Source organism: Synechococcus sp. UW140 (genome assembly GCF_900474295.1).
Lineage (GTDB): Bacteria > Cyanobacteriota > Cyanobacteriia > PCC-6307 > Cyanobiaceae > Synechococcus_C.
In genome coordinates this window covers 1-53,435 of sequence record NZ_UCOB01000028.1, presented here as the reverse complement: position 1 = coordinate 53,435, position 53,435 = coordinate 1, and the positions used below count along the sequence as shown (strand labels likewise).

The window sequence follows — 53,435 nt, the reverse complement described above, 5'->3', positions numbered from 1 at the left end:
GACCATAGAGATCCACTCCCGAACTGTTGCCGGCCAGTCCGAGGCTGGCCAGCAGACCAGGCAGGCCGAAGACATGGTCGCCATGCATATGGGTGACGAACACCCTTCGCAGTTGGGAAAGGCGCAGCTCGCTGCGCAGAAATTGATGTTGTGTGCCCTCTCCACAATCGAACAGCCAGAGTTCCGACCGCTGCGGTAATCGCAGTGCCACAGCTGAAACGTTTCTGGCCCGGGTGGGAACGCCGGAACTGGTGCCGAGGAAAGTGACCTGCACGGTCTGGGGCGGGCAAGCATCAAATTTGCCATGCAGCACCCTGGATGAACGGGGCAGAGGGGGGCACACTGAGCTGCCCTGCCGATCGGATCGCGTGGTGAGGCCCTTCCCTTCCCTTCTGTTCGGACCCGTTGCCGCTCTGTTGTTGCAACCGTTGCTGCCGGCCATGGTGCCAGCAGCAGCTGTTGAGATTGCTGCTCGGCAACCCCAGATGCGGGTGTTGGTCGCGGAGGGGAGCACATTGCGTCTGCGCGCCGATGGTCGAGAGCGCTTGGAACTGTCAGGACTGGGGGGGGAGCCGCTGCAACTGTCCCGTCTTCTGATCAAAAGCAGCCACGGAGCATGGCTGATCGAGTCTCCTGAGCTGGGACGTCGGCGCCTTCCTCGCACAGCCAGATTGACGATCCACAGCAGAGATCCGCGTGGTATCTGGCTCGGTCAGCGTCGCTATAGCGGTGAACTACGTCTGGCGTCACGAGAGGGTCGGATCCAGGTGGTCAACCATCTCGGCATCGAGAGTTATCTGGCCAGTGTGGTGGGCAGTGAAATGCCTCAGGACTGGCCGATGGCCGCGCTGCAGGCTCAGGCGGTTGCTGCTCGCACCTATGCCCTGCGTCAGCGCGGACGCAACGGCAGCTTTGACTTGAAAGCGACTGTTGCCAGTCAGGTGTATCAAGGGTTGGAATCGGCGACGCCCCGCACCCGCGAGGCTGTGGACAGCACCCGCTCCTTGGTCATGGTGCATGGCGGCAAGCTGATCAGCGCTGTCTTTCACAGCAGCTCCGGCGGTGCGACCGAGCCCAGTGGTGAGGTGTGGCGCAACCAGCTGCCTTATCTGGTGAGCGTGCGCGATCACGATCAAAACAGCCCGGTGCATCGCTGGGAGCAGCGCTTTGATACCCGTCAGCTCAAGAAGGCCTTTCGGGAAACGGGGGGGCTGCAAAGGTTGGAGGTGTTGCAGACCAGCTCGACCGGCCGACTGCGCTCAGTGCGCGTGCGCGGTCCTCGAGGTGCGCTTGAACTCACGGGCCGGGAGTTGCGCCAGCGCCTTGGTCTTAAAAGCACGATGGTCAGTTTCAATTGGCTTGCCCAAGCACCCGTCGCTGCGATGCCCGCTACGAGCCCCCTCCCGTCGACGGCGGCTGCAGTGCCCGCACCCACCACAAGCCGGATGCGTGACAGGGCGGTCTTGATCGGCGTGTGGCGGGATTCGGCGACTGGATCTGTTGATGTCGACTCCAAGGGACCTGCCTCCTTGCCTGCGACCTCCTCTGCTGCTCGGCCTGGGGTGATGCCTCCGCCGCCCCCGCCACTGCAGCCCTCTCCCCTTTTGACTAGAGGTGGTGGCACCAAGAGAGTGTTGGCGGTTCGCGGTCGCGGTTTCGGCCACGGCGTCGGCATGAGTCAGTGGGGAGCCCGTGGCCTGGCGGAGCAGGGCGCTGACTTCCGCCAGATTCTCCAGCACTATTACCGCGGTGTCACGATCCGACCGTTCTTGCCTGCTGATGACCCGGCGATGGCATGGATCGCCCCACTCAGGCCAGCCTGGAGCAGTTGATAGTTCTCATCGTTGGATCTCCAGCAACTTCCGCACACGATTGTTGTCTCACAGCGAGCCGATCCAGCCGCGCTGATGGACGCCATCGTTGATGACTGGGAAGGGCAGCTACGCAAGCGGTTGAACACGGTGGCCCCCCGTCCGTTGGGCCTGGCCACCGGACGCACGATGGAATTGTTCTATGCGGCCTTGGTGGGGCGCCTGCAGCAATGGAGCGGCTCTGACTTGGAGCGGCTCCGTAGCGGCTGGCTCAGTTTCAATCTCGATGAATATGTCGGTCTTTCCAGCACGCATGCCAACAGCTTTGCCTGCTACATGAAGCAGAGGCTGGCAGACCCGCTGGGATTGCTTCCCGAGCAACTGCATCTGCCCGATGGTGCAGCGGCCCAGCCTGATCTGGAAGCAAGGCGTTATAGCCAGGAGCTGCAGATGGCCGGTGGCATCGGAGTGCAGCTGTTAGGGCTCGGTGCTAATGGCCATATTGGCTTCAATGAACCCCCCTGCGGTGCCGATGCACCCTGTCGCTGCGTTCAGCTCTGCGCTGCCACCCGTGAGCAGAACGCAGCGGCCTTTGGTGGCGTGTCTGATCAGGTGCCGGCTCGGGCGATCACCCTTGGTATTGCAGAGATTCTTGCTGCGCAGGAGCTGCATCTGATCGTCACAGGGGCGACGAAAACTGAGATTCTCCAGCGCGTGTTTGCCAACGGTTGCGACCCCTCCTTGCCTGCAAGCTGGTTACTGCGTCATCCGCGGGTTCGGCTTTGGGTTGATGATGCCGCCCTTGGGTTGCGATAACGGCACCTTGACGGACTGGCGCTTCTGGGTTGATCGCGGCGGTACCTTCACGGACCTGGTCGGGATGGCTCCGGACGGACGTCTGGTGGTCCGAAAAGTGCTCTCTGAGCAGCCGTGGAAATCAGGAGATCCCGCAGTGCATGCCATGCAGGAGATGCTGCTAGAGGAGGGGCTTTCTGAGGAGCAGGAGTCCTTTATCGGGGAGCTGAGGCTGGGCACGACTGTCGCGACCAATGCCCTGCTGGAGGGCGCTGGGGAGCCTGTCCTTTTGCTGACCAATGCTGGCCTTGAGGATCTATTACGCATCGGTGATCAGCACCGAGCGGATCTTTTCGCTCTCGAACTCCAGGAGCCGCCCTTTCTTGCGGTGGCGGTGGAGGCGGTGAACGGGCGGCTTGATGCCGATGGTGCGGAGGTGACTCCGCTGCAGCTTGATGATGCGCTTGAGGAGCGACTGCGTCATCACCACCGTCAGGGATTGCGCTGTTGTGCCATCGCTCTGTTGCATGCCTGGCGCTATCCAGAGCATGAACAACGATTGGAGGCCCTTGCTCGGCGGATCGGTTTCACCACCGTTGTCTGTTCTCATCGGGTGTGTCCGTTGCCGAGGTTGGTGCCGCGCGGGCAGACCACGCTGGTGGAGGCGACGGTGGCGCCATGTCTCTTTGGCTATCTGCAACAGGTGCAGCAGGCGCTCGGCCACCGGACTCAGTTACGGGTAATGACCTCCAGCGGTGCCCTGCAGGCACCAGGGCGCCTCCAGGCCAAGGACACGATTCTGTCTGGTCCCGCCGGGGGAATGGTGGGAGCGGTGGCGGTGGCGCGTAGGGCGGGTTTCGCGACCCAGCCGCTGGTGGGCTTCGATATGGGCGGCACCAGTACGGACGTGTTTTGTCTCCCGGCCGGTGCCTCGGACACTGCTTGGGAGCGCAGCGCTGAAACGGAGGTGGCTGGGTTGACGCTTTTGGCTCCAAGGCTGCCCATTCACACGGTGGCCGCTGGGGGAGGGTCGATCATTGATCGGCATGGTGATCGCCTCACCGTCGGTCCCCGTTCCGCCGGTGCTGATCCGGGGCCTGCCTGTTACCGCCGCGGTGGTCCGCTCACGATCACAGACGCAAACATGCTGCTGGGACGACTGCAGGTGCAGGGTTTCCCGGCTGTGTTTGGTGAAGCCGGTAACCAGTTGCCCGATGGGGAGGTAGTGCAGCAACGCTTTGCTGCGCTTGCCGAGGCCCTTGCCTGCACCCCTGAGCAGTTGGCGGAAGGGGCCCTCGATCTTGCGGTGGAAACCATGGCGGCTGCGATTGAGCAGGTGTCGCTTTGCCGTGGCCATGACATCCGTGGTGGGGTGTTGGTGGCCTATGGCGGAGCCGCTGGGCAACTGGCTTGCCGTGTGGCTCGCGCTCTCGGTCTTCGTCAGGTGTTGCTGCATCCTCTGGCAGGCGTGCTGTCGGCTTACGGCATGGGACAGGCGCGTCAGCGTCAGTGGCGACAGGGTGCCGTGCGCCAGCCATTGCAGGAGAAGCAGCTGCTTCCGTTAGCGGAGCAGCTGCGTGCGGCTCTGGAGCTGGCAGAGCAGCAATTGCTTGCCGATGGCGACGCACAGGGCGGTCGCCTGCAACGGAGAGTGTCGTTGGAGTTGCGTGATCCAGCCTCCGAGCAGGGGTTGATAGTTCCGATTGCCGATCCAGGCGAGGCCAAGCTCCTGGCCTTGCCAACGATCACCGACCTAGAAGGAGCCTTTGCCAGGCTGCATCAGCAGCGTTTCGGTTTTGTCCCCCAGCGCCAGGTCCCTCTTGTGGTGGAGCGGTTTGAGGTGGAGGTGGTGGCGCCCCCTCTGTTGGCCATGCCGTCGGCTGGTGGGTCTGGTGCCGAGGCCACCCCGTCCGTGGTGGCTTCAGCCGACCGATCTGAGCTCGTCTCGATGCACTGCCCTGGGCGTGGCTGGTGTTTGGTTCCGTTGTGGCGTCGTGAGCAGCTGCACGAGGGTCAGCACTTGGTTGGCCCTGGCCTGATCCTTGAAGCCACCGGGTGCATTGTGCTGGACCCCGGTTGGAGGGCCCGCTGCGCCTGTCATGGCGATCTCATTCTTGAAGACCTTGTGATCAGTGGTCGGGGTGTGAAAGCGGGGAGCGATTTAGCCTCAGCAGGTTCCGATCGGGTGCCTCAGGCCGCTGAGGCTTTGGCTGGTGGGGGTGCCGATGAGGCTGTGGATCCAGTGGACCTCAGCTTGTTTCACCATCGCTTCATGGTGATCGCCGAACGGATGGGGGAGCGGCTGCGGCAGACCAGTCGGTCTGTGAATATCCGCGAACGGCTCGACTTCTCCTGTGCCTTGTTTGATGGTGCTGGTGCCTTGGTGGCCAATGCTCCCCACATCCCAGTGCACTTGGGGTCGATGGGGGAGGCGGTGGTTGATTTGCTCACTGAGGTGGCGGCCGGCAAGGCCCCGCCGCTGCAGCCAGGTGATGTGGTGATCAGCAATGACCCTTTCCATGGAGGAACCCATCTGCCAGATATCACTGCGATCACACCTGTGTTCGCAGGGGGAAGTGAACCGCTCTTCTTCGTGGCCAGTAGGGGCCACCATGCGGATGTGGGTGGTCTGACCCCCGGCTCGATGCCTCCCTTCAGTCGATGCATTGAGGACGAGGGGTTGTGCTTGCGTCACTGGCCTCTGGTGCGGCAAGGACGTCTGGATCGCGAGGCCTGGACGACGCGCCTTGCAGCCGAGCGGTTGCCGCCGCGCTGCCCTGATGTCCTTCTTGCTGACCTCCAGGCCCAGGTCGCTGCCAATCGGCTCGGTGTGGACTTGCTCGAGGCTCTTGTGGCCCGAGAGGGCCACAAGAGGGTGGCTGGTTACATGGATTATGTGCAGCAGCACGCTGCGGAGGCGGTGGAAACGCTGCTCTCTCGTCTATCCGATCAGTGCTTTGAGGTGAAGCTCGACAACGGTGCTCGCCTGCAGCTTGAGGTCCGGGTGGATCAGACGCGGCGGCGAGCCCATCTCGATTTCAGTGGCAGTTCGCCGCAGGCAGACCACAACTTTCATGCTCCGCTGGCGGTGACGAAGGCGGCAGTGCTCTACGTGATGCGCTGTCTTGTGCAGGAACCCATCCCTCTGAATGCTGGCTGCTTTCGCCCCCTCACACTCACGGTGCCGTTTGGATCGCTGTTGAATCCGCAAGCGCCTGCGGCTGTCGTTGGCGGCAATGTGGAGACCTCCCAGGCACTCTGCAATCTGCTGTTTGCTGCGCTGGGGGTGATGGCTGCCTCCCAAGGCACCATGAACAATCTCAGCTTCGGCAACCAGCACTTTCAGTATTACGAGACCATCGCAGGAGGCAGCGGCGCAGGAGAAGGCTTTGCTGGTGCATCGGGTCTGCAATGTCATATGACCAATTCCCGGCTGACAGATCCCGAGGTTCTTGAACAGCGCTTTCCTGTTCGCCTGGAGCGCTTCGCTCGCCGCAAGGGCAGTGGTGGCGAGGGGCGATGGCCCGGGGGAGATGGGCTGGAACGCCGTTTACGTTTCCTTGCACCCATGACGGTCGGACTGCTGTCCGGTAGTCGTTTCGTCTCGCCGTTCGGGCTTGCGGGTGGAGGGGATGGACTCTGTGGGAGCAATCAGCTCGAACGCGCCGATGGGTCCAGGGAGCACTTGCCCGGTTGTGTGCAGCTTCAATTGGAGGAAGGTGATTGTCTGACGATTGCGACTCCAGGCGGAGGCGGCTGGGGCATACCGCAATGATTGGAATTGCTGGGTCTGTAGCGGAGTGAACGCCAGAGGGGGCGACACTTTCGCTATTTATGGAATGTGAGGCATTCATCTGAATGCTTCGCTACACGTTCACTCTGTGTTTCACAGAGCGCAGTTCGTTTCAGACCAAGGAACGGGGGTCTGAGCTAACTCGGAGAACCACCATGCAGCTCACCTACATGGGCAATGTCTACACGCGTCAGTCCGTCGCAATCGTCAAGCCGACTGTCGCCCTCGTCTATCGCCATGCTTCGTATCAAGCCCGCCAGGCTGATGCCCAAGCTGCTTCAGTAGGTCTCACCTACCGCGGCGTGGACTATCAACGGTCTTTCTGAATCGTCGTACCTGATCAAGGTCATTAGCCCCGCTCCGGCGGGGTTTTTTGTTGACGAGCGCACCATCCTGAAGCCAGTGGTGATAACTTCGGCGCAGATGGGTGATCAGAATGAAAACTTCACGGCTGGTCCGAATGGCACCGATGGTTGCCAGCGCGATGCTGCTGGCTGCAGCTCCCGTTGTTGCTCGCACGCCCTTCGTGTATGCAAGCAAGTTCAGCTATGACGGAAACCTTCAGAGCTGCATCGATGGTGCCACCAAGGCTCTGAAAATCCATGGGTTTGATAAGAACGTGCGGGTTTTGGACGTCAATCCCAAACTCAAGGAGGTCAAGGCTGATCATTCCGTGGAGTATGTGGCCGCACTGATTGAGTGCGATAAGAAGCGAGGCCTCACAATGCTGGTGGTGGCTGGTCCTGACAATGACGCTGTTTATGAATCCTATGAGAAGCTTTACAGCGCAGATTGGTAAGGCCCCATCTCACCTCAACGGTGGATGTCAGCGGTTTCGGGAAGACGTTCCACTTGCTCGTTGAGCATTGCTGCAACGATGCTATGCAAATAGGCGGCTTGTCTTAAACGCAGCATATCCAAAGTGTTGAGGCTGCCTGACTCAATGACGGCAATCATTTGTTGGAGGGCGGCGTTGTTGAGATCGCGGTTCATGGTGACTGCTGAAACTGCAACCACCCTCCCGGAATTGGTTGTGTTTAGTCGTGACTTAGATCCTTTTTGCTGTGATCTTGATCACGATCTGGTGCCTGTGTCGTTTGCGGCTGCCAGGCGATTGGTGGTATCCGTGGTCGGCAATTGTTGTCTGGCGTCCTCGTTTAATCGATGAAGGAAAGTGGTGAAAGGCTTTTCTTGACTGCTGCCTTCTCTCGGGCTTTCGTCTGATTGGTGCGCTAGTTGATCATGAGGCCGATTATATTTCAGTTTTCTTTTCTTCGATTCTTGCTTTGGTTTGAGGGTTGATATTTTTGTGAATGTTGATGGTATGTGGTAACTGTGATGTCTCTGGGCCTTGAGAGGCTTGTCTTGACAGAGATCGCAATGTTCTTGTTAGTCGACCTGAAGATCTGAGCTGATTTCCAGATTGGCGCTGACGCTGTTGACATCGTCCAACTCATCGAGCACCTCGAGAAGTTTGAGGCATTCTCTGGCAGTGTCGGCATCGTTGAGGGTGATGCTGGTGAGTGGATGCCAGCAGTGTCCCCATTCCTGCACGGTCCAGCCGCTGTCCCGCAGTCCACTCTGTAACTGTTCCAGGGCTTCGAAGCGGCCATGCACGAGTGCAGAACCGTCCTCTCCCAACTCATAACTGTCGGCATCGAGATTGAGCAGGGTTTCCAGTAGTGCCTCTTCTTGGACGCTTTCAGCTTTTTCTGCCTTGTCTCGCTGCCCCCCTGCGCCGTTGCGGATACGCACCTCACTGCGGTGCTCAAACAAATAGCTGACGCAGCCGCTTTCGCCCAGATTGCCGCCGTTCTTGCTGAAGGCCAGGCGAACATCGGCCGCCGTGCGATTGCGGTTGTCCGTGAGGGCATCCACGAGAACCGCCACCCCACCGGGGGCATAGCCTTCATAGCGGATCGTTTCCAGCTGATGCATTCCGTCAGCCCCCTGACCGGAGCCTTTGGCGATCGCCCTCTCGATATTGGCGGCAGGAACACCAGCGGCTTTGGCTTTGGCGATGGCGGTGCGCAGTTGGAAGTTTCCGGCTGGATCGCCACCACACCGAGCAGCCACGGTGATCTCGCGACCAATGCGGGTAAATACGGCACCTCGCCTGGCGTCCACCACCGCCTTGGTGCGTTTGATCTGGGCCCATTTGCTATGGCCAGCCATCGAATACGCGAGCGCCCTTCCCCTTTCGGGCAGGCTAACGGTCTGCTGCTGGCCAGGAGTCAGCCGCGGGCATCGAACACGATCTTGGGTCGTAGTTCGTCGTCGGCTTCGATCAAGCCGAGGCCCAGCATCTGGCCAGAGTTGTGCAGCACCATCACGGTCTCGCCAACGGAGCCCAGGCCGTTGGGAAGTTGGAGTCGGCGTCCGCAGCGCCAGTCTTCCCTGTCGGTATCTGACACCTCGTGTGCTGCCAGATGCTTCAGGGCCTGTTGGGGTGGCAGAACCGGAGGAAGGATCTGGCTCCTTGCGTGGACCTCATTCGGCCACTCAGGTAGGGGGGACGCCTCCCCGATATGGAATCCGAGGGCTTGAATACGGCACAGGTTGGCGAGACAACCGCCGCAGCCGATTTGTTCCCCAAGGTCGCGGGCGAGTGATCGGATATAGGTGCCAGCGGAGCAGTGCACCTCTAAATCCAGCCGGCCGGTGTTGGGATCCCAGCCCTGCATCTCCAGGCTGTGGATGGTGACTGGTCGGGTCGGTAGGTGCATGTATTCGCCGCGGCGCGCCCTTGCGTGGGCGCGTACTCCGTCCACATGCACTGCGGACACCTGGGGCGGTCGTTGCTTAATCGGTCCACGGAACGATTGCAGGGCTGCTTCGAGGTCGTTGGCTGAGAGAGCGGGCCATCCTTGACTCGTCAGGACCTCACCTTCGAGGTCATCGGTGCAGGTGGTTCTGCCGAGCTGGATGCTGCCGCGGTAGGACTTGTCCCCAGGTAGGTATGGCAGCAGACGCGTCGCGGCACCGAGAGCGATCGGTAGCACGCCCGTTACAGCAGGGTCCAGGGTGCCGCCATGGCCGACCCGCTTGAGTCCAAAGCAGCGTCGCAGGCGACTGACGCAGTTGTGGGAGGTGAGGCCTGCGGGCTTGTCGATCACCACAAAGCCGAAGGGACCCACCACCGCCAGATGCACAAATCTGAGATGACTGTGGCAGTTCAAGTGGCCCGGTAGGTTGGCCGCGGCGTGAGATCGGCCCATGCAAGAGCTTCGAGATCGCACTGTGGACGTGGCGGCTTTTCTTCAAGACGGCTTGGCAGTGAAAGCCCATCTCAGCGCTTATCTGAACCTGCCTCTTGATGAGGTGGAGCTGCGGCTGACACGTGCCACAGACGACCTTGCTGCTCTCCATCCAGGGGCGTTTCAGCCTGACGATGCCACTGGGTTCTACGAAGACACCGTCGGCACCGGTCATCTGCTGGAGCTTGCGGCCTGGCATCTGACCAGTTCTGACTACATCGCTGATACCTTGCGGCTGCAGCAGAAGTTCGCCAGAGGGCAGGTGCTCGACTTTGGCGGTGGCATCGGAACTCATGCCCTGTCAGCGGCGGCTTTGCCGCAGGTGGAGCATGTGTGGTTTGTGGATCTCAATCCGCATAATCGGGATTTTGTGGAACAGCGGTCTGCCTCCCTTGGGCTAGGCCACAAGCTCTCGGTGCATCGTGATTTGCAGAGCTGCTCAGATCAGCGCTTCGACGTTTTGGTCTGCTTCGATGTCCTTGAACATTTGCCGGACCCCTCTGCCCAGCTTGAGCTCTTTCATGCGGCCATGGCCCCAGGTGGCACGGCTCTGCTCAACTGGTATTTCTTCAAGGGGGACAACGGTGAGTACCCCTTCCATTTTGACGATCCGGCGCTTGTAGAGCGTTTCTTTCGCACGTTGCAGAACCGCTTCCTTGAGCTGTTCCACCCCTTCTTGATCACCGCTCGTGCCTACCGGCCACTCTGAGACCGATTCTCCAAAGCGTTGAACGCTCTTTGCTTGAGTGGCAGAGCATGGGTTGAAATGGGTGAAGCGCACCCAAGTCTGTGCCTCGACCAGATCGCGCTGATCACCTGGGCAAGGCCTATCGAAGAGGTCCATTTTGGTCTTAAAAAGCCCCAACAGCCTTGCGCTGCTGGGGCTCAGCCATGCTTGGGATCGTCTCGACCCTGCGCCAGCTCCGAAGGAAGGGATGGGGGTCAGCCGGCTGCTTTCACACTGATGCGCTTGCGGTTGCGCAGGCCCCGACGAATACTCTCAAAGGTGACGATGCCGTCAGTGAGAGCGAACAAGGTGTCGTCCTTGCCCTGACCCACATTGAGACCTGGGAGCACAGAGGTGCCGCGTTGGCGGATGAGGATCGAACCGGCAGTGACGCTTTCTCCGCCGTAAGCCTTCACCCCAAGGCGCTTGGAATTGGAGTCGCGTCCGTTACGTGTGGAGCCTGTGCCTTTCTTATGTGCCATGAGTGATTCCTGAAAAGTGAGGGGGTGGTGTTGAGGGTTTCAGCTGATGGCCGTGCCGCCGACCTTGATGGCCTGAACCATCACACGGGTCAGCTCCTGACGATGCCCATTCTTGCGACGTGTCTTCTTCTTAGGGCGCATCTTGTAAACGATCACCTTGGGCCCACGGCGGTGATCCATCACCTTGAGCTCAACGGTGGCGTCTTTGACATAGGGCTGGCCGAGCGTGGTGCCCTTGCCGTCCTTCACTAGAAGCACGTTGTCAAGGGTGATGGTGTCGTCAACTCCGGCCTGGAGGCGGTCCAGGTCGTAATAACGGTTGGGCTGCAGCCAGAACTGCTGGCCTGAAGCCTCCACGATCGCGTAGGTCTCGGTGCTTGGGTCTGCCATGGAGAGAAGGCGACGCGGACAGGCTCGAAGCAATGACCTGTCGGAGCAACGCTCCGAGGCCCTCGGCTTCGATTCGGCCTGAACCGCAATCGAAAGACAAACAAAGATCCTCCACCTTTGGTTCCCCTTTCGTCAAGATCAAGTCAGAGCAATCCTGCGAAGGATGAATGGTCCGGCCCTCTCCATCGCACTCCTTCTGAAGACGCAGGAACTGCTGACGGCCTGCTGTTCATGGTTGCCCAGCAACCGCTACACGACTGTTGACTTGGGATTGACAGCTGACGTCAAGGATTTCAAGGCGGCTCTTCAGCAGAAACGTGAAGCAGTCGATGCTGTGGTGATTGAGCAATCGCTGCTCGAGCCCGAACTGCGGCAGTCGCTGCTCGACGATGGCCTCCTCTTCCCTGCCGTGGTGGTGGGGGAGGTCATGGGTCGGGTGGACTACCACCCTGAAGAGGTCCACCTGCCTGTCGATCAGATTGAGCAGTTGGGATACAACGTTGATGCTGCGATTTCGCGATTCCTGCGTCAAGGCCAAAAGGAGGAGCGTCAGGAGGAAGGCCAGGCCCTGAATGTGCAGGGTGGAGTCGCCGTCGAGGGCAGTGCCTGGCGTCTCACCAGCCGGCTTCAGGAACGTCTTGGCTACCTCGGTGTCTTCTACAAGCGCGACCCATCGCGTTCGCTCAGCAATCTTCCTCCTGATGAGCAGCAGGAGCTGCTGAAGTCTTTGGAACGGACCTACCGAGACTTGCTCTTGAGTTATTTCCGGGATCCGGCAGCGGCGAACCAGGCACTGGAAAGCTTTGTGAATACGGCATTTTTTGGAGATCTCCCGATCACTCGTGCTGTTGAAATCCACATGAACTTGATTGACGACTTCTGGAAGAAGCTCAGACTTGAAGGGCACAAGAACGATTTCCTGCAGGACTACCGCTTGGCACTTCTTGATGTGATGGCCCATCTCTGTGAGATGTATCGCCGCTCGATCCCAACCGAACCGCCGCTGGCGGGAACGGGGGCCTCACCTGGATCATTATCCGTGGCTGCATCTTCGGAAGCGCGTCGGGAGATGTCCTCATGAGTCCGCGCAAGACTTACATCCTCAAGCTCTATGTCGCTGGGAACACCCCCAACTCAATGCGGGCCCTGAAAACGCTGCGCAACATTCTCGAAACCGAATTTAAGGGGGTTTACGCCTTGAAGGTGATTGATGTTCTCAAGAATCCTCAGTTGGCGGAAGAGGACAAGATCTTGGCGACCCCTACGCTCTCCAAGATTCTGCCGCCCCCGGTTCGACGCATTATCGGGGATCTTTCGGATCGAGAGCGGGTTCTGATCGGTCTCGATCTCCTCTACGACGAGCTCTCTGATGCTGGCCTGGGCTCATCCTTGATGGACACATTGGAGGATGCTGACGAAGTGCCCACAGAACCTTAAGCAGGGCCCTGATCTATCGCCCTTGCCTCCATTCCTGATTAGCGTCTGAATAACCCTCATTTGTCATGCAGATCTCAGGTTCTACGGGCTCACCTCAGATGCAGGTCCAGAAGCTCCCAACGGGGATTGAGGGCTTTGATGATGTCTGTCATGGCGGTCTTCCGATTGGCCGCAGTACCCTGATCAGCGGCACCTCGGGCACAGGTAAGACTGTGTTTTCCCTGCATTTTCTGCACAACGGCATTGCCCACTTCGACGAGCCTGGGATTTTTGTCACCTTTGAAGAGTCGCCACTCGATATTCTTCGCAATGCCGCCAGTTTTGGCTGGAATCTTCAGGAGATGGTGGAGCAAGATAAGCTCTTCATTTTGGATGCATCTCCAGATCCAGATGGTCAGGATGTAGCTGGCAGTTTTGATCTCTCTGGGCTGATTGAGAGGATCAATTATGCGATCCGTAAATACAAGGCTAAGCGAGTTGCGATCGATTCGATCACTGCTGTTTTCCAGCAGTACGACGCTGTTTTTGTGGTGCGTCGAGAGATCTTTCGTCTGATTGCGCGTTTGAAGGAGATTGGCGTTACGACAGTGATGACTACAGAACGTATTGATGAATATGGCCCAATTGCCCGTTACGGGGTTGAAGAATTCGTCTCCGATAATGTAGTTATCCTCAGAAATGTTCTTGAGGGTGAGCGCCGACGTCGCACCGTTGAGATTCTCAAATTGCGCGGCACCACCCACATGAAGGGGGAGTTCCCGTTCACGATGGGTGCGCACGGCATCAGCATCTTTCCTTTGGGAGCGATGCGCCTCACTCAGCGCTCGTCCAATGTGCGCATTAGTTCGGGTGTGCCGCGTCTCGATGAGATGTGCGGTGGCGGCTTCTTCAAAGACTCGATCATCCTCGCAACAGGTGCGACTGGAACGGGCAAGACCCTGTTGGTGTCGAAGTTTATTGAGGATGCCTGCCGCAACAAGGAACGGGCCATCCTGTTCGCCTATGAGGAATCACGCGCCCAGTTGCTGCGCAATGCCACCAGCTGGGGAATTGATTTTGAGCAGATGGAGCAGGATGGACTGCTCAAGATCATCTGTGCCTACCCCGAATCCACTGGTCTTGAAGACCACCTGCAGATCATTAAGACAGAGATCAGTCAGTTCAAACCGTCACGGATGGCGATCGATTCCTTATCGGCCCTTGCCAGAGGTGTCAGTCACAACGCCTTCCGTCAGTTTGTGATCGGTGTCACCGGTTACGCCAAGCAGGAAGAAATTGCGGGCTTCTTCACGAACACGTCTGAAGAGTTCATGGGCAGTCACTCGATCACTGATTCCCATATCTCCACGATTACGGACACGATCCTGCTGCTGCAGTACGTCGAAATTCATGGCGAGATGGCCCGTGCGCTCAATGTGTTCAAGATGCGTGGTTCATGGCATGACAAGGGCATTCGCGAATTTGTGATCACCGGCAATGGTCCGGAGATCAAGGATTCTTTCTCCAATTTCGAAAGGATCATCAGTGGTGTTCCCCATCGCGTGACCACCGATGAGCGCAGTGAGCTGTCACGCATTGTCCGCGGTGTCTCTCCTGAAGACTGAGATTTAGGCCGATCAGTTTTCTCGCCCTAAATTCAGGCGCTCAGTTCCTCTGCTAGATCGAGTTGCTGCTGGCGGCTCTGACGCTCGGACTGCAGTTCAAGTTCGTCCTGATCAGCGGCAGCAAGAGGGAGGTCGAACCAGAAGGTGGTCCCCACGTCCGGCTCGCTGGCCATCCTGATCGTGCTGCCATGTTTTTCAATTATGCCGCGCACGATCGCTAGTCCGAGGCCAGTCCCTACCTCGGTATGAACCGCGTTTTCCACCCGGTAGAACCGATCAAAGATGCGCTGCTGATCGGCTTCACTGATGCCACATCCGGTATCGGCAACTTCCACGCGTAGCCGAGGCATGGGTGAAACCATTTCACAGAAGGGGGCATTGTTGGCCGCTGGGGGGGCGTCCGAAGGTGATGTCATTGCGCAGAGGTCAGGCCAGGTGTAGGCGGTGATTCGGAGTACTCCTCCTGGGCGGCTGAATTTGAGAGCATTGCCAACCAGATTGTCGAGCACTTGCAGCAGCAGATCCCAGTTGCCCAAGACTTCTGGCGATTCAAGTGCTGCATCGATTTCAAGCGTCACATCCTTATCGGTGGCATTGAGCTGGTAACTGCGCAGGGTTTGCTCCATGGCCGGTCTCAGTTCGATTGCACTGAATTGCACTGTTCGTTCCGATTCCAGCCTCGACAGGTCGAGCACGTCATTCACTAGGCGTGTGAGGCGATCGGTTTCAGCGTTGGCAACTCCGAGAAATTCTTGTTTCTCTGCGTCAGTCAGTTGATCCCCCATGTCATAGAGAGTTTCCACGTAGCTCTTGATGTTGAACAGCGGTGTGCGCAGCTCGTGGGAGACATTGCTAATGAATCGGCTCTGGGCGGCATTCAGTTCCACCTCGCGGCTGAGGTCCTGAATGGTCACGGCGATGCCCTTGAGGCTTTCCCCAGTGGCATCTCGTACTGCCTGAAATACAACCCGCAGGGTTCGGGGTGGTTCGCCGACACTGCGTCTCAGCTCATTGCTGTCGGAGACATTGCTAAGGACAGCATCCAGGGGATTGTGGAGCTCAATGGCCAGGAGTTCGGGCAGTTCTCCAAGAAAATCCTGTTCTTCCAGTCTGCGGCCTTCCCAGCGGAACAAGCGTCGTGCCGTTGGGTTTGCCAGCACGATCCGGCCCCGTTCATCAAGCAGCACGGCACCATCAGCCATCGTGGCGATCAGGGAGGCCTGCTTCACCTGAGCGGCTGTTAACTCCTCGATGTTGGCGGCGTCATAGGCCTGGAGTTGGGAGGCCATTGCATTGAAGCCATCCAGCAGTTCACCTAGTTCACCCCCCACGGGTAGGCCGATCCGGGCCTGGAAATCGCCAGTAGCGATTCGGCGCACCCCTCGAAGCAGTTCCTTCACCGGTCGAGTGATGGTCAGTGCGTTGAACACTGCGCCGAGAATCACCAGCACCCAGATAGAGATGAACACCGCCACCGTGACCTCACGGGTGAGGGCGGCGCTGGCTAGTCCGGTTTCGCTGGGGTTCACCCCAAGGGCGAGAACACCCAGATAGCGACCATTGCGAACCAGCGGCACAAACACATCGGTGACTTTGCCCTGGGGGGTGAGGTGCTGACGGACCAGGGGATTCTGCGGGCGCGTTTGCAGTTCGGCAGGTAATTCAAGCCGACGGCTCAGGCGCAGGTCAGGGCTCCCATTTGCTGCAGTGCCGCTAATGGGAATTCCCAGGTAGACGACTCCCTCAGGATCGGCAAAAAAGATGTAGCGGAGGCTGGTGCTGGAGCGCCAGAATTTTTCAGCCACGTTGGCTAGTTCCCTGTCATGGCCCTTCTCCACCAACTCGCTGACATTGCCGGCCAGCAACAGGCCGAGATCACGGGCATAGCGCGTGTCATTCATGACGGCGTCGCGCTGAATCCCGTTGAGCGCAAAGAATGTGATGCCTGTCATCATCAGGCTCACCACCAGAGTGGCGATCGCCAGCAGCTTGGTCTGAAGGCTGAATTCCGCCCACCAGCTTGTGAGCTGTTGCCACCAGGTTGCAGCGGTGTCCGAGGACGCCGGGTCTGGAGCGGTAGGGGTGCTGGTGGCCATCGCGCCGAACAGCGTGACGATGAGCCTAGGCCCGTCGCACCTGATGTCCGATGTCACGTCGATACTGCATCCCTTCAAAGCTCACCTTCGCCAGGGCTTCATAGGCAGCAGCGAAGGCCTGGTCGAAATCGGATCCCTGAGCACTCATGGTGAGCACACGACCACCAGAGCTCACCAGAGTGCCCTGCTCAGTAACACGGGTGCCGGCATGGAAGAGCTGGTGGCTCTCCCCAGCCTGGAGCTGGCTGGTGATCGGATCTCCCTTGCGGGGAGCATCCGGATACCCGGCCGCGGCTGCCACCACACAGACGCTGCAATTTGAGCGGATGGTCAAGGCCGGCGCCAAATCAAGCCGGCCGATGGCACAGGCCTGGAGCACCTGGGCGAGCTCGGGTCCCATCAGTGGCATCAGGGTCTGGCATTCCGGATCTCCGAACCGGCAGTTGAATTCGATCACTTGTGGGCCGTTGGTCGTCAGCATGAGTCCGGCATAGATCACGCCGCGGTAGTCGATCTCCCTGTCTCGTAGCGCTTGGAGTGTCGGCTCAAGGATCTGCCGGCGAACGGTTTCGAGTCCTTCGGCATCCAGTAGGGGAGCGGGGGCATAGGCACCCATGCCACCGGTGTTCGGCCCTTCGTCACCATCTAGCAGGCGTTTGTGATCTTGAGCCGGGGGAAGGATCACCATCCGCTCGCCGTCAGAGAGGGCGAAGATGGAGACCTCGGGCCCCTGCAGACATTCCTCCAGAACCACCCGATCACCAGCGCTGCCGAAGCGCCCCCCGAAGGCCTCACGGATCGCGCTTGTAGTGTCCTTGACGCTGGTGGCAACGGTGACGCCCTTGCCAGCGGCCAGTCCATCGGCTTTCACCACAAGTGGCCGCTGCAGTTGCTCAAGCAGGGCCAGGCCCTCGTTTGCACTGCTGATTGCCCAGTGACCTGCAGTCGGGATACCTGCCTCGTCCATCAGCTGCTTGGCCCAGGCTTTGCTGGCTTCAAGTTGGGCGCCATCGGCACCGGGGCCAAACACGGCGATTCCCGCTGCCCGGAGGTGATCCGCCAGCCCTGCAGCGAGAGGTGCCTCCGGACCGACCACCACAAGGTCCACCGATGCGCTGCGGCAATGCTGGAGCAGACCGTCTCGATCCCCTTCACTCAGAGGCAGTCTGCTGAAGGTCTGCGTTTGTTCTTCCGACCGTTCTGGAATGCCACCGTTCCCTGGACTAACCCAGACCTGCTCGATCCCAGGGCATCGGCTGAGGGCCCAACCGAGAGAATGTTCCCGTCCGCCACTCCCCACCACAAGCACTCTCTGCAGAGGGGGAAGCGACTGAAGACCGGAAGCTGAGTTGGCCATGGCAGCGGAACTTGCGGGGCAGGGCCCTTAGGTTTGAACGGATCGTGAGGCGGATCGCCACGGTCGATCTGCGTCCATTTTTGTTGAACGGCTGCCCCATGGGGATTTCCTCCCTCTCTCTCTCCCTGCTGCTGGCGGCCACTCCCTTGGCGGTGCAACCGGTCTCTTCCCCTGTCGATGCCGAGCCGATCGCCGAGGTTCACTACCTACGGATGCTGCAAAGCGATGACCTTGCCCAGTTGCAGCAGGCTTGCCGTGATGCGGCTCGCTTTGGGTTGAAGCAACGGCTGCAGGACCTGCGCGATCGCTTGATGCTGGTCGCTCCAGCGCCCCAGCCCTTTGCTGTGGTGACCGCCAATACCCGCGCCCTTTTGGCTTGCAAAGCACCAGAGAGTGCCCAGAGGGTGCTCAGTCGGTATGGACCTGGCTCGGGTCTGGAGCGCCAGCAGTGGCTGGTGCTGTCATGGCGTGCGGCGGCCGCGGCTCTCGATCACCAGCGCGCGATTCTTGCCCTTCGACGTCTGGCGGAGGGTGATCTCTCGCGACTGGAGAGGGTGCAGTTACCGCTGGTTGAAACAGCTACCGGTCTAACCATCACCCGTCTCGCTCTGGATCAGTTGGCGGAACACGAGGCGGCGGCCGGACGGATTGACCGTGCAGCAGCAGTGGCACTGTCGGCCCCAAGTTTTGGTCGTGAGGGGGCCGCTCGTTTGGCTCGGGCCGCGCTCTGGCTTGAGGAGTTGGGTCAGAACGACGCGACCAACCTCTTGGAAACAGCCCTCGATCAAGCAGCGGCGGCCGAGGCCTGGTCGTTGGCGGAGGATTTGCTCAGGATTCAGCTGAGGCTGGAACGGAAAGCAGGGGGTGATGGCGCCAGGCCTCGAGCCAGGCTTGAGCGTCTGGCCACTCGTCTGGATGATCGCTACACCCTCTGGCAACTGATCCGGGAGGATTCAGATAGCACGGCGGTTGATCAGAGGAGAATGGAGCTGGAACGCCAACTCCGATCTCCTCGGAGACTTGGGGGGAGCTCCTCCCTGGGAGAATCGGATTAGGAAGGGCCGTTCGCCCTCGTCTCGATTGCGATTTCATGACCAATTCCCACGGTCCCCTGCTGTATGAAGGCAAGGCCAAGCGTGTGTATGCCGCTGATCAGGACGACTGGGTCTTGGTCGAGTACAAAAACGATGCCACCGCGTTCAATGCCCTCAAACGCGAACAGATCGCCGATAAGGGACGTTTGAATTGTCAGATCTCAGCGCGGTTGTTTGAGCTCCTTGAACAGGAGGGCATTCCGACTCATTTTCTCGGTCTGGTGGATGAGACCTGGATGGCGGTTCAGAAAGTGCAGGTCATTCCCTTGGAGGTCGTGCTGCGCAATGTGGCCACGGGCTCGCTTTGCAAACAGACCCCGATCGTTCAGGGCACCAGCCTGGAGCCAGCACTGCTTGACCTCTATTACAAGGATGATGCTTTTGGTGATCCGCTCCTCACCGAATCACGCTTGGAATTGCTTCAGCTGGTGAGTGCTGAGCAGCGTCAGGCCATTGAAGTTCTGGCCCGACGAGTGAATGCCGTTTTGGTGCCTTTCTTCCTTGGTTTGGATCTGCAGCTGGTGGATTTCAAGCTGGAGTTGGGATGTAATGCATCCGGAGAATTGCTGGTGGCTGATGAGATCAGCCCTGACACTTGCAGGCTCTGGGATCTGCGTACGAGTGATCCCAAGCAGCGCATTCTCGACAAGGATCGGTTCCGTCAGGACCTTGGCGGTTTGATCGAGGCCTACGGGGAGGTCTGCAAACGGGTCCAAGGGGCCTGCCCGAACCCCCGCAACTACCGGTAAGGTCTCGTTGATTCTGCGGCCATTAGGCCGATTGCTGCCTCTCCATGGTCAACTTCTCCTCTAGCCGGACCAAGGACGCCGTTCGGCAGGGGGCGCTGGGCCTTGCACTGGCCCTCCCGCTTCTCACTACTGTTCCTGCGAGAGCCCAGACCGAGACAGTCTCAGAGACCGAGGCCGTCACCGTGGATGTGCTGGAAGGCAAGACAGAGACGGGTGAGGTCGAGGAGTTGGAGGTTGACACCTCTGAGGTGGAGACGATTGACGTCGAGCAGGCACCAGCAACCAATTCAGTGCCTGTCAGTCAACCGATCGAGGACCAGCAGCCTCAACAGCCTCGGGTCTTGATCAGCGAGGTCGTGATCGAAGGGATTGCCGGTCACCCCGAACAGGAGCGACTTGAACTGGCCGCCTATGACGCCATGGCGGTGAGGCCAGGGAGTCGCGTCACCCGAGATGAACTCAAGCTGGATCTCGATGCGATCTATGCATCCGGTTGGTTCTCAGATGTGCGCATCGAGCCGGTCAATGGCCCCCTGGGCGTGCAGCTTGTAGTGCAGGTGGTGCCCAACCCCGTGCTCACCAAGGTGGAGCTTGAGCCTGCGGATTCCACGATTCCTGAAAGTGTGATCGCCGACACCTTCAGTTCCGATTACGGCCGCACGCTGAATCTCAGCGAACTGCAGTTGCGCATGAAGGAGTTGCAGGGCTGGTACAGCAAGGAGGGTTATTCCCTGGCGCGGGTTTCAGGTCCTAGCCGGGTCAGTCCCGACGGTGTGGTGCAACTCAAGGTGGTCATCGGCACCGTCGCCGGCGTTGAGGTTCAGTTCCTCAATAAGGATGGAGAAAGCACCAACGACAAGGGCGAACCGATCAAAGGCAAAACCCGTCCGTGGGTGGTGACCCGAGAAATTTCAATCCAGGCAGGAGAGCCTTTCAATCGGACCCAGCTTGAGGGAGATCTCAAGAGGCTTTATGGCACCTCTCTCTTCAGTGATGTGAAGGTGACATTGAAGCCGGTGGCCGGGGAGCCCGGCAACGTCACCATCATCCTCGGCATCGTCGAACAGTCCACTGGTTCCCTCTCCGGTGGTCTGGGCTATAGCCAGAGTCAGGGTGTTTTCGGTCAGGTGCAGCTCTCCGACAGCAACCTGTTTGGACGTGCCTGGAACCTTGCTCTGAACCTCACTTATGGCCAGTACGGCGGACTGGCTAATTTCACCTTCACAGACCCTTGGATTAAGGGTGACCAGCACCGCACGTCCTTCCGTACCTCGCTCTTCCTTAGTAGGGAAGTGCCCCAGGTGTTCCAAAGCCAGAACAATGGCAACATCCTGACGGTGAGGGATTACGACGACAACGGCGGTCGCTACGCCTATTCGATCTACAACCCTCCCAGCTCGTTTAATACCGACAATTTCAAGAGTGTCAGCCAGGCCAATAAGGAGTTTCCATACACCAGTTGGTTTGAATACGAAGGTGATTCGGTGGCCTTGCAGCGCGTTGGCGGCAACGTCATTTTCGCCAGACCTCTGAATGGTGGTGATCCTTACAAGATCGTTCCCTGGAATGTGCTTGTTGGTCTCAATGTTCAAAATGTTCGGCCGATCAACTTCGCTGGCGATACCCGTGCCTACGCCTTGCCGAATGAACAGATTGATGGTCAGCGGATTCCCAATGAAGACGTCATCTGCATCGCCTTCAATTGCGCCACCGAGAACAATCTGGCGGGACTGCGCTTTGCCGCTACATACAGCAATCTCAACGATCCACGCAATCCCACGTCAGGCAACTTCTTCAGTTTTGGAACCGAGCAGTTCGTCTCCGTCGGTGAGAACTCTCCGACCTTCAACCGTGTGAGAGCGAGTTACACCCATTTCATTCCTGTCAACTTCCTCAAGTTGGCCAAGGGGTGCCGCCCTAAGCCCGGAGAAAAGGCCAATTGCCCTCAGGCCATTGGTATTCAGCTCAAGGCCGGCTCTGTGCTCGGTCAGCTCCCTCCCTACGAAGCGTTTTGCCTGGGGGGCTCCAATTCCGTTCGTGGCTGGTACGACTGTGATCTTGCAGTCGGACGAAGCTTTGGAGAAGCCACGATCGAATATCGCTTTCCGATCATCAGCATCTTCGCGGGTGAAATCTTTGCTGATGCCGGCACCGACTTTGGCTCTCAGGCGAATGTGCCGGGTAAACCTGGTCAGCTGCTGGAGAAGCCCGGCTCTGGTTTCTCGGTGGGTACTGGTGTGATTGTCACCACTCCAGTCGGTCCCCTCCGCCTGGAGGTGGCAAGCCAAGACTTCACCGGTGACTGGCGCTTCAACCTGGGTGTGGGCTGGAAGTTCTGATGTCGTCCTGGCCGGCGGATTATGAGGGAGCTTGGACTCTTGCCGGGCCCGTGACGCGTTCCGGTGTAGGCCTTCATAGCGGTGAGTCCGTCTCCGTCACCCTTCTTCCATGCGATCGAGCCGGCTTCTGGGTGTCATGGCAGGACTGCTCTGCTGATTCAGAGCTAGTGCAGCTGCATCCCAGTCAAGTTCGTGACAGTCAGCTCTGCACCACCCTGGAGTTCGGTGCTGGGCGCCGTCTCAAGACCGTGGAACATCTGCTTGCAGCTCTAGCTGGTACAGGGATCACCCATGCTGAAATTCGAGCCAGTGGTGTCGAAGTGCCGCTTCTGGATGGGTCTGCCCAAGGATGGGTTGAGGCGATCGGCGAAGTCGGTCTCTCTCCTGCATCCTCTGCTCGTCCCCCACGCCCGCACTTGGATCAGCCCGTGGTTAGGCATCGCGGCAGCAGCGTAATTACTGCCGTGCCGGCAGAGCGTTTCAGTCTGGTCGGTGTGATTGATTTTCCCCAGCGGGCGATCGGTCGCCAGCAACTGTCTCTCACGCTCACTCCGGAGCTGTTCGTCAAGGAGATTGCTCCGGCGCGAACCTTCGGCTTTCGTGATCAGGTGGAACAGCTGCGGGACGCAGGGCTTATTCAGGGCGGTGCACTCGACAACGCTCTTGTCTGTGATGGCGATCATTGGCTCAATCCGCCCCTGAGGTTTGATGATGAACCGGTGCGCCATAAGCTCTTGGACCTGATTGGGGATCTGGCTTTGGTTGGTTTCCCTACGGCGCAGGTGCTGGTCTATCGAGGCTCCCATGGGCTTCACACCGATCTGGCCTCGGCCCTTGCCGACTCCCCTCACTCCCCCAGCTGAACCTCCCTTGACCCAGGACTCCACTGCCCCCGCGGAACCGATGCTCAACAGTGAGCAGATCATGGGGTTGCTTCCGCACCGTTATCCCTTTGCCTTGGTGGATCGCGTGCTAGAGCACGAGCCAGGGATTCGCGCTGTGGCGATTAAGAACATCACCCTGAATGAGCCCCAGTTTCAGGGTCATTTCCCGGAGCGACCCTTGATGCCTGGGGTCCTAATCGTTGAAGCGATGGCCCAGGTGGGTGGGCTGATCGTGAAACAGATGCCTGATCTCCCCAAGGGGCTCTTCGTGTTTGCCGGCATCGATGGTGTGCGTTTTCGCCGGCCGGTGGTGCCCGGTGATCAGTTAAGGATTAGCTGCGAGTTGGTGAGCCTTAAGAGGAAGCGTTTCGGCAAGGTCAAGGCTGAAGCAACGGTGGATGGTCAGCTGGTCTGTTCCGGTGACCTGATGTTCTCGATGATGGACTGAGGGCCATGAGTGAGAACGCAGCATCAGCGACCACGAACGACCGATCTGTGCAGATCCATCCCCTTGCTTGTGTCGACCCCAAGGCTGAGCTGGCTGAGGGAGTGGTCATCAGTCCAGGTGCGGTGGTGGGTCCGCAGGTTCGTATTGGTGCCCATACCTGGATCGGCCCGAATGTCGTCCTGGACGGCAGGGTGACCATCGGCCGCCATAACCGCATTTTTCCTGGCGCTTGCCTGGGTCAGGAGCCTCAGGATCTCAAATACAAAGGGGCCCGCACGGAGGTGGCCATCGGTGACAACAACACCATCCGGGAGTGCGTCACCATCAACCGTGGTACCGATGAGGGGGAGGTGACAAGGATTGGTAATGGCAACCTTCTGATGGCCTATTGCCATCTCGGCCATCACTGCATTCTCGGCAATGGGATTGTGATGTCGAATGCAATTCAAGTGGCTGGGCATGTGGTGATTGAAGACCGGGCAGTGATCGGCGGCTGCCTCGGCATTCACCAGTTCGTGCATATCGGGCGCATGGCCATGGTGGGCGGCATGACCAGAGTGGATCGCGATGTGCCTCCGTACTGTCTGGTGGAGGGCCATCCCGGCAGGGTTCGGGGTTTGAACCGGGTCGGCCTGCGTCGGAGTGGACTTGCAGAGCAGCATGAGGGCCGTGAGCTGCGTCAGCTGCAGGAGATCTGGTCGTTGATCTATCGCTCTGACCATGTGATTTCAGAGGGATTGAGGTTGGCTCAGGCCCATGAGCTGCTGCCCGCTTCTGATCACCTCTGCACGTTCCTTGAGGGTTCGATCTCCAAAGGTCGCAGGGGCCCGATGCCACCAGCAGGCCGCTGATGGTGCGTCTGCTGATCAGCACCGGCGAGGTCTCCGGTGATTTACAGGGCGGCTTGCTCGTAGAGGCTCTGCACAGGCAGGCCGCTCTGCGAGGACTACCGCTTGAGGTCATGGCCCTCGGAGGGCCACGCATGCGGGCTGCTGGTGCGGAGCTGCTAGCGGACACTGCACCGATGGGCGCTATCGGTCTTTGGGAAGCGTTGCCTTTGGTGATCCCGACGCTGAAGCTGCAGGCAAGGGTGAACCGTGAGCTGCTTGAACGCCCACCGGATGCGGTTGTGCTGATTGATTACATGGGGGCCAATGTGCGCCTGGGTCAGCGTCTGCGCAGGAAGCTGCCCCAGGTGCCGATCACTTATTACATCGCCCCCCAGGAATGGGCCTGGCGCATGAACGACGACGGCACCAGCAGCCTGCTTCAGTTCACTGATCGTATTTTGGCGATCTTCCCTGAGGAGGCTTCCTTCTATGCCTCCCATGGCGCTGATGTCACGTGGGTTGGCCACCCTCTGCTGGATCTGACAGCCTCCCGCCCTGATCGCACTGAGGCTTGTCGTCACTTGGGGTTGGAACCTGATGGGCGTCTGCTGTTGCTGCTGCCCGCCTCGCGGCCGCAGGAGCTTCGCTACCTGATGCCGGTACTGGCTGAAGTGGCTGCGCGCTTGCAGGCCAGGGATCCATCCCTTTCGGTGATGGTGCCGGCAGGTCTTCAGCGCTTTGAACAACCCCTTGCTGATGCCCTGCAGGCCGCTGGAGTGCGCGGGCGTGTGATTCCCGCGGCCGAGGCGGATGGTCTTAAACCCTCTTTGTTTGCTGCTGCGGACCTGGCTCTTGGTAAGTCCGGTACGGTCAATATTGAGCTGGCTTTGCACGGCGTTCCCCAAGTGGTGGGCTACAAGGTCAGTCGCCTAACGGCCTGGGTGGCTCGCCATCTGCTGAGTTTTCAGGTGGATCACATCTCCCCCGTGAATCTGCTGCTCGATGAACGGTTGGTCCCGGAGCTTCTTCAGGATTCGTTCACTGTGGAAGAGTTCATGGCTAAGGCCGTGCCCTTGCTGGAAGATCTCCAGTGCCGTGAATGCATGCTCGAGGGCTATCGGCGGCTTAGGCAGACGCTTGGCACCCCTGGAGTGACCGATCGGGCTGCATCGGCCATCCTCGATTCGATTCAGCAATGAGCAGAGTGTTTGTTGTGTTCCTGTCGCGAGTGTTGATGGGCGCTCTGCTGTTTGTGGGCCTGTTGGCGCCGGTGCCTGCTGCCTGGGCCGGATCCACCCAGGAGGCTGTGCTTTCAGGCGGGTGCTTTTGGTGTTTGGAGCATGACTTGGAGACGCTCCCCGGTGTGATCTCCGCTGAAAGCGGTTACAGCGGCGGTCATGTCAACAACCCCACTTATCAACAGGTGAGTGGTGAGACCACAGGTCACCAGGAGGCAGTGCGTGTGCGCTTCGATTCCGGACAGATCACGTATGCCACCCTATTGCGCCAGTACTGGCGCAATATCGACCCGCTCGATGGTGAGGGGCAGTTTTGCGATCGAGGTGATTCCTATCGACCGGTGATCTTCACAGCTGGGCCAGAGCAGGAGGAGGAGGCCATGGTCAGCGCTTTGGCTGCCGCAAAGGAACTGGGCGTTTCGATCGAAAAGGTCAAGGTCCAGATCCGCCCTGCTGTGCGTTTCTGGTCCGCCGAGCCTTATCACCAGAACTACGCTGATCGCAATTCGATTCAGTACAACTACTACCGCTGGGCCTGCGGCCGCGATCGCCGATTGGATGCGGTTTGGAACGACAATGCACGTCAGGGGAGTCCCTGGAAGTCGTCAATGTCCGATTGAGGCAGGATTTTTCGTTGGAGAATATGAGGAAAATCTGAAGGGCTCGATGGGCTCCGTCTCAGCGACTTCTCAGTGAAGATGCGGGTTTCCCCCCTTTTTTGCCCCCAGAGGTGTTTATTACCATCATGATGTGAATTGAGGGAGAGATGTATGTATCTGCTGACCATTCGAGATGGTCTGGTGACGCGACACGTTGGGCCATACCCTTCGCCAAGGCAAGCTTCCGATGATCTCGATCGGGTGCTCGCTTCATGTACTGACCGTGCACGCTGGCAGATTCATTCGTTGGAATGCCCTGGTGATCTCCGTTTTGCTCAGGGCCTCGAAGCTGATAAGTGTTCAGTGACGGCAGTCGCGTCTTGATCTCAGGGCGTGTCTTGATCCCGTCTTCGGCTTGGATAGCCACGTAGAAGCCCACTCTCGATCATCAGACCTACCCCGGCGTTGATCAAGATCAGGCTGAGCGTGCCGTACCACCACCAAGGGCCGCCATCGCCACCTCCAAGCTGCAGAGTCCGGCGGCTCACAGCCTCTCCAAACAGGCACAGCCCAGCAGGAAGAAGAAGAATGCCTAGTTGGGCTCTCACGTACCAGCGGAAGGGGCTGGATGGCATGGGGGCTTGCTTCGTTGTGGCTGAAATTTAGTTGGCGGTGGTTGTGGCGTTGCTCACAATCCAATTCACCAGCGTCCGCACCCCGTAACCAGTTGCACCGGCTGGGTCAAAGCCACGGCCCTTGTCGCTCCAGACTGTGCCCGCGATGTCGAGATGGGCCCAGGGGAGACCTGCATCGACGAACTCCTTCAAGAACAGCGCAGCGGTGATCGAGCCTCCGGGGCGTGGGCCTGTGTTCTTGAGATCCGCCAGCAGTGATTTGAGCCCTTCGCGATAACTGCTCTGTAGGGGCATCCGCCAGAGGCCTTCTCCAGCCTGTTCGGCAGCGTTGCAGAGGTCTGTTGCTAGCTGGTCGTCAGGGCTCCATAAACCCGCGATTTCCTCGCCGAGCGCGATCACACAGGCACCGGTGAGAGTGGCGAGATCGACGATTGCGTCTGGTTTGAGTTTGCTGGCGTAGACGAGGGCATCAGCCAGGGTTAGGCGCCCTTCCGCGTCGGTGTTGTTGATCTCGATTGTGGTGCCGTTGGAGGCGGTGACAATGTCTCCGGGGTGAACGGCGGATCCATTCACCATGTTTTCGCAGGAGGCCACAATCATGTGCACCTCCACGCCCTTGGGCTTCAGCTCGGCAATGCTGCGCATGGCCCCCAACACGGCGGCGCTGCCTCCCATGTCGTACTTCATCATGTGGATCTGGGCAGCACCCACCTTGAGGTTGTAGCCGCCTGAATCGAAGGTGAGCCCCTTGCCCACCAGGACCAACCGCCGCTGGATTGGCCCCTCTCCGCGGTAGGTGAGATGGATGAATTTGGGGGCGAGGTCTGAACCCTGACTGACGGCCAGATACGCACCCATGTTGAGGGCTTCGCAGTCACTGCGCTCCAGCACCTGGAGTTCAAGACCATGCTCCCGGGCCATGGATGATGCAGTGGCCGCCATCACTTCTGGGGTCAGCTTGTTGGGTGGGGCGGCCACGAGCTCCCTGGCGAGTTCCACCCCAGCGCAGACGGGTGCCACGGTGGCTAAAGCCGAGTTGGTCTCGTCCGGCAGCGCACCAAGCAGCTCCACACGTTCTGGCAGCTCCTGGGATTCCTGTTCACTGCGGAAGCGCTGATCTTTGAACAAGGCAAGGCGTACGGCCTCTGCGACGGCGGTGGCACCCGCGACTCCAAGCTCACCCCAGGGCAGCAGCATGCCAAGGCTGTCCCCATTGCCAAGGCTTGCCTTCGTGGCACTGGCGGCGGCAAGGCGAAGGACAGGCAGGCTCACGCAATCACTGGCTCCTACTCCCACGATCACGAGGCTTGAAAGGCCTGAGGTGAGCAGCTGAAGGCTGGCGACCTCACCGGTCTTGCCCCTGAATTTGCGTTGCTCCAGCCAGGGGGTGATCTTCCGTTCAAAGCGGCTTTCTAGCTGGGCCACGACACCCTGGGGATCGCCTTCCAAAACGCCCACGGCCAATACGCTCCCTGTCCACGTCTGCAACGTTGCTGGCGAATGGGAAAACTGCATCACATCGGATTGTCTTGGCCCTGATGCTACGGAGCGAACAACGCATCAGTCGGCATTCAAGTCAGTCGGCATTGAAGGGTGTAGCCCAACGTTCGCGGGTCTCCTTGTTGAAGGGTGGCAGCCAGGTCTGGATCAGTTGCTGTTCCAGTCTTCGCCTGGCCCTGGTGGCCTTGGGGACATCCCCCCAGAAGCGAATACTGGGGCTGGAACTGAGGCCGGCGCTGCTGAGAGCTTCGCCATAGGCGGATAGGTAGGCCTTGCAGTCGTGTTCGCCTTTCCATCGACGGTCAGCGGCGCCGGTTTCTCCCACATACAGCCGGATCGGCGCCGACAGGTGATCGGGTCGGTCCATCACTAGATAGATCGCTGCCCCCTGATGGGGGCTGTTGGGCCAGCGCCAGAAGCTCAGTGGCAGGGGCCGCAGAACCAGGGGGTTCAAGCGCGTGAGCGGGTCGTCAGAGGCGCTGTGTTCGCGGCTGGTCTTATGTGAAAGCCCCACAAGCCTCGCTTGCTCGGCTCTGGCTTGACCGGGTTCAAACAGGGGGGCCTGATGTCGATGGATGCGGGTCTGCCAGTCGCGCAAAACCACGGCACTGATCATCAGCTGATCTGGGAGCTGCGCCTTGCGGCCGGGTCCATCATTCGTTGGATCAGCGGCGTCGCTTCCGCTGAAGAGATCACCTTGGCGTGCGGACATGCTTAGTGCCGTGGCGGCAAGCTTGGCCCCGGGCGGCGGTCGCCAAACCGCACTTTGCCCAGCAGTTGTTCAACGGTTTCTGGGGGAAGGCAGAGCCGCTCTTGTAGATCGGCCAGGTTGTGAAAAGGCCGGCGAATGCGTTCCTTCAGGAACAGGGTGAGGCGTTGTTCGGGCCAATGGAGGCTTTGTTCGAGTTCCTGGGCGGAGGCGCCATTCAGATCGAGGTTGGTGGCCTCTGGGAGGGGTGGTGCATCGCCATACCAGTGAAAAATCAGATGGGGTCGCCAATCTTCAGCCTTCTGGGCGGGCAGGTCGAGCAATTGAAAGAGATCGTCGGCTTGGCTGAACTGAACGCCGCCCCGCTGGAGCCGTAGTAAGAGATCGATCATCTCCTCACTGCATCCAGGTAGCTGGCGCCAATGCTCCGCGGTGGCCCGATTCACGTCAATCACCCAGCTCGGCACCGATGGCTTCACCGGTGCCGGGCTGGGATTCGCCCCCTGATTCGGAGGGTCGGGTGGTAACTCTCCGACTGCCTGGAGGACCTTGCGGGCCAGTGGATCCAACCAGTGACCGCGGGCCATCACGCTCATGTGGGTGGGCTGACATTAACGACTGCAGCCGGGAGGCGTCACTGTTTGAGCTCTTGGACCAGCTGCTCGCAGCCGCCGCGCTGCTCGATATAGGCCAGCATCAAGGTGTTGAAGTCTTGGTTGCGCTGCACCGTATTGCTGCGGGAGGCTGTGATCCCTTGCCGGGCGAGAAAGGCTTTGGCGATCGCCATGGCTTGCTCGGCGGGGAGGGTCTCGGTTTCGATTAGGCAGATGGCATTGGCTTGGGCCACGGTGACCAGCACCGTGGTGGGATCGGGGTCGCTCTTGGCTGTGCTGGGGCCGCTGCTGATCACGATCAGGGAAGCGAGCATCACTGGGAGCCTGCTCTGCATCACCCTTGCGAAAGCCACCATTGTTTGCCGAACCCCGCGCGTAGGCGCCACTCTCTCAGCTGGTCCAGGTAGGAGGACGGCTGGGTAGATCAACCAGGCCTGTCTGGAATGCCATTACGACGGCCTGGGTGCGATCCTTCACATCCAACTTGCGCAGCACGCTGCTCACATGGCTTTTCACGGTGTCGATTGAGACCGTGAGCGCGTCAGCAATGTCTTGATTGGTCATTCCCTTGCAGAGGCCGTGGAGCACGTCTTCCTCACGCAGGCTGAGGGCCGCTAGCCCGGTTGCGGGTGCCTGGTCAGTGGCGGAGCCAGGGGGGCCTCCGCTGGCGCTCCGCCGTAGTCGGCCATGACTAAGAACGCCTGCTGCTACACGATCGATGAATTGGCTGTCGCTCTCCATGGCGTTGAGTGCCGCGAGCACTGAACCGTTGCCGGTGAGTTCGGCGGCGCAGATGCCGTCGCAGCCGCTGTCGATGGCATCAAGGATCGTGCGGACGAGAGGTCGTTGCACCAGCAGCAAGGTTTTAATCGCGGGGCGCTCATGACGCGCTTGGCGCAGAAGGCTGACACCTGAACCCTGTTCCAGGCCGTCGGTGCAGATGAGAAGGTCTGGATGGTGCTGGCGGACGTGAAGCAGCAGTTCAGTTTCTGTGGTGGCTGCTCCCACCAAGGGAGAGACTCCCTCCATCCATCCCACTAGAGACACCAGCAAGACGCGATCTCGGCTGCCGATCAGGGTGCGGCTTCTGCGCAGCAGGCCATGGCCTTGATGACGACGTTCCTGCAGCAGTGGTATTTGGCTGGTGAAGTCCACGGCACGGCAAGCAAGTGAACGGCCCCCTGCATCTTGGCTGCGATGGGAGGGCGTGGATCCGCACTGTTAAGGATCGGTCGAATTGGTCAGACTTTGACCAAGCCGCATGAACACAGATGGCTTTCTTTGAGTCTGAAATCGTCCAGGAGGAAGCCAAGCGCTTGTTCAGCGACTATCAGCAGCTGATGCAGCTCGGGTCCGACTACGGCAAGTTCGATCGGGAGGGCAAAAAGAAGTTCATCCACACCATGGAGGAGCTCATGAGCCGTTACCGCGTGTTCATGAAGCGCTTTGAACTGTCGGAGGATTTCCAAGCCAAACTGACCGTTGAGCAATTGCGTACTCAGTTGGGCCAGTTCGGGATCACGCCCGAACAGATGTTTGAACAGATGAATCAGACATTGGAGCGCATGAAGAGCCAGCTGGATCAAACGCCTTCCTGAACCAACGCTGACGGCGGCCCCCGTACGATCCGCACTGCACGTCGCTGATCCGGCCCCTATGTCGTCTTCGCCGCACTCCCTGCCGAGCTGGCTGGTCCGCGGCATGGCGGATTTGTTCCCTGCAGGCGACCCTGCTGATGCCGATCAGGCTTTAGCCGCCAGGTTGGCGGATGCTGAGCAGCACAATCGGCCGTTGCGCATCAAGTTGGGCATCGATCCCACAGGTAGCGACATTCATCTCGGCCACAGCATCCTGTTCCGCAAGTTGAGGGCTTTCCAGGATGCCGGTCATACGGCAGTTCTGATCATTGGCGATTTCACGGCGCGCATCGGAGATCCCACCGGCAAAAGCACCACTCGAGTTCAGCTCACCAAGGAGCAGGTGGAAGCGAACGCCACCACGTATCTCAAGCAGCTTGGTCAGGGGCAGCCCAAGGACAGTGCACTCTTGGATTTTGAAACCCCTGGACGGTTGGAAGTCCGTCGAAACAGTGAATGGCTGGAGGAGCTGGACCTCCCTCAGGTGATTGCTCTTCTGGGCACGGCAACGGTGGGACAGATGTTGGCGAAAGACGACTTCTCGAAGCGCTATGGCAGCGGGTCGCCGATTGCGCTGCATGAGTTCCTCTATCCGTTGTTGCAGGGCTACGACTCCGTGGCGGTTGATGCCGATGTGGAGCTGGGAGGCACCGATCAGAAATTCAATGTGGCGATGGGGCGTGATCTGCAGCGGCATTTCGATCAGCGCACTCAGTTCGGAATGTTGCTTCCGATTCTCGTCGGCCTTGATGGAGTGCAGAAGATGAGCAAGAGCCTTGCTAACACCGTCGGTCTTGAAGAAGACCCGCTCTCGATGTATTCCAAGCTTGAAAAGGTTGGCGATGCCGCCATCCATGACTACGTGACCTTGTTGACGGACCTGGATCTGGAGACGTTGCCGGAGAATCCGCGCGAGAAGCAAAAGGTGATGGCTCTGGCCGTGACTGCCAGTCGCTATGGCCAAGCGGTCGCCCTGAAGGCTCAGGCGGATGCAGCCACTCTGGTGGGTGGTGGCGGCGATGCCGGTGCTGATGTCCCTGAGGCGTCGCTGGCGGAGGTGAGTTTCCCCGCCAAAGCGTTTTATTTGCTCAGTGCTGTGGGAATTTGTGCCAGTAGCAGCGAGGCCCGACGCCAGATCAAAGGCGGTGCCGCGCGCCTGGAGGGTGAGAAGCTCACTGATCCCAATCAAGAGTTCGCCTCTGCCGCTGAGCTGGAAGGAAAGGTGTTGCAGCTCGGCAAGAAAACGTTCCGGCGTTTGGTGGGTTAACGAGGCTTGGGTTGGAAACACAATGCTTTTGTGATTCGAGAATGCCTAGTGCTCCAAGTTCACGGCCGAAGCCACTCTCTTTGCCGCTACCAAAGGGAATACGCGGATCCCTTCTCAAGAAAGTCTTGATTGCAATTGATTCGGCGTCAATTTGCTGCTCTGCAAGGTTGCGAGCATTGCGAATGTTCGCTGTGGAGATGGCTGCGCCGAGGCCAAAGCGACTCTTGCTTGCCAGGGTGGCTGCCTGTTCTTCACTCTGAGCTCGTCTCCGGCTCACAACCGAGCCGAACACTTCATCCTCGAATGATGGGGTGCTTGATTGAACATGTTCCAGCGCGGTTACCGGATACCACGATCCTTTCCCCTTGGGTATTACGGCCCCTTGGCTGAGCAGATATCCCTTGTCAATGCTGACGTTGCCTGGTCAGTGATGGGATCGCGAGTCGATTGATGTTCAAGTTGTTCACCTGTTGCTGTGAGGGTTGTTGCAGACCCCTTGAGCGGTCGATGCTCTGTCGCAGTCTCTGGGGGGCATTTGCGATGAACGAAGGCACGACGCCAGAGGCCTCACGGGAACCCTGCAGGATGGGGTGAGATCGCTGCGCTGCCTTGGCCCCGTTGCTCTCCGCTGATCCTGCAGATCGGATCATCGTGGCTCTTGATGGCATGAGCCTCGAACGGGCCATGGCATTGAGTCGGCAGGTGAAAGGGCTGCGCTGGGTGAAGGTGGGTCTGGAGCTGTTTGTACAGGCGGGTCCGGAGGTGGTGACGCAGTTGTGCGACCAGGGGCTGCGGGTGTTCTTGGATCTGAAGTTCCACGACATCCCGGCAACGATGGCCGGTGCCTGTCGCCGCGCCTCCGCGCTTGGAGCGGAGTTGATCACTGTGCATGCCTGCGCTGGCAGTGTGGCCTTGCAAGCCGCGCAGGATGCGGTGTCAGAGGGTGCCGAAAGTGCCGGTCGGCGCAAGCCAACGCTGCTTGCAGTGACGGTGCTCACCAGTTGGGAGGAGTGGCGAATGCAGCGCGAACTCGCTCTGACCCAGTGCATGGATGAGCGGGTGTCGTCGTTGGCTCAGCTGGCAGAGGCAGCCGGCATCGGCGGTTGTGTGTGCTCCCCTTTGGAGGTGGCCAGCTTGCGTGCCGAGCACGTTGAGCCATTTGCGTTGGTCACGCCTGGGATCCGTCCAGCGGGCAGCGTCTCCGCTGATCAGGCCAGGGTGATGGGGCCTGCCGAGGCAATGGCCGCGGGATCCTCCCAGCTGGTGATTGGCCGGCCGATCACCAAGGCGGCCGATCCCAACGCAGCATTCGCGCATTGTTGCCAGGAACTGGCGGCCTGAGTCTTCCATCGGCAGCCGAGCCGTCAGCCCAGTGGTGTTCGATGCCGATCCCCTACCTGGCCAAACTCTCTGGAGCTGGCGAGATCTCAGGATCAATCACTGGGTTGTCACGCTCATTGGTGAGGACAGCAACCCCAAGATCGTGGTTCACAACCGCGTGGAACGGCGTTATCGCTGCTGCGGTTTGCGCGCAGCAGGCCCTCGTTTCGAGGAGATCAGTCTTTCTGGCCCAGGCGTGGCTCGGTGCCAGCCATGATTCGCTGCAGGTTGCTGCGGTGACGCCAGATCACCAGGGCCATCGCCACAAGTGCCACCGTTAGATCGGCTTTGTTGCCATGGCCGGCTGCCATCAGCAGCGGCAGACTGATCGCTCCCACCACACTGGCGAGCGACACAGTCCGGAAAATCGACAAGGTCGCAAGGAAGACCCCGAAACAGGCCAGGCCCACTGGCCAGGCCAGTCCAAGGAACATCCCAAACCCTGTGGCCACTGCTTTACCCCCCTTGAAGCCAAGCCACACCGGCCAGATGTGGCCTGTCAGTGCCGTTAGCCCAGCCAGCACCTGAACCCAGTCGCTAAACGCATTGCCTTGGGTGATCGCGCTGGCCAGAACCACAGCGGCCGCGCCTTTGCTCACATCAATCACAAACACCACCAAGGCAGGCCCTTTACCCACCTGGCGAAGCACATTGGTGGCACCCGTGGAGCCCGAGCCGAGTTCACGTAGGTCCAGACCCTTGCACCAGCGTCCGGCCAGGTATCCGCTGGGAATGGAGCCAAGCAGGTAGCCCAGAAGCAGGGAGAGAAGGGCCATCAGAGCAGGTCGTCGTCGATGAGTAATTCATCTGGCTGGGCGGCGAAGGCCAGCCAGAGGGGGAACTGAAGCACAGGGATGTCTACAGCGCGTTCTGCGGCATCGATCAGGATCAGTGGCACCTCACCGCGTTCTTCCAGGCGATCGGCACGTTCCACCAGGGCATCAGCGCGATCGAACAGCACGATGCCACTGTTAGGACCGAAGTCCTCGCGCCCCAGCCCGAGGCAATCCTGCAGACCACGTCGCCAGTCCCCGAGTCGTTCTGGCTGTCCGGCCAGGACCAGGGTCTGAAACTGATCGCCATAGAGCTCACCGATGATTGCGATCAGACCGGAGGCCAACAGAACATTGCGGGGCCGACTGCCTCGGCTGGCCTGGGCACCTCGGCCTCCCTGGTTGAAGAACCAGTCTTCGAGTAGGGCCACATCGCTGCCATCGAGGCTGCGCCGTAGTTTCCAGGGACCTGCGTAGAAGTCAGGCTGCTCAAGGAAGCCCTGCAAGCTGGCACGGATCAGCTCTTCATCGGGCTTGAAGGTGTCGGCAATAGCTGGTGTTGGAACGTTCTCAACAGATGGTTCATTGCTGTTGCTGTTCTGATGATCGAGAGGGGACGGCTGCACCACCATCGGTTGCACGACCAGCTCCAGGCTTTCCACCGATTGGGCCAAGTCCTGAAGGGCACCGCCCAGATACTCCTGGAACCCCTTCACCCGTCGTGCGATTGCATCCGACTGGCCAGCGAAGGACTGGCGCAGATCTTGCTCTAACTGCTGCTTGCGTTGGCTTAATTCCTGGATCTCTGTCTGGAGCGCGTCGCGTCGCTCGACGAGCTCTGCGGTGGCGAGCGACTGCCAACTGGGGGATTCGGGTTCCGGAACCATCTCACTACACCCTTCCGAGGCAGGGGATGCTGGAGTGCAACCGGCATCTTCGCTGCTCTCTGATCGAGCAGATTCATCTGAATTGCTTTCAGCGGCAGTGCTCTCAGCTGCAGTTGTTTCGGATGTGTTGCCAGGCGCGGCGTCGTTGGTGTCGCCGCTGCCGTTGCTCTGGAGTTCGTCAGCCATGGAACGGTTCAGGACGGATCGCTGCTGGGGGGGGCGTTGTGTTCCAGATTGCCAACCCGCGCGCGTAATTGCTCCTGTAGTTGCTCGGCGTTAAAGATCACTGGGATCAGATGTGGGCTTTTGGATTCCCGGAAATAAAGAACGGTGGGGAATCCTGGCCAGAACACTCGCCAGCTGATCCAGTCTTCATAGGGGAACTCGCGAAGTTGCTGTTCGCCCCGCCACACGATCAGAGCACTGTCTTGAAATTCGAGGCGCAGGCTGTAGCTCTGCACAAGCAGAGCGAGGCCAATCAGGCTGTTGAACAGGGTGGGCCAGGGGTGGAGCGGCAGGGGTAGCAGGCCCGGACCCAGCAGCAGAATCAGTAGCGGTAGACGCGGGCTGGGAGCAAGGCTCACGCTGCCGGTTTTGTTGGGGCTTGGCTTGGGCATGGATCAGACAAATGACGCGTTCGCGTCAACCGAAAAGGAGTTGGGTGAGCAGTACATCCATCAGGGCCACGGTGACGAGGATCATCACCACTGAGCCGGTGGTGCTGGTGCCGACTTCTTTCGGTCCACCAGAGGTGGTGAGGCCCCAGCCACAAGACAGCACAGCGATTTGCAGGCCGAACACCACAGCTTTGATCAGCATGAAAGGGAGGTCATCCGGCTGCAGCCAAGTGCGCACCGAGTTCCAGAACACCTCAGGGGGAATGCTGTAAAACTCCGTGCTCGTGACTTGGCCGCTCCAGACAGCAACCGCGAAGAACAGCAGGCACTGCACGGGGGCCATGACCACCATGGCGATCAAGCGGGGAACCACCAGGTACTCCACAGGGTCGGTGCGCAGCATGGTGATCGCATCGATCTGTTCGGTCACCTTCATGGTGCCGAGCTGAGCTGCGTAGGCGGTGGCTACTTTGCCGGTGAGCAGCGTGGCGGTGAGCAGGGGTGCGATCTCTCGGGCTAGGCCGATTGCCAGCACGCCACCAACGGTCGAACCTGCCCCCATGCTGCTGAGTTCGGCGGCGACCTGAATGTTGAAGACCGAGCCTGCGGCCACTCCAGTGATCAGCACGATTAAGAAGCTGCCGGGACCGGCCTCCATCAGCTGATCAAACAGGTCGATTGTGTTGATCCGGCCGCGAGCGGTGGCGGCAACGGCCTGACCACCGATCAGCAAACTGCTGCCCAAGCGTCGTAACCAGCGGGGGGCTCTCATCGGTGGTGGCCGCGTGTCACGGGTACTGGAGGTGGGCGCCTCGGTCAGGCCAGCGTCGCATCAGGACGAGGCCAAGAGCCACCATTACAGCTGGAATCAAGCCCATGCAGAGACGGATGGCAAGCAGGGCGGTGGCGGGCTGTTCGATAAATGTGAGGGCACTGTTGCATTCCTGGCTGGAGATGTAGCCAGTCAGGGCGAGAAGTCCGCCGAACAACGACATGCTTAGACCGATGATCAGCTTTTGGACCAGCACCATCCAAGCGGTGTACATGCCGGCAGGGTGTGAAGGGTCGGCATCGATGGCGTCGGGCAGAAGCGACCAGGGGATCAGGTAGGCCGTCGAGGCGCCGAAGCCCACCAGCAAGATCAATCCGATCAGTGGGGCCAGACCAAGGCCGCTGATGCCGGCGGCCAAAGGCGAAAACAGCATCGAAAGCAGACAGGCGGCAATCCAGATCCCCCCGCCCCATCGCAGGGCGACCAAGCGGCCGCGACGGTTCGAGACCAGGCTCCAGACCTGAAGACCGACAAGGGCGCTGATCTGGAAGGGAAGCAGAATCCAGGTAGCGATTCCGGACGGTACGTGAATCACCTGTACCAGCCACATCAGGGCCACCACTTGCATCAGTTGAAGGGCAAACCAGAGCAGTAGGTAGAGCCCGAGCACCATGAGGAAGCGGGGATTGGAGCGAATTCGCCCCAGTTGTTGCAGGACTGGTTCGCTATCGCCGCTTGGTCGCTGGGCTCGTTTGGCGAAAGGGGCAAGGCCCCAGCAGCAGGCCAGGGTGGCGGTGGCGGCAACCGAGCCGGTGATTCGGCCCATGACCAGGTAACCCTCAGATCCGTTGCTGAGCACCACGGCACCGACTACGAGCCCGCTGAGGCCGGCAATGATCGAGCCGGTGAAACGGGCTGCATTGAGTCGGGTGCGGATGGCTGTATCGGGTGTTAACTCAGTGGACAGCGCTGCATAGGGCAGGTTGACACTGGTGTAAGTGGTCATGAGCAGGATGGCCATCACCACGTAGTAGATGGTGCGCTCACTGACGCTTCCTTCCGGCACCCACCACATCGCTGCAAGGCTGATGCCGAGGGGCAATGCGGCTCCGAGCATCCAGGGCAAACGAGGACCCCAGCGGCTGCGGGTGTGATCACTCATCCAGCCAATCAGCGGATCGTTGATCGCATCCCAGACCTTGATCACCGTGAACAGAGAACCAGCGATCAAGGCTGGCAGCCCAGCAGCGCAAGTGAAGAACGGAAAGAGGTAGAAGCCAAGCACGGTGGCGGCAAGCCCTGTGCCCGCATCACCGAGGCCGTAGGCCACCATCAGACGGCGGCGACTGCCTCCGGAAAGCGTGTCAGAGCGGGTCAAGCGGCGGACAGTGGACGGCGCATGGTCATAATGCTTGGGTACTGGGTCAACCGAGTCAATTTTTGACCAGTTGGTTTGTACCAGTGCGGGCGTAGTTTAGTGGTAAAACCTCAGCCTTCCAAGCTGATGATGCGGGTTCGATTCCCGCCGCCCGCTTCCAAGGACTCCTTTAAAAGAGTGCAGCCCGGTGAGGGTCCAAAGCTGCCTCTTTGGTTTTCAGCGCTGGCGTCTGTCCAAGTGTCGATCAGTTGGGGAGCCATTCCTTCGCCACCATCACCACCATGCTGCGGCTTTCGAGGGGCACGCTGTTCGGGCTCCACGGCTCAGCGCGTTCGGGTAGGTCTTGACCTGGGGGAAGGGCAGTGTCGATTAGGCGATGCCAGGCTGAGGCGGCGGGTGGCAGGTCGAAATGCATGGCCTTGAAATAGCTGTTGAAGCCCACCCACAACACCGCGCCCCGTTCGCCTTGATGAAGGCTGGTGGCCAGGCAGTGTGACCAGCTGGCCCAGTCTGGTTTTTGCAGTTCCACCCCATGCCACTGGCGCCAGAGTCGATCTGGGTCATCTCCGCACTTCGGCGCAATTTCGCTGATGGCTGTTCCTGAGTTGAGTAGGTCTGTCAGTTCCCGTCTCGCGTGCAGCAGCCGCTGGAGGAAGCAGAACAGGTCTTGATCACATTGATCCTGCCGCCAGGTCATCCAGCTCAGTGGGCTGTCCTGGCACCAGGTGTTGTTGTTGCCGCCTTGGCTGCGTCCCACTTCGTCGCCCATCAGGAGCATCGGAACACCACGGCTGAGCAGCAGGCTTGTGAGCAAGTTGCGTTGCTGTCGACGGCGCAGGGCCTGAACGGCGAGGTCGGTGCAGGGCCCCTCTACGCCATGGTTCCAGCTGCTGTTGTGGTTCTCTCCGTCGCGGTTGTCTTCGCCATTGGCCAGGTTGTGTTTTCGGTTGAAGCAGACCAGGTCTGCCAGGGTGAAGCCGTCGTGGGCGGTGATGAAATTCACCGAGCGGTCCAGTTTGAGCGGCTTGCCGTCGTTGAGATCGGGGCTGCCGCGCAGGCGCTGGCCCAGTTTCCAAGTGCTGTTCTCATCGCCTTTCCAGAAGCTGCGCAGGTCGTCTCGGAACCGGCCGTTCCAAGCTCCGATTCGCTTGGCAGGAAAATCACTGAGGCGATAAAGCCCGCCGCAGTCCCAGGGTTCGCTGACGAGCTTCAAATCGCTTAGGTGCGGATCAGCATCAATGGCTTCAAATAGGGGCGGCCGATCGAGTGGTTTGAGGTTCTCGCCGCGGCTGAGGGCGATGCCCAGATCGAATCGAAATCCATCGATGCCGAGCTCAATGGCCCAGCAACGCATTGATTCAAGGATGAGCTCTCGCACCAACGGCCGATTGGCGGCAATGCTGTTGCCGCAGCCGCTGACATCCTGATAGTCGCCTTTGGCGCTTTGGTGGTAATAAAGCTTGTCGGCAATTCCTCGCCAGCTCAGGGTCGGGCCTTGCTGGTTGCCTTCGGTGGTGTGGTTGTAGACGACGTCAAGTAGCACTTCAATGCCAGCGTCATGGCAGGCGGCGACTAGCTCGCGTACCTGGTGCCGGGCTGAGAGCGGATCATCGCCTTCGATGAAACCTTGGTGTGGTGCAAACCAGCTCAGGGGGCTATAGCCCCAAACGTTGTCTCGGCCTGGTGGCGCGTCCTGGAGGTCAAAGGCCTGGATCGGAAGGAGTTCGATCGCTGTGACCCCTAGATCCGATAGGTAGGGGAGCTTGGTAATCAGCCCGCGCAGGGTGCCCCTCTGGGAGGGCTCAACACCTGAGTCATCCCGGCGCGTGAAGCTTCCCACATGCAGCTCATAGATGACGCTGCTGGTCCAGCTGTGGCGGGGCCGTGGGTGGGCGTCGAAATCGAATCTGTCGCGTTCGCAGACCACAGCCTTGAGGCAGGCGTCTGTATTAGGGGAGGCGCCTGTAGCTGCACCACGCCGGTACACGTTCCAGCCGGCGATCGCTCGAGCACAGGGGTCGAGCAAGACCTTTGCGGGCAGAAATCCATGCCCCCCTGGCTGCAGGGGGCCAAACACGCGATAGCCGTAGCAGCATCCGGCTGTGAGGCCTTCCACCTCCACGTGCCAGTAGTCACCAGAACGATGGTTGCTGTCAAGCTCGATGATCTGCTCAGCTTGAACCGCATCAGCATGGCTAAAGAGCAGAAGCTCAACCCGGTTGGCGGTCGGGGCGGCCAGTGAGAAGTTCACGCCCATGGGCGTGATCGAACTGCCCATCGGCCAAGGGGTGCCGCGGTGGATCGTGGCCAATGATCCTGCCCGCGGAACGCAGGACGAACTGTCCACAAGCTAGAGGGGTGCCCACACTGAAGGTTGCGGCCCCAGGGACCATGTCATGACACTGACTTCTTCTTTGGAGCAAGGCCGACCGCCTCAACAGATTCGACCGGATCTTTGGTTGTTCCCGCCCAACCGCGACTGCCTTGGAGGTTCCTCTTGGTGGCTTGATTGTGCATCCGAGCCCGTTCTGATCGATTGCCCTCCCCTGACTGAAGCGACGCTTCAAGCTTTGGAGAGGCTTGCCGCTGGAAGGACGCCCAGGCTGTTGCTCACGAGCAGGGAGGGTCATGGCCGGGTGCGGCGGTTGCAGGAACGCCTGGGCTGGCCAGTGCTGGTGCAGGAGCAGGAGGCCTATTTGCTGCCTGGGGTTGATCCCTTGGAAACATTTGCACAAACCCACCGCACGGCCTCTGGCCTTCGTCTGCTCTGGACGCCAGGGCCCACTCCGGGCAGCTGTGTGGTGCATGCACCGGCCCCTTGGAACGTGTTGTTCTGCGGACGTCTGCTGGTGCCTGTGGCAGTAGGGGTTCTGGCCGGATTGCAGCATCGACGCACATTTCACTGGCCTCGCCAGCAGCGCAGTCTGGAACGTCTACGTGATTGGGTTGGCTCAGATCCATTGCCATCACTGGCTTCTGGGGCAGGGCTTGGCGCGCTTCGTGGTGAGCGCTTGGCGCCTTGGAGCGCATGGGCTGATGGCTTTCATCAAGCACCCCATCAGGAGACTCCGACGTAAAGCGTTGCTGCATCAGACATTTCGCTTGCCCCAACGGCTCAGCCTCCATACGATTGGCGCGCTCAGGGAAGCCCTAGCGGATGTCGACCTCCGCATCGTCAATCAGCCGCTTCCGCAACTCACTCCCTTTCCATGAACAAAGCTGACCTCGTTAATCTCGTCGCTGCTCGCACTGAGCTCACCAAGACCGATGTCTCCCTGGTGGTGGATGCCGCCATCGAGACCATCATCGATTCTGTCGTTGAAGGCAAAAAGGTGTCGATCCTTGGCTTCGGTTCGTTTGAGCCCCGCGAGCGCTCCGCTCGTCAGGGCCTGAACCCCAAGACCGGCGAAAAGATCAAGATCCCCGCGAAACGCGTGCCTGCTTTCACGGCCGGCAAGATGTTCAAGGATCGCGTCCAAGGCTGATTCAGATGATCATTGCTCCGCCCTCCCACGGCGGTGCCTACCGGGTGGCCCGATTGGGCCACCTTTTCTTTTGGCAAGTTCATGCGCCGCTTCTCCGCTTCCAACGGCTTGCCTGGTCATCTCCAGACGCTATTTGCTCTGGGTGATGATCTTCGGCGGCAGGGTTACAGGGGCCGCTTTGCACCCACCCCTTCCGGACCACTGCATCTTGGCAATCTGCGCACGGCCTTGATGTCTTGGCTTTTGGCCAGGCGGGCTGGCGGTAGCTGGCTGCTGAGAATCGATGATCTCGATACCCCACGGATTCGACCAGGTTCCATCGCTTCTGTTCTGGAGGATCTGCGCTGGCTTGGTCTCCACTGGGATGGACCAGTGCTGTTTCAGAGCCATCGGCGCGGCATCTACAGCGGGGTGCTGTCCCACCTGCGTCGCCAAGGAGATCTTTTCCCTTGTCGCTGCAGCCGGCGAGAGCTCTCCGCGACTCGGATTTATCCAGGCACCTGTCGCGATAAGGACCTTGATTGGGGTTGGGAACAGCGGCGATTACCTGCCTGGAGATTGCGGGTTACCGCTGATGCCTCGCAGACCTGCGGGGATGTAGTGGTGCGCCGAGCAGATGGATTCATCGCGTATCACCTCGCCACAGCTGTGGATGAATTGGCCTACGGGATCACTGAGGTGGTGCGAGGGGCCGATCTGGCTCCAGCGCGAGCGGCCCAGATGGCGGTGATGGCCGCCTTGGATCAGCGGGCGCCGCACTATTGCCATGTCCCCCTGCTTTTGGATGGTTCAGGCGAGAAATTGGCGAAGCGGGAAGCCAGTGAAGGCCTGACGGCATGGCGGGAGAGAGGGGCTCGCGCAGAGCAGGTGATTGGTCTCCTGGCTGAGCAACTGGATCTTGTCCCTCAATCCACAGTGCTGTCGCTTCAGGAGCTTTTGGAGAGCGTGCGAAGCAATCCGGAAGGCCTCGAGGCTGTGCTCGAGGCCTGATTCTTTGTGAAAACTTCGGGATTGCTGCCGTGTAGACGCCCCACACTGGCCATGGGGAGTTTGAGGCAGGGCTGATGATCTGTCCACGTTGCGGCGGTAGCGGTATTCAGCGGGTCGCTGATCAACGTTTCCGCACCTGTCAGGACTGTCTGGGACAGGGTGTGATTCTTGTTTCCGGCTCTGTGAGTCCAGAGCCGGAAACGTCCCGATCCGGATCGGATCGGGACGTTGAGGTCAGCGCAGCTGCTTCTTCCTTTGTTGCCAGATGAAAAAGGCTGCGGTGACAACCACCGCCAGCAGGGGCACGGTGGTGAACAGCAGTAAGGCGACAGCGGTCCAGTCGGTGTACATCCGCAAACAAACAAAGCCAGTGCATCATCTCAGCTGAGCGCTGCTGTTGGTCTCTCGCCACTCCACTTGACGGAGATTGTCAACAGTGGACCCGTTCAATCCGGCCTGTAAAGCGACTGCTCCAGATCTATGACGCGTCGCATCTTGACTGTTCTGGTCGGCCTTGAAGCACGATGTTTGGGTTGGTGATGACCATGTTGTCCTTCGATTCTGAGTCATGCGTTTGGCAGCAGTCAGTTCTGCCGTTGCTCTGTCTCTGCCCCTGGCTGCTTTGGTGCCGGCGGCACCTGTTTTGGCCGGTAGCGTTGAACGCCTGATTCCGCTGGTGCAGGTCTGCTTCTCAACCCAGAGGCCTCGCGCCTGCGAGCAGGCTCTCGTGCAGTCTGAGGATCTGCAACAGCAAGCAGCTGACCAGGATCGCTACCCGTGCCAGAGCATGGTGCTGGGATTGCAGGCCGATGTGGTGATGGTGCAGCTGCAGGCCGGTAGAGGCAAGCTTGCCTATGAAACTCTCGATGCGGTTGGTCAACGCTGCAGAGGTCTTTAGCTTGAGAAAAGGCATCGCACGGTCAGGAGCAGCAGCATGGGTGCAGGAAAGAGATCCCCTTTGGTGCATTTGACGGCTGGTTTGCTGATCGCGCTGGTCGGTGGGATCGGGCCGGTTCGGGCCCAGGTTCGTTTCGACGATTGTCAGCCGATCTCTGGAGGAGGCATCACCTGCAACACCGTTCCTTATGGCAATACCCGCATGAACATGATTGATGGGGAATACGGTCTGATGGATCAGGCCAGCCCAGGTTGGGCCGAATACGATCCCTATCAGGGATATGAAGACATGCTCGGGGGCAATCAGACGTGACCTCTGGGATTGAGTCTCTGAGAATGGATTGATCCCCTTTAACCTTGAGAGGGCCCTTTGCCAATGGGATTCATGGCTGTGACGCAGGAGCAGAAGGATGAGTGGAGGGATTTCTTGCTCCAGGAAGTGGTTAGTTTCCTTGGGGCTCGTAAAGACGATATCCACTGCAATTACGATCGCAGCAGTGTGGGAAAAGTTCCTCTAGAAGCGTTGGATCAAGCAGGACTTTTGGATGTGGAAGTGGCGATCACCTTCCTCCAGGATAAACGTCCTAGTTGGGGTCTTGGTAAGGGATTCTTAGGTATGAATCTGATCAAGTGATCGTCACTGTTGGCGGCACCAGGGGTTGATCTCGATATCCGCAATCGATGAGCTCAAGCCCCTCCTGTGTCTTGCGAGCGTTAGTTTGTCTCAGAGCATGAATGGGTAGCTGTGGTCGATTGGCGTGATGACCAGGACTATCGCGAAGGTTGGTGCGAGACGAAGGAGAGACCGGAAACGCCTCGCCGAGTTTTCACGTTCAAGGAGGCCGGTGTTGCCCGTTTCAATGATGTGGTCGATGACGGTTACGACGAGGTTGATCACAACGCCTAATCCGAATCCTTGTCTGCTGGCTGTCTTTGATCAAGAGCATGGTCTGGATCAAAGGTCGTCAAAAGATTGGCTACGACCAGTAGGGTTCTCACCCGGCCAGCGCTTCGATCTGCCGCCTTGTTTTGGTTGACCTGCTTCATGTTCAGCCAGGGTTGGACGCGTGGCCTAGTGGTTGACGTTGACCAGCCTGCCAGCTCTGGTGCTACAAACGGAGCCTGAACAACTGAGCCATGGCTGCTAAGTCCACAACGCAACCGAATGCCCGTTGCTGGGTCTGGTTTAAGGGAGGTTTGAATGAGCCTTCCCATTGGCGTGGGGGCTGGTACGGTGCTCCCTCTGTTTTGGGTGGTATCAGGATTGAGCACAGTGATTACGTGCCTTGTCGCTGTCCGGATTGGCGTGTGGTGTTTGAGGAGCCTCAGGATCTCAACCAACCACCCTTGATCCCAGAAGACAGTGAATGGAAGTTGTTTCCCACCGAACCCACTTGAGCTTGCTTCTGAAGAGGGGAAGGGAGAGGCGACGTAAAAACCTGATCAATGTCTGGTGAAACCATCCGTCGTTTGACCAGCCTGGAATTAACGTTTTCGACCGAGCACTTTGCGCTTCACGACACCCTTGCTCTTTTGATATCGGATCAGCTCCCCATCCTCCAGGGTGTTCAGGCTAAGTACACCATTTTCTCGGTATTCACGCTCGAACGGCACAACCCAGGATGTTCCGTTGTCTAACACGTAGATAACTTCAGTCTTGTCTTCACTGATGCAGAATCGAACTTTGATGTCGTCGAAGACTCCGACATCGCTCACAAACTCTGCATCGAAATACGAGCAAGCCTGAGACCTTTCAAACTCATCCTTGATGTTGGCGAAGCCTGGGCTCGTCGCGGTCATGAACAGAACCATGAGCGCAATCAGCTTGTAGAGCGTATTCGAAGGCATCGGGGGCAGCGCTTTCGCCAGGCTTGATTTGCGTTGTCATAGCAGCATTCGAACGTGCTGTCCGGTTGGGTTGAGTGCTGCAACGTCTGAACTTGTTTTGTCCGCTCTGGAAGGATTGCGAGTTTATGTCCAGTTTTCGAGCAATCACGGCTTTCTATGGTTTTTGGCGCTTGTTAGCAAGCTCACAGGCATGCTTAAGCCAGGTCATCAGGTCGAGCCCTGAATTTGAGGGTGGCACCTGCATCTCAGTGGGCGACCCCAGTGATCAAAATAACTCAATCAACTTGATTGTCTGCCTTGGTGCTGACAACAGGGTGAACACTCTGGTTGATGATGATGTCAGCCAAGCTCAAGGCGGTGTATGAATCAATGGTGTCTCATTTACAGAAACTGCCATCCAATTCAGTCAGCTTGAGATGGCCTGACATTGATGTAATACTGGGGGGTCTGAGGCTTAATCGCTGAAAGCGATACCGAACCTGTCAGTTGGCAGCAGGGTGGTCAGTGAAGTTGAGGGCTGATCTGTCTCCCGGCAGAACGATCGAGATGCAATCCCCGCCTATAGCGGGGCGTGTTGATGGGCTGATGCGGATGCGCGTCATTCTTTGCCGCTACTCAACATCCATGTCGCTTGCATCTAAGACCTGCCATTCAGGCTCTCCTTCCTGATCGCAGAACTCGACTGCATCCTCTTCTGTCTCAAACATCGCCACTTCTCGGTAGATCCCTTCTGTGTCCGTCGGTGCCATCACCACCCATCGCGCTTCAGCGTCCCATTGATCCGTGCTCATCTGGCGGTCATCGGTATGTGCTCCGCATTTTCGCGGAAATTTTGTGGGGAGGAGGAGGCTTCTCTTCGATGCCATCAAGGCTTTGCAGCCTCACGTGGCCAGCAGCTTGCTAGAGGGCAGCCCAGGGCTGTCGGCCTGTGGAGAGTCACTGGAGAGTCACCAGATCTGTGGGATGTAGCAGTTCAGTCATCCCAGTGCCCCAGGCTTCGATCAAGGCGCTGCGATTGGTTGTTGGCACACCTACTTTTTCTTGCCGATGCGAATGGTTCTTGGATTCAGCGGACACGCCAAGGCATGGAATGGAGCGTGACTTCCATCATGGACAAGGCTGCCCATCGGTTGGGCATTGGAGCTGTCGTGTTTCATTGGAGTGCCTTGGTCACTGTCGTTCTAAGAAACTCACCTTGCTTTACGCGATAGGTATTAGCCCCCATTCCGCTTTGGAAGCAGGATTTTGATCGCCCGGTACCACTCAGCTCAGCAGAAACATGGGAACACGCACTCGTGTCTTGGCAAGTGTTAAGGCCGCCATTCCTGCTGCCTTCTTGTTGATGAGATGCTTGATGGCAATCAGTCTCCAAGTGGCTTGAACTGATCGAGTAATGATTGATTTAATTGATCTGTGCAGCCAACGACAAGCTGGGAGTAGATCGAACCATTTTGATATGGCGCGAAAGCTTGTTTGCAAACCTTTGAGGTGACCGCTTTCCATTGCTCAAGATCGGCTGTCGGCAGTTTTTGCCTCAGCGCGTTCACGGATTGATCTCGCTGCTTAGCAGCGCAGGCCTGCATTTCGATCGTGGTCATGCCTGGGCAGTGCGGTGTTGCCGCGCTGGCTGGAATCTCAAGAAGCAGGAAAGCAAGAACAAGCAGGGGTTTCATGTTGATTCAGAACATTCACCCAGCCTGCCCAACGAGTCGCAGGTGCACAGCAATCGATGAAGACTCATGATGGCTTTGAAGGCGAAACAACCTTGTTGCCCAGAGGGACAAGGCGCTAGCGCTGATGAGTGCGCAGCATCTGAAACATGGGAGTGGCATCTCTCAGCACATGGCAGAGCATCATTCCTCAGGTGGTGTCAGTGCTCGCAGCCTGAGAGTAAAAGCGACTCAGGTGGCTGACGGCATTTGAGTTGATCCGGTGAGTAGAGGAGGGGAACCGCGCCCCTTCTCTGCTTCCCCCGGGGAACGGGGTTGAGCTGGTGAGGACTAGGGATGGATTTCACCAGCTCAACCACCTGATCCAACAATGGCGCGAGCCTCATCGCCTCTGAGCTGGATGGTTGTTCATCCAAGCCTGGCTCTTTGTTTCGATCGGAGCTGAAGAGCCAGTTGCCACTCTGAGCTAGCAGTAACGCAAAAAAAAAGAGCCATCACCCCTCGTGACAGCTCGAAGCATTTTCCTGAAGTCAAGGTATGAAGGCATGCTGGCCTTTGGCAAGCCAGATCAGGAGAGCCGACCTGTCTGATCGGCGTGGCTTATGCCTTAACTGAGGTGAATGGGGGCTGGCTTGGGTGTTGTCTGCGCCTTCCTTGAATTCACAGCTCTTCGACCCAGCAAGCAACTGACAAAGTTCATGCTGTATTCGAGTCTCTGCAACCCATCGCTGAAATGCTGGCTTGAAGCCTGGATGGGTTGATAGATCAGTCACAGCTTCCTTGAAGATCGATGCTGCCGGCACTGTGTCTGTGGGAAAGCATCACTATCTCAATGTGCTGAACCAAGTGATGTCATTCAGCGCGAGAGGCATCGTTGTTGATTCAGGTTTGGCTGCAGGATGTTCTTGGGCTTCCCGCTTTCAGGATCCCTGTCAATGAAGCCAGCTGAGATGGTCGCGATGCATCACCGGTTGCGGCGCTGTCTTGAGAAACGTTCCCCAGTCACACTGGTGTGCATCAAATGTTGCTTCCCTGCTCCTGTGCCACTGGCTATCCATGAGAAGTCCCTCATGGCTGATTTTGATGAAACGCGCCATCCTGGCAATGGCCTTTCTCGTTGCTGTCCCTTTGCAGGTGGGTGCCGCCCAAAAGGTCCCTGTTCCGGTGATGAGTCAAATAGTGGCTGACTGCAACGACGAGCATGCCGCTGATAGTCAGGCAACCACCTCCGTTGAAAACTGCATTGCAGAGCAGATCGAGTCGTTCAAGAAAATGCAGAAATAGTGCATTGCCTTGCTGGCAGCTAGCCAAAAGGTTTGGGTGACATCTTTCAGAATGCGCCTGTTCCTACCCTGTGTGCTTCTGCCCCATTCGTTTGGGCATTCAACTCCCAGGCAATCCACTCGATGAAGACTATCGATGTCTCAGTGCCCCTGCGGGGGTGCTTTTTTATGAGATTCAATCTCGTAACAGCAGTACCGATCGTGTTGTCATGCCTCCGTGTCAGGTCTGCCATCACTGAGCAATGGGGTCGAAGCAGAACGCATCATTTCGTCTCTGATCAAGAACAGGTGTCACCCTGTTGCAGTGGTAACACGGTGACACCACGGACGACGTTGGCATCCATCAGTACCCGCACTTGCACGCCGCCTTTGGGGTCTTCAGCCATTTCCACAGCGAGACCGACCAGCTCATCGCCGGAGCTATTGATGTAATCCAACAGTTGCAACCTCTTGAGAATTTTTGGCTCTGTCATGGGTGGCTCTTGCTGCACTACACCAAACAGGCATAACCCAAGAGGCCCGGCTGCTGTGTGGCAAATGATTTTGAACACCGCTCTTCAGGCTGCAAGTCCAAAAGTCTGAAGGTAAAGCGACAGTCATTGGATTGAGTTCTCACTCGATTCGCACAATTTGCTTAGGCCTTGCGTTCAATCATCTTGAACAGTTCATGGTTGTAGCGACAACACATATCCCCCCTAGATGATTCCGCTCATGGCAGCAAGGTGGACCTCAGGAAGTTGCGCTGGTGACTCCTCCCGTGGAGCACCAGGACAACCCCATTGCCCGGGGAAAGCAGAAAAGGGAGAAACGGAACCCTTCTCTGCTGACCGGATCGACTCAGCGTCTCTTCCGAGTCCCCTTTACTTTCCTCGATTGTGTGGCGGTGCTCCTAAGAGAATGATCCGCAGCCTGGTGCCGAGAGTTGCTGTCCGCATGTTATGGATGCTGCTGACCTTGATGCACAGTCCGATGCCTCTGGGCGAGGTGGAGATCAGACCGATTGTCTAGGGCTTGATTGTTTGCTGCACGGTCGCCCCCATCGTCTTCCGGCCTCGATCGTCACTGATCTCGTGGGGAAGTCTGTTCAGTGGTTGTGCTGGTGAATCACTTTCCAAGCCCTCACCAGCCCAACACCGATTGAGAGATACAGAGAGAAGATGCTGGCAGCCCCTTCCCCTGTTCTCCCGAAGAGACCCAAGAGGCGCCCCCCTTGAGCTAGGAATACTGTCTTGCGGTGCGGAGAGAAAATCTGCGGCAATGATCGCTTGCTCGCTGATTGATGAACGCTGCGTCTGTGACGGGTGATGCCTTCAGGGTGTCCACGCCCTTGAAGGCTGGTGGCGAGATCAATGGGTGAGCCACCTAAGACAAAGGCCCCAAATTGGGGCCAGATCTCTGAAGCCGGAGGATCGAGAGGGTTAGCGGGTGTAGGTCACTCCGCGGTAGGTGCAAGACCTTGTGGGTGAGCCGATGCGAGGAGCCTGGTGGGCCGAGGTGTAGTCGGCCGATACAGGCTGCATGGCGTTGTGCCGCTTCGCTGCATCACGCAATTGCTCACGTTGCAGCTGCTTCTGGATCAAAGAGAGGGGGGACATCAGTCGTCTCCACAGCGTTCAGGCCCCCGTTGCTTGGCCTGAATCGAACTGCACCTGCACATTGCAGGCCAACGATTCCTCAATCCTACAGGATCAGTTCACAAACCGCTGTCTCCACTTGTCAAGAGATGGAGTGCAAGCCCTGAGGAATAGAAGGCAAACAGTGTCCTGTTGTTTTGCAGTGGGGTGGAGTTGAGTCGTTGTGTGTGCACCGTGCAGGAATTAGAGGTAGGTTCGCGCTGATCTCTCTTCGCTTCTTCTCAATGGCTTCCCGCTTCTTTCATGTTCAGCACGAGTTTCGAGCGGGCAAGAGTCAGCAGTGGTGGGATGCCGCTCAGAAAGCGATGGCCCCAGGTGGAGGTTGGGATGATGCCGTATCAAGGAATCTCCAGGCTGGTTTTTATAACCATTCTTTCAACCCCATTGCTCCGGAAGGCCCCGCTTTTTGTATCTGGGAAGTGCAGGAGGGAATCACCGATGAGCAGTTTCAGGATTTCATTGATGGACCGCATGGACCCGATTTCGGCCTCGGTGCATTCATGAATATTTGCCGGGAAATCAACGTTGAGCTCGCAGGTAATACTCCTTATCCCCGCAAGTTTGCTTGAGCCTGACTAGCCCGCTTAGCTCGGTTGGCTGGGCGGGCATTTCGCTGGGAGGGTGAGTGCTTGCTTTTTTCAGATTAGAGACACATATCAATTCAGTTCAAGCCTCGGCTTAGGCGGGGGTGGTGGAGTGGCCACCACCTCGAGTGGTCTGAGTGGGATTAAAGCCCGATCAGGTGAAGTAGTCCTTCGCCTGTTGCCAGCTCTGTCACGATTGCGGCGATGAATCCAAGCATGGCGAGCCTTCCGTTCAGCTTTTCGGCTCGCTGGTGGAAGCCCCAGCCAGCATCCGCTCCAGCAATTTGGATTGGGAGCTCTTTGGCATAAACATTTTCATGCCCTTCAGGATCATGGGTGACCAGGCCGGTGGGTGCGTTGAATGTGGTTGCAGACATGGCTGTCTCCGAGAGGGACCTGTTTGGTCTATGTCTGCCCTGAAGACTTTGAAAGAGGGGGCAGCCGTACGTAGAGGTTCGGTTTCAGGCCCCCCTTCTGCGTCTCGCGATTGGCCTATTCATTGCCTTGACGACGTCTTCCATGCCGCAGTCAAGATCTCCCTGCTTTTGCAGTTTTCTGGGCAGAGAAAGCCTATATCGCAAGCAGTCGAATTCGCTTGGTGCTCGGAACTATCTAGTCAACTGATCGTCTAGTGGTCGTCTCACTGAAACAGACTTGGCAAACAGTAAGAGCGGTGTTGTTTGTTGGAAGGATGACTCTCACGATGAATCGTTTTGCCTTACCTAGGAACCGGAGTCTTCTACATCGGCACCGGAGCCGACGGTGTCATCCAGCGTCTGACCAGGCCGCCACCCTTGTGCCCAGATCTCGCGGCATTTTGCATTCAAGCCTTCGCGGTCGAGAGCCCATCCTTTGATTGCTCGCTCGATGTCTTCCTTGATGTCTGGTGAACCAGGGAAGTCTTCGTACCGCATCAGTAGCCTGGCCGCACTGGTGAGTTGATCTGGTCCTGGTGCACCTTCATGCCCAAGCAAGCTGTCTACAACTTCACGGTCGGTGGCGTAGAGAGGGTGTGTTTGCCCGTTGTCTTCAGTCATGTACCAGAGTGTGGCATTAAACGATATGGTTGCTTTGTCATCGATGGAGGCTGCCGGGCAAGTGTGAATGCGACCACTGAATCATTCGATTACTCAGTTGTTAGGTGCTTGCACTTCAAGGAATAATCCAGTGCTGATCGGTTGATCTGAAGCTTGGTTAATACACGTCTCGCTGTGTATTTCTTGGGTCTGTGATGCGTATGTTGCAGCCGGCCTGTCCAGCGGCTGTGTTGTTGAACGTGTCTAGGTATTGATTCATCAACTCTGGATCGTTGCTTTGAATTAATGCGGCTTGCAGCTCTGCCAGGTCTTCGCCTACGCCGTCACGGCTCAGTTGACCCGCCGCAAGGCCTGTGCAGATTGCTTGAGCTGCTGCTTTGCCATCGCCGGGAAACACAGTGGTTTGGATACGTTCGATCACGACTGTGTTCGTGCCTGCTATCAAGGGTTGAGCTGCCAACAGGCTGATTGAAGCCAAGGCTAGAACGCGCATGCCTTTTGGGAGAGAGTGCTGTTGTAGTGCTAGCGAGTTTCATCCGACCAGCCCACCGCTAGCTGCCAAAGTAGCCACTATCGGCGATGATGCCTGATCAGTTGCTCGTCCACATCACAGCTCATCAAGGATCCTCACCATGGAGCGTCGCACAGTTCAAATCGCCGACATCATCCGTCCGCATCAGTCGATTCTTGATCAGGCCAAATTGGAATATCTGGTTGAAAGTATCAAAGATATTGGGCTTCAGGAGCCTATCGATCTATTGGAGTTTGATGGAAAGCTCTATGGTTTCAACGGATGTCACCGGTACAATGCTCACAAGCGACTAGGTCTTCAAACCATCGAAGCAAAGGTGCGAACGGTTGACAAGGCAACATTTCGGCTCCACTTAATGTGAGCCTGGTTAGATGCTTGGTGTTGGCTCTGTATATTGCAGTATCTGGATTTTTTCGAGAATAGGGCGAAGCTGTTTACCGCGTCTCTGGAGACTTGTTCTCCAACAAAATTAGGCGAGACAGAGCTCGCCCTAGAATTTAGATTGGCGGGGAGTTGGCAGTCTCTTAAAGGTTTTTATTTCAGGTTTTCTTAAGTCTGAAAATGGCCTATGTAAAATTGCTGCTCTTCTTCAGGGAGTCATTCGTCGAAGACCTTGCACATTGGTGATCCGGGATGAGTGTCACAGATGTCGTCAATCAACTTGTCTCTGTGGCGGCTCTCTGGATTGTTTAAGGCTGCATCATGCTTGGGGTCGAACTCTTCAGGTGAATGCTTTTCGTTAGCACTGAATGGTACTTTGTACTCATCATGCTTGTAATTGATTTCAGTCATAGTTCAATGCTCTCGGCGAAACGACTCAACGACTTATTGATCCTAGATAGTTCGACCAGTATCCGTGCTTTCTTTGGTAATTTTTCCAATTCCTCCAGGCTTCGTGTTGAATTCAGCGTCTGTTGTGCTCAGAAGTCCGCTATCCCACTTACTTTGACGGGTGCCAATCAGCGCCATGGCCTCTGATTTGAGCTCTCGGCCCTGTTCATGATGGCGGTGGCATGCTTGCCAGGCGCGTGATGGCATGCATCGCAATCGAAGTTGGCTTGGGCATTGCAACATGAGCCTGAAGTGCTGACAGCCCAGCTGCAGAGTGGCGTTTGCGCAGTTGTGAGCAAGCTCACAGCAGGAGGGAATGGAGGTCATCAGCTGGAGAGCTGAAAGCGGAGATGGTGAATGCATCGGAGGGAGAGATCCCGCCCCACGCATCACCCCCATCAGAGCAATGACCACGATCAAAACCATCGCCGCCGCCGCTGCCTCCCTCGCCGCTGGTGCCACCTTGATGTCTGTTGCAGGCCCTGCTGCACAAGCCAATCCCTACAACAGCTTTGGCCGTGCCGGCGGCTGTGATTCTGTCGCTA

The 53,435-nt window shown here is 58.5% G+C and carries 63 protein-coding genes and 1 tRNA gene (1 of these 64 running past the window's edge); 34 read left to right on the top strand and 30 right to left on the bottom strand.

Annotated elements, in window-relative coordinates; all coding sequences use genetic code 11:
* Nucleotides 1-274, bottom strand: the beginning of a protein-coding gene (locus DXY10_RS11620; RefSeq protein WP_115019653.1) for a ribonuclease Z. The gene continues 674 nt to the left of window position 1, outside the view; only the first 274 of its 948 coding nucleotides appear in the window; the start codon lies at nt 272-274; its stop codon lies beyond the left edge, outside the window.
* Between the two features lie 166 nt (nt 275-440).
* Here DXY10_RS11620 and DXY10_RS11615 point away from each other — a divergent pair, with 166 nt between their 5' ends.
* The 5 genes from DXY10_RS11615 to DXY10_RS11595 all read left to right on the top strand — a co-directional run bounded on the left by DXY10_RS11615 (nt 441) and on the right by DXY10_RS11595 (nt 7,198).
* Nucleotides 441-1,832 carry a SpoIID/LytB domain-containing protein gene (locus tag DXY10_RS11615; RefSeq protein ID WP_115019477.1) on the top strand — a complete coding sequence of 464 codons (1,392 nt, stop codon included), beginning with the start codon at nt 441-443 and terminating at the stop codon, nt 1,830-1,832.
* A gap of 75 nt (nt 1,833-1,907) precedes the next feature.
* Entirely contained in the window at nt 1,908-2,627 is a 720-nt protein-coding gene (locus tag DXY10_RS11610; protein WP_115019651.1) for a glucosamine-6-phosphate deaminase, read from the top strand.
* Entirely contained in the window at nt 2,614-6,381 is a 3,768-nt protein-coding gene (locus DXY10_RS11605; protein ID WP_256359481.1) for a hydantoinase B/oxoprolinase family protein, read from the top strand. The genes DXY10_RS11610 and DXY10_RS11605 overlap by 14 nt, the downstream gene beginning before the upstream one ends.
* An 83-nt stretch (nt 6,382-6,464) precedes the next feature.
* The gene (locus tag DXY10_RS11600; protein ID WP_115019476.1) at nt 6,465-6,725 is read left to right on the top strand and encodes a DUF4278 domain-containing protein; all 261 of its coding nucleotides are present in this window, start codon (nt 6,465-6,467) and stop codon (nt 6,723-6,725) included.
* Nucleotides 6,726-6,835: 110 nt separating this feature from the next.
* A complete protein-coding gene (locus tag DXY10_RS11595) occupies nt 6,836-7,198 on the top strand; it encodes a hypothetical protein (RefSeq protein WP_206749700.1) in 363 nt (120 codons plus the stop codon).
* 14 nt (nt 7,199-7,212) lie between these two features.
* On the opposite strand, the gene DXY10_RS11590 is transcribed toward DXY10_RS11595, so the two are convergent.
* The 3 genes from DXY10_RS11590 to truB all read right to left on the bottom strand — a co-directional run bounded on the left by DXY10_RS11590 (nt 7,213) and on the right by truB (nt 9,539).
* Nucleotides 7,213-7,392 carry a hypothetical protein gene (locus DXY10_RS11590; protein WP_115019474.1) on the bottom strand — a complete coding sequence of 60 codons (180 nt, stop codon included), beginning with the start codon at nt 7,390-7,392 and terminating at the stop codon, nt 7,213-7,215.
* 396 nt (nt 7,393-7,788) lie between these two features.
* Nucleotides 7,789-8,574, bottom strand: coding sequence for a YebC/PmpR family DNA-binding transcriptional regulator (locus DXY10_RS11585; RefSeq protein WP_115019473.1), 786 nt, complete (start codon nt 8,572-8,574; stop codon nt 7,789-7,791).
* A gap of 59 nt (nt 8,575-8,633) precedes the next feature.
* Nucleotides 8,634-9,539 (bottom strand): tRNA pseudouridine(55) synthase TruB, encoded by a 906-nt coding sequence (gene truB / locus DXY10_RS11580; RefSeq protein WP_244282293.1) that lies wholly within the window; start codon nt 9,537-9,539, stop codon nt 8,634-8,636.
* A gap of 76 nt (nt 9,540-9,615) precedes the next feature.
* On the opposite strand from truB, the gene DXY10_RS11575 reads away from it, so the two are divergent.
* Nucleotides 9,616-10,365: a bifunctional 2-polyprenyl-6-hydroxyphenol methylase/3-demethylubiquinol 3-O-methyltransferase UbiG gene (locus DXY10_RS11575; protein ID WP_115019471.1), complete on the top strand. Its 750-nt coding sequence runs from the start codon at nt 9,616-9,618 to the stop codon at nt 10,363-10,365.
* Between the two features lie 233 nt (nt 10,366-10,598).
* On the opposite strand, the gene rpmA is transcribed toward DXY10_RS11575, so the two are convergent.
* Together rpmA and rplU are read right to left on the bottom strand one after the other, a co-directional pair.
* On the bottom strand, nt 10,599-10,865 hold the full coding sequence (gene rpmA / locus DXY10_RS11570; protein ID WP_115019470.1) for a 50S ribosomal protein L27: 267 nt from the start codon (nt 10,863-10,865) through the stop codon (nt 10,599-10,601).
* 39 nt (nt 10,866-10,904) lie between these two features.
* Nucleotides 10,905-11,255 (bottom strand): 50S ribosomal protein L21, encoded by a 351-nt coding sequence (gene rplU, locus DXY10_RS11565; RefSeq protein WP_115019469.1) that lies wholly within the window; start codon nt 11,253-11,255, stop codon nt 10,905-10,907.
* A gap of 163 nt (nt 11,256-11,418) precedes the next feature.
* On the opposite strand from rplU, the gene DXY10_RS11560 reads away from it, so the two are divergent.
* The 3 genes from DXY10_RS11560 (at nt 11,419) to kaiC (ending at nt 14,296) form a co-directional block, all read left to right on the top strand.
* Nucleotides 11,419-12,336: a circadian clock protein KaiA gene (locus DXY10_RS11560; protein WP_115019468.1), complete on the top strand. Its 918-nt coding sequence runs from the start codon at nt 11,419-11,421 to the stop codon at nt 12,334-12,336.
* Nucleotides 12,333-12,692, top strand: coding sequence for a circadian clock protein KaiB (gene kaiB / locus DXY10_RS11555; protein WP_115019467.1), 360 nt, complete (start codon nt 12,333-12,335; stop codon nt 12,690-12,692). The genes DXY10_RS11560 and kaiB overlap by 4 nt, the downstream gene beginning before the upstream one ends.
* A 65-nt stretch (nt 12,693-12,757) precedes the next feature.
* Nucleotides 12,758-14,296: a circadian clock protein KaiC gene (kaiC, locus tag DXY10_RS11550; RefSeq protein WP_115019466.1), complete on the top strand. Its 1,539-nt coding sequence runs from the start codon at nt 12,758-12,760 to the stop codon at nt 14,294-14,296.
* A 32-nt stretch (nt 14,297-14,328) separates the two neighbouring features.
* Here the strand turns inward: kaiC and DXY10_RS11545 are convergent, their stop codons facing one another.
* Complete coding sequence (locus DXY10_RS11545) at nt 14,329-16,392, bottom strand: ATP-binding protein (protein WP_115019465.1); 2,064 nt, start codon at nt 16,390-16,392, stop codon at nt 14,329-14,331.
* Between the two features lie 25 nt (nt 16,393-16,417).
* On the bottom strand, nt 16,418-17,749 hold the full coding sequence (gene purD / locus DXY10_RS11540) for a phosphoribosylamine--glycine ligase (RefSeq protein WP_115019464.1): 1,332 nt from the start codon (nt 17,747-17,749) through the stop codon (nt 16,418-16,420).
* Between the two features lie 98 nt (nt 17,750-17,847).
* On the opposite strand from purD, the gene DXY10_RS11535 reads away from it, so the two are divergent.
* From DXY10_RS11535 to DXY10_RS14915, 9 genes are all read left to right on the top strand, one after another.
* Complete coding sequence (locus tag DXY10_RS11535) at nt 17,848-18,804, top strand: hypothetical protein (RefSeq protein WP_115019647.1); 957 nt, start codon at nt 17,848-17,850, stop codon at nt 18,802-18,804.
* Nucleotides 18,805-18,839: 35 nt separating this feature from the next.
* Nucleotides 18,840-19,592, top strand: a complete 753-nt coding sequence (gene purC / locus DXY10_RS11530) for a phosphoribosylaminoimidazolesuccinocarboxamide synthase (protein WP_115019463.1) — start codon at nt 18,840-18,842, stop codon at nt 19,590-19,592.
* Between the two features lie 44 nt (nt 19,593-19,636).
* Nucleotides 19,637-21,931 carry a BamA/TamA family outer membrane protein gene (locus tag DXY10_RS11525; protein ID WP_115019462.1) on the top strand — a complete coding sequence of 765 codons (2,295 nt, stop codon included), beginning with the start codon at nt 19,637-19,639 and terminating at the stop codon, nt 21,929-21,931.
* On the top strand, nt 21,931-22,794 hold the full coding sequence (lpxC, locus tag DXY10_RS11520) for a UDP-3-O-acyl-N-acetylglucosamine deacetylase (protein ID WP_115019461.1): 864 nt from the start codon (nt 21,931-21,933) through the stop codon (nt 22,792-22,794). Before DXY10_RS11525 ends, lpxC begins: the two co-directional genes overlap by 1 nt.
* 40 nt (nt 22,795-22,834) lie before the next feature.
* The gene (gene fabZ, locus DXY10_RS11515) at nt 22,835-23,263 is read left to right on the top strand and encodes a 3-hydroxyacyl-ACP dehydratase FabZ (RefSeq protein ID WP_115019645.1); all 429 of its coding nucleotides are present in this window, start codon (nt 22,835-22,837) and stop codon (nt 23,261-23,263) included.
* Between the two features lie 5 nt (nt 23,264-23,268).
* The gene (gene lpxA, locus DXY10_RS11510) at nt 23,269-24,114 is read left to right on the top strand and encodes an acyl-ACP--UDP-N-acetylglucosamine O-acyltransferase (protein WP_115019460.1); all 846 of its coding nucleotides are present in this window, start codon (nt 23,269-23,271) and stop codon (nt 24,112-24,114) included.
* The gene (gene lpxB, locus DXY10_RS11505) at nt 24,114-25,292 is read left to right on the top strand and encodes a lipid-A-disaccharide synthase (RefSeq protein ID WP_115019459.1); all 1,179 of its coding nucleotides are present in this window, start codon (nt 24,114-24,116) and stop codon (nt 25,290-25,292) included. The genes lpxA and lpxB overlap by 1 nt, the downstream gene beginning before the upstream one ends.
* Nucleotides 25,289-25,951: a peptide-methionine (S)-S-oxide reductase MsrA gene (msrA, locus tag DXY10_RS11500; protein WP_115019458.1), complete on the top strand. Its 663-nt coding sequence runs from the start codon at nt 25,289-25,291 to the stop codon at nt 25,949-25,951. Before lpxB ends, msrA begins: the two co-directional genes overlap by 4 nt.
* 150 nt (nt 25,952-26,101) lie before the next feature.
* Nucleotides 26,102-26,314 (top strand): hypothetical protein, encoded by a 213-nt coding sequence (locus DXY10_RS14915; RefSeq protein ID WP_115019457.1) that lies wholly within the window; start codon nt 26,102-26,104, stop codon nt 26,312-26,314.
* A 2-nt stretch (nt 26,315-26,316) separates the two neighbouring features.
* Here the strand turns inward: DXY10_RS14915 and DXY10_RS11490 are convergent, their stop codons facing one another.
* From DXY10_RS11490 to DXY10_RS11465, 6 genes are all read right to left on the bottom strand, one after another.
* Nucleotides 26,317-26,565: a hypothetical protein gene (locus tag DXY10_RS11490; RefSeq protein ID WP_115019456.1), complete on the bottom strand. Its 249-nt coding sequence runs from the start codon at nt 26,563-26,565 to the stop codon at nt 26,317-26,319.
* A gap of 27 nt (nt 26,566-26,592) precedes the next feature.
* Nucleotides 26,593-28,080: a leucyl aminopeptidase gene (locus DXY10_RS11485; protein WP_115019455.1), complete on the bottom strand. Its 1,488-nt coding sequence runs from the start codon at nt 28,078-28,080 to the stop codon at nt 26,593-26,595.
* A gap of 61 nt (nt 28,081-28,141) precedes the next feature.
* On the bottom strand, nt 28,142-28,777 hold the full coding sequence (locus tag DXY10_RS11480) for a GIY-YIG nuclease family protein (protein WP_371411150.1): 636 nt from the start codon (nt 28,775-28,777) through the stop codon (nt 28,142-28,144).
* Between the two features lie 2 nt (nt 28,778-28,779).
* The gene (locus tag DXY10_RS11475) at nt 28,780-29,361 is read right to left on the bottom strand and encodes a hypothetical protein (protein WP_115019640.1); all 582 of its coding nucleotides are present in this window, start codon (nt 29,359-29,361) and stop codon (nt 28,780-28,782) included.
* A gap of 47 nt (nt 29,362-29,408) precedes the next feature.
* Nucleotides 29,409-29,702, bottom strand: coding sequence for a hypothetical protein (locus DXY10_RS11470; RefSeq protein WP_136989191.1), 294 nt, complete (start codon nt 29,700-29,702; stop codon nt 29,409-29,411).
* Nucleotides 29,703-29,778: 76 nt separating this feature from the next.
* Nucleotides 29,779-30,543 (bottom strand): response regulator transcription factor, encoded by a 765-nt coding sequence (locus DXY10_RS11465; protein ID WP_115019453.1) that lies wholly within the window; start codon nt 30,541-30,543, stop codon nt 29,779-29,781.
* 116 nt (nt 30,544-30,659) lie between these two features.
* Here DXY10_RS11465 and DXY10_RS11460 point away from each other — a divergent pair, with 116 nt between their 5' ends.
* Both DXY10_RS11460 and tyrS read left to right on the top strand, forming a co-directional pair.
* Nucleotides 30,660-30,986: a DUF1825 family protein gene (locus tag DXY10_RS11460; protein ID WP_115019452.1), complete on the top strand. Its 327-nt coding sequence runs from the start codon at nt 30,660-30,662 to the stop codon at nt 30,984-30,986.
* Nucleotides 30,987-31,044: 58 nt separating this feature from the next.
* Nucleotides 31,045-32,292 carry a tyrosine--tRNA ligase gene (gene tyrS, locus DXY10_RS11455; protein ID WP_115019451.1) on the top strand — a complete coding sequence of 416 codons (1,248 nt, stop codon included), beginning with the start codon at nt 31,045-31,047 and terminating at the stop codon, nt 32,290-32,292.
* On the opposite strand, the gene DXY10_RS15145 is transcribed toward tyrS, so the two are convergent.
* Nucleotides 32,198-32,686, bottom strand: coding sequence for an aldehyde dehydrogenase family protein (locus DXY10_RS15145; RefSeq protein ID WP_371411156.1), 489 nt, complete (start codon nt 32,684-32,686; stop codon nt 32,198-32,200). The two genes, tyrS and DXY10_RS15145, sit on opposite strands and share 95 nt — an antisense overlap.
* A 215-nt stretch (nt 32,687-32,901) precedes the next feature.
* On the opposite strand from DXY10_RS15145, the gene pyrF reads away from it, so the two are divergent.
* Entirely contained in the window at nt 32,902-33,633 is a 732-nt protein-coding gene (pyrF, locus tag DXY10_RS11445; RefSeq protein WP_115019449.1) for an orotidine-5'-phosphate decarboxylase, read from the top strand.
* Between the two features lie 215 nt (nt 33,634-33,848).
* Here the strand turns inward: pyrF and plsY are convergent, their stop codons facing one another.
* From plsY to DXY10_RS11415, 5 genes are read right to left on the bottom strand one after another with little or no spacing between them, the layout of a single operon-like run.
* The gene (gene plsY / locus DXY10_RS11435) at nt 33,849-34,448 is read right to left on the bottom strand and encodes a glycerol-3-phosphate 1-O-acyltransferase PlsY (protein WP_115019447.1); all 600 of its coding nucleotides are present in this window, start codon (nt 34,446-34,448) and stop codon (nt 33,849-33,851) included.
* Complete coding sequence (locus DXY10_RS11430; RefSeq protein WP_115019446.1) at nt 34,448-35,518, bottom strand: DUF3086 domain-containing protein; 1,071 nt, start codon at nt 35,516-35,518, stop codon at nt 34,448-34,450. Before DXY10_RS11430 ends, plsY begins: the two co-directional genes overlap by 1 nt.
* 8 nt (nt 35,519-35,526) lie before the next feature.
* Nucleotides 35,527-35,949, bottom strand: coding sequence for a DUF3119 family protein (locus tag DXY10_RS11425; RefSeq protein ID WP_115019445.1), 423 nt, complete (start codon nt 35,947-35,949; stop codon nt 35,527-35,529).
* Between the two features lie 25 nt (nt 35,950-35,974).
* Nucleotides 35,975-36,721, bottom strand: coding sequence for an ABC transporter permease (locus tag DXY10_RS11420; protein WP_115019444.1), 747 nt, complete (start codon nt 36,719-36,721; stop codon nt 35,975-35,977).
* A 16-nt stretch (nt 36,722-36,737) separates the two neighbouring features.
* Nucleotides 36,738-38,054: an MFS transporter gene (locus DXY10_RS11415; RefSeq protein WP_115019638.1), complete on the bottom strand. Its 1,317-nt coding sequence runs from the start codon at nt 38,052-38,054 to the stop codon at nt 36,738-36,740.
* 130 nt (nt 38,055-38,184) lie between these two features.
* On the opposite strand from DXY10_RS11415, the gene DXY10_RS11410 reads away from it, so the two are divergent.
* Nucleotides 38,185-38,255: transfer RNA gene (locus tag DXY10_RS11410), tRNA-Gly, on the top strand.
* 88 nt (nt 38,256-38,343) lie between these two features.
* On the opposite strand, the gene DXY10_RS11405 is transcribed toward DXY10_RS11410, so the two are convergent.
* Nucleotides 38,344-40,377 (bottom strand): glycogen-debranching protein, encoded by a 2,034-nt coding sequence (locus DXY10_RS11405; protein WP_115019442.1) that lies wholly within the window; start codon nt 40,375-40,377, stop codon nt 38,344-38,346.
* A 118-nt stretch (nt 40,378-40,495) separates the two neighbouring features.
* Here DXY10_RS11405 and DXY10_RS11400 point away from each other — a divergent pair, with 118 nt between their 5' ends.
* From DXY10_RS11400 to DXY10_RS11370, 8 genes are all read left to right on the top strand, one after another.
* Complete coding sequence (locus DXY10_RS11400; RefSeq protein WP_115019441.1) at nt 40,496-41,176, top strand: MBL fold metallo-hydrolase; 681 nt, start codon at nt 40,496-40,498, stop codon at nt 41,174-41,176.
* Nucleotides 41,177-41,308: 132 nt separating this feature from the next.
* Nucleotides 41,309-41,584 carry an HU family DNA-binding protein gene (locus DXY10_RS11395; protein ID WP_006043393.1) on the top strand — a complete coding sequence of 92 codons (276 nt, stop codon included), beginning with the start codon at nt 41,309-41,311 and terminating at the stop codon, nt 41,582-41,584.
* Nucleotides 41,585-41,665: 81 nt separating this feature from the next.
* Nucleotides 41,666-42,574 (top strand): tRNA glutamyl-Q(34) synthetase GluQRS, encoded by a 909-nt coding sequence (gene gluQRS, locus DXY10_RS11390; protein ID WP_115019636.1) that lies wholly within the window; start codon nt 41,666-41,668, stop codon nt 42,572-42,574.
* 568 nt (nt 42,575-43,142) lie between these two features.
* Nucleotides 43,143-43,472, top strand: a complete 330-nt coding sequence (locus tag DXY10_RS11385; RefSeq protein WP_244282280.1) for a hypothetical protein — start codon at nt 43,143-43,145, stop codon at nt 43,470-43,472.
* Between the two features lie 63 nt (nt 43,473-43,535).
* Nucleotides 43,536-43,784 carry a lactate dehydrogenase gene (locus tag DXY10_RS11380; protein ID WP_244282279.1) on the top strand — a complete coding sequence of 83 codons (249 nt, stop codon included), beginning with the start codon at nt 43,536-43,538 and terminating at the stop codon, nt 43,782-43,784.
* A 72-nt stretch (nt 43,785-43,856) separates the two neighbouring features.
* Complete coding sequence (locus tag DXY10_RS11375) at nt 43,857-44,105, top strand: hypothetical protein (protein WP_115019630.1); 249 nt, start codon at nt 43,857-43,859, stop codon at nt 44,103-44,105.
* Nucleotides 44,106-44,216: 111 nt separating this feature from the next.
* Nucleotides 44,217-44,378: a hypothetical protein gene (locus tag DXY10_RS14660; RefSeq protein ID WP_170955822.1), complete on the top strand. Its 162-nt coding sequence runs from the start codon at nt 44,217-44,219 to the stop codon at nt 44,376-44,378.
* 230 nt (nt 44,379-44,608) lie between these two features.
* Nucleotides 44,609-44,869 (top strand): hypothetical protein, encoded by a 261-nt coding sequence (locus DXY10_RS11370; protein ID WP_170955820.1) that lies wholly within the window; start codon nt 44,609-44,611, stop codon nt 44,867-44,869.
* A gap of 87 nt (nt 44,870-44,956) precedes the next feature.
* Here DXY10_RS11370 and DXY10_RS11365 read toward each other — a convergent pair whose 3' ends face one another.
* The 3 genes from DXY10_RS11365 to DXY10_RS11350 all read right to left on the bottom strand — a co-directional run bounded on the left by DXY10_RS11365 (nt 44,957) and on the right by DXY10_RS11350 (nt 46,992).
* Complete coding sequence (locus DXY10_RS11365; protein ID WP_115019626.1) at nt 44,957-45,271, bottom strand: hypothetical protein; 315 nt, start codon at nt 45,269-45,271, stop codon at nt 44,957-44,959.
* Between the two features lie 659 nt (nt 45,272-45,930).
* Complete coding sequence (locus DXY10_RS11355) at nt 45,931-46,110, bottom strand: hypothetical protein (RefSeq protein ID WP_115019438.1); 180 nt, start codon at nt 46,108-46,110, stop codon at nt 45,931-45,933.
* Between the two features lie 570 nt (nt 46,111-46,680).
* Nucleotides 46,681-46,992, bottom strand: a complete 312-nt coding sequence (locus tag DXY10_RS11350; protein ID WP_115019437.1) for a DUF1311 domain-containing protein — start codon at nt 46,990-46,992, stop codon at nt 46,681-46,683.
* Between the two features lie 1,080 nt (nt 46,993-48,072).
* Here DXY10_RS11350 and DXY10_RS11345 point away from each other — a divergent pair.
* Nucleotides 48,073-48,273 (top strand): hypothetical protein, encoded by a 201-nt coding sequence (locus tag DXY10_RS11345; protein WP_115019435.1) that lies wholly within the window; start codon nt 48,073-48,075, stop codon nt 48,271-48,273.
* Nucleotides 48,274-48,550: 277 nt separating this feature from the next.
* Here DXY10_RS11345 and DXY10_RS11340 read toward each other — a convergent pair whose 3' ends face one another.
* Both DXY10_RS11340 and DXY10_RS14650 read right to left on the bottom strand, forming a co-directional pair.
* Nucleotides 48,551-48,745 (bottom strand): hypothetical protein, encoded by a 195-nt coding sequence (locus DXY10_RS11340; RefSeq protein ID WP_115019434.1) that lies wholly within the window; start codon nt 48,743-48,745, stop codon nt 48,551-48,553.
* Nucleotides 48,746-49,690: 945 nt separating this feature from the next.
* Nucleotides 49,691-49,867: a hypothetical protein gene (locus tag DXY10_RS14650; protein ID WP_170953954.1), complete on the bottom strand. Its 177-nt coding sequence runs from the start codon at nt 49,865-49,867 to the stop codon at nt 49,691-49,693.
* A gap of 263 nt (nt 49,868-50,130) precedes the next feature.
* On the opposite strand from DXY10_RS14650, the gene DXY10_RS11335 reads away from it, so the two are divergent.
* A complete protein-coding gene (locus DXY10_RS11335; RefSeq protein ID WP_115019432.1) occupies nt 50,131-50,475 on the top strand; it encodes a hypothetical protein in 345 nt (114 codons plus the stop codon).
* Between the two features lie 158 nt (nt 50,476-50,633).
* On the opposite strand, the gene DXY10_RS11330 is transcribed toward DXY10_RS11335, so the two are convergent.
* The 3 genes from DXY10_RS11330 to DXY10_RS11320 form a co-directional block, all read right to left on the bottom strand.
* On the bottom strand, nt 50,634-50,867 hold the full coding sequence (locus DXY10_RS11330) for a chlorophyll a/b-binding protein (protein WP_115019430.1): 234 nt from the start codon (nt 50,865-50,867) through the stop codon (nt 50,634-50,636).
* Nucleotides 50,868-51,212: 345 nt separating this feature from the next.
* Complete coding sequence (locus tag DXY10_RS11325; RefSeq protein WP_115019429.1) at nt 51,213-51,527, bottom strand: DUF3288 family protein; 315 nt, start codon at nt 51,525-51,527, stop codon at nt 51,213-51,215.
* Nucleotides 51,528-51,684: 157 nt separating this feature from the next.
* Complete coding sequence (locus tag DXY10_RS11320) at nt 51,685-51,987, bottom strand: DNA ligase (RefSeq protein WP_170955816.1); 303 nt, start codon at nt 51,985-51,987, stop codon at nt 51,685-51,687.
* Between the two features lie 172 nt (nt 51,988-52,159).
* Between DXY10_RS11320 and DXY10_RS11315 the strand changes: the two genes are divergently transcribed.
* On the top strand, nt 52,160-52,420 hold the full coding sequence (locus DXY10_RS11315) for a sulfiredoxin (RefSeq protein ID WP_115019426.1): 261 nt from the start codon (nt 52,160-52,162) through the stop codon (nt 52,418-52,420).
* 236 nt (nt 52,421-52,656) lie between these two features.
* On the opposite strand, the gene DXY10_RS11310 is transcribed toward DXY10_RS11315, so the two are convergent.
* Nucleotides 52,657-52,851 (bottom strand): hypothetical protein, encoded by a 195-nt coding sequence (locus DXY10_RS11310; protein ID WP_115019424.1) that lies wholly within the window; start codon nt 52,849-52,851, stop codon nt 52,657-52,659.
* Nucleotides 52,852-53,206: 355 nt separating this feature from the next.
* Between DXY10_RS11310 and DXY10_RS14310 the strand changes: the two genes are divergently transcribed.
* On the top strand, nt 53,207-53,435 hold a 229-nt coding region (locus tag DXY10_RS14310), incomplete at its 3' end, for a hypothetical protein (RefSeq protein WP_371411140.1).

Excerpts from the sequence above, each read along its gene's own strand:
- DXY10_RS11615 (WP_115019477.1), top strand. The coding sequence starts at position 441 with ATGGTGCCAGCAGCAGCTGTTGAGATTGCTGCTCGGCAACCCCAGATG.
- DXY10_RS11610 (WP_115019651.1), top strand. The coding sequence starts at position 1,908 with ATGGACGCCATCGTTGATGACTGGGAAGGGCAGCTACGCAAGCGGTTG.
- DXY10_RS11600 (WP_115019476.1), top strand. The coding sequence starts at position 6,465 with ATGCTTCGCTACACGTTCACTCTGTGTTTCACAGAGCGCAGTTCGTTT.
- DXY10_RS11595 (WP_206749700.1), top strand. The coding sequence starts at position 6,836 with ATGAAAACTTCACGGCTGGTCCGAATGGCACCGATGGTTGCCAGCGCG.
- DXY10_RS11590 (WP_115019474.1), bottom strand. The coding sequence starts at position 7,392 with ATGAACCGCGATCTCAACAACGCCGCCCTCCAACAAATGATTGCCGTC.
- DXY10_RS11585 (WP_115019473.1), bottom strand. The coding sequence starts at position 8,574 with ATGGCTGGCCATAGCAAATGGGCCCAGATCAAACGCACCAAGGCGGTG.
- DXY10_RS11575 (WP_115019471.1), top strand. The coding sequence starts at position 9,616 with ATGCAAGAGCTTCGAGATCGCACTGTGGACGTGGCGGCTTTTCTTCAA.
- rpmA (WP_115019470.1), bottom strand. The coding sequence starts at position 10,865 with ATGGCACATAAGAAAGGCACAGGCTCCACACGTAACGGACGCGACTCC.
- rplU (WP_115019469.1), bottom strand. The coding sequence starts at position 11,255 with ATGGCAGACCCAAGCACCGAGACCTACGCGATCGTGGAGGCTTCAGGC.
- DXY10_RS11560 (WP_115019468.1), top strand. The coding sequence starts at position 11,419 with ATGAATGGTCCGGCCCTCTCCATCGCACTCCTTCTGAAGACGCAGGAA.
- kaiB (WP_115019467.1), top strand. The coding sequence starts at position 12,333 with ATGAGTCCGCGCAAGACTTACATCCTCAAGCTCTATGTCGCTGGGAAC.
- kaiC (WP_115019466.1), top strand. The coding sequence starts at position 12,758 with ATGCAGATCTCAGGTTCTACGGGCTCACCTCAGATGCAGGTCCAGAAG.
- DXY10_RS11545 (WP_115019465.1), bottom strand. The coding sequence starts at position 16,392 with ATGGCCACCAGCACCCCTACCGCTCCAGACCCGGCGTCCTCGGACACC.
- purD (WP_115019464.1), bottom strand. The coding sequence starts at position 17,749 with ATGGCCAACTCAGCTTCCGGTCTTCAGTCGCTTCCCCCTCTGCAGAGA.
- DXY10_RS11535 (WP_115019647.1), top strand. The coding sequence starts at position 17,848 with ATGGGGATTTCCTCCCTCTCTCTCTCCCTGCTGCTGGCGGCCACTCCC.
- purC (WP_115019463.1), top strand. The coding sequence starts at position 18,840 with ATGACCAATTCCCACGGTCCCCTGCTGTATGAAGGCAAGGCCAAGCGT.
- DXY10_RS11525 (WP_115019462.1), top strand. The coding sequence starts at position 19,637 with ATGGTCAACTTCTCCTCTAGCCGGACCAAGGACGCCGTTCGGCAGGGG.
- lpxC (WP_115019461.1), top strand. The coding sequence starts at position 21,931 with ATGTCGTCCTGGCCGGCGGATTATGAGGGAGCTTGGACTCTTGCCGGG.
- fabZ (WP_115019645.1), top strand. The coding sequence starts at position 22,835 with ATGCTCAACAGTGAGCAGATCATGGGGTTGCTTCCGCACCGTTATCCC.
- lpxA (WP_115019460.1), top strand. The coding sequence starts at position 23,269 with ATGAGTGAGAACGCAGCATCAGCGACCACGAACGACCGATCTGTGCAG.
- lpxB (WP_115019459.1), top strand. The coding sequence starts at position 24,114 with ATGGTGCGTCTGCTGATCAGCACCGGCGAGGTCTCCGGTGATTTACAG.
- msrA (WP_115019458.1), top strand. The coding sequence starts at position 25,289 with ATGAGCAGAGTGTTTGTTGTGTTCCTGTCGCGAGTGTTGATGGGCGCT.
- DXY10_RS14915 (WP_115019457.1), top strand. The coding sequence starts at position 26,102 with ATGTATCTGCTGACCATTCGAGATGGTCTGGTGACGCGACACGTTGGG.
- DXY10_RS11490 (WP_115019456.1), bottom strand. The coding sequence starts at position 26,565 with ATGCCATCCAGCCCCTTCCGCTGGTACGTGAGAGCCCAACTAGGCATT.
- DXY10_RS11485 (WP_115019455.1), bottom strand. The coding sequence starts at position 28,080 with ATGCAGTTTTCCCATTCGCCAGCAACGTTGCAGACGTGGACAGGGAGC.
- DXY10_RS11480 (WP_371411150.1), bottom strand. The coding sequence starts at position 28,777 with ATGTCCGCACGCCAAGGTGATCTCTTCAGCGGAAGCGACGCCGCTGAT.
- DXY10_RS11475 (WP_115019640.1), bottom strand. The coding sequence starts at position 29,361 with ATGGCCCGCGGTCACTGGTTGGATCCACTGGCCCGCAAGGTCCTCCAG.
- DXY10_RS11470 (WP_136989191.1), bottom strand. The coding sequence starts at position 29,702 with ATGCTCGCTTCCCTGATCGTGATCAGCAGCGGCCCCAGCACAGCCAAG.
- DXY10_RS11460 (WP_115019452.1), top strand. The coding sequence starts at position 30,660 with ATGGCTTTCTTTGAGTCTGAAATCGTCCAGGAGGAAGCCAAGCGCTTG.
- tyrS (WP_115019451.1), top strand. The coding sequence starts at position 31,045 with ATGTCGTCTTCGCCGCACTCCCTGCCGAGCTGGCTGGTCCGCGGCATG.
- plsY (WP_115019447.1), bottom strand. The coding sequence starts at position 34,448 with ATGGCCCTTCTCTCCCTGCTTCTGGGCTACCTGCTTGGCTCCATTCCC.
- DXY10_RS11430 (WP_115019446.1), bottom strand. The coding sequence starts at position 35,518 with ATGGCTGACGAACTCCAGAGCAACGGCAGCGGCGACACCAACGACGCC.
- DXY10_RS11425 (WP_115019445.1), bottom strand. The coding sequence starts at position 35,949 with ATGCCCAAGCCAAGCCCCAACAAAACCGGCAGCGTGAGCCTTGCTCCC.
- DXY10_RS11420 (WP_115019444.1), bottom strand. The coding sequence starts at position 36,721 with ATGAGAGCCCCCCGCTGGTTACGACGCTTGGGCAGCAGTTTGCTGATC.
- DXY10_RS11415 (WP_115019638.1), bottom strand. The coding sequence starts at position 38,054 with ATGGTGGCCTACGGCCTCGGTGATGCGGGCACAGGGCTTGCCGCCACC.
- DXY10_RS11405 (WP_115019442.1), bottom strand. The coding sequence starts at position 40,377 with ATGGGCAGTTCGATCACGCCCATGGGCGTGAACTTCTCACTGGCCGCC.
- DXY10_RS11400 (WP_115019441.1), top strand. The coding sequence starts at position 40,496 with ATGACACTGACTTCTTCTTTGGAGCAAGGCCGACCGCCTCAACAGATT.
- DXY10_RS11395 (WP_006043393.1), top strand. The coding sequence starts at position 41,309 with ATGAACAAAGCTGACCTCGTTAATCTCGTCGCTGCTCGCACTGAGCTC.
- gluQRS (WP_115019636.1), top strand. The coding sequence starts at position 41,666 with ATGCGCCGCTTCTCCGCTTCCAACGGCTTGCCTGGTCATCTCCAGACG.
- DXY10_RS11385 (WP_244282280.1), top strand. The coding sequence starts at position 43,143 with ATGCGTTTGGCAGCAGTCAGTTCTGCCGTTGCTCTGTCTCTGCCCCTG.
- DXY10_RS11375 (WP_115019630.1), top strand. The coding sequence starts at position 43,857 with ATGGCTGTGACGCAGGAGCAGAAGGATGAGTGGAGGGATTTCTTGCTC.
- DXY10_RS11370 (WP_170955820.1), top strand. The coding sequence starts at position 44,609 with ATGGCTGCTAAGTCCACAACGCAACCGAATGCCCGTTGCTGGGTCTGG.
- DXY10_RS11365 (WP_115019626.1), bottom strand. The coding sequence starts at position 45,271 with ATGACCGCGACGAGCCCAGGCTTCGCCAACATCAAGGATGAGTTTGAA.
- DXY10_RS11355 (WP_115019438.1), bottom strand. The coding sequence starts at position 46,110 with ATGAGCACGGATCAATGGGACGCTGAAGCGCGATGGGTGGTGATGGCA.
- DXY10_RS11350 (WP_115019437.1), bottom strand. The coding sequence starts at position 46,992 with ATGAAACCCCTGCTTGTTCTTGCTTTCCTGCTTCTTGAGATTCCAGCC.
- DXY10_RS11345 (WP_115019435.1), top strand. The coding sequence starts at position 48,073 with ATGAAACGCGCCATCCTGGCAATGGCCTTTCTCGTTGCTGTCCCTTTG.
- DXY10_RS11340 (WP_115019434.1), bottom strand. The coding sequence starts at position 48,745 with ATGACAGAGCCAAAAATTCTCAAGAGGTTGCAACTGTTGGATTACATC.
- DXY10_RS14650 (WP_170953954.1), bottom strand. The coding sequence starts at position 49,867 with ATGTCCCCCCTCTCTTTGATCCAGAAGCAGCTGCAACGTGAGCAATTG.
- DXY10_RS11335 (WP_115019432.1), top strand. The coding sequence starts at position 50,131 with ATGGCTTCCCGCTTCTTTCATGTTCAGCACGAGTTTCGAGCGGGCAAG.
- DXY10_RS11330 (WP_115019430.1), bottom strand. The coding sequence starts at position 50,867 with ATGTCTGCAACCACATTCAACGCACCCACCGGCCTGGTCACCCATGAT.
- DXY10_RS11325 (WP_115019429.1), bottom strand. The coding sequence starts at position 51,527 with ATGACTGAAGACAACGGGCAAACACACCCTCTCTACGCCACCGACCGT.
- DXY10_RS11315 (WP_115019426.1), top strand. The coding sequence starts at position 52,160 with ATGGAGCGTCGCACAGTTCAAATCGCCGACATCATCCGTCCGCATCAG.
- DXY10_RS11310 (WP_115019424.1), bottom strand. The coding sequence starts at position 52,851 with ATGACTGAAATCAATTACAAGCATGATGAGTACAAAGTACCATTCAGT.